Origin of the sequence: Campylobacter sp. FOBRC14, from assembly GCF_000287855.1 — a bacterium.
Taxonomy (GTDB): domain Bacteria; phylum Campylobacterota; class Campylobacteria; order Campylobacterales; family Campylobacteraceae; genus Campylobacter_A; species Campylobacter_A curvus.
Genome location: NZ_ALJJ01000012.1, coordinates 1 through 56,049, shown reverse-complemented (window position 1 = coordinate 56,049; position 56,049 = coordinate 1). Strand labels below are relative to the sequence as shown.

61 protein-coding genes, 1 other RNA gene and 1 pseudogene (1 of these 63 only partly in view) are annotated in these 56,049 nt (G+C 43.1%); 23 read left to right on the top strand and 40 right to left on the bottom strand.

Going from position 1 to position 56,049, the window contains the following annotated elements:
* Together HMPREF1139_RS06055 and HMPREF1139_RS06045 are read left to right on the top strand one after the other, a co-directional pair.
* Positions 1–147 carry the 3' end of a rhodanese-like domain-containing protein gene (locus HMPREF1139_RS06055; RefSeq protein ID WP_009650583.1) on the top strand. Its footprint begins 246 nt before the window's first position, so 147 of the gene's 393 nt are visible here — the last part of the coding sequence; the start codon falls outside the window, past its left edge; its stop codon occupies positions 145–147.
* A 290-nt stretch (positions 148–437) separates the two neighbouring features.
* The gene (locus HMPREF1139_RS06045; RefSeq protein WP_009650512.1) at positions 438–1,067 is read left to right on the top strand and encodes an NAD(P)H-dependent oxidoreductase; all 630 of its coding nucleotides are present in this window, start codon (positions 438–440) and stop codon (positions 1,065–1,067) included.
* Positions 1,068–1,099: 32 nt separating this feature from the next.
* Here the strand turns inward: HMPREF1139_RS06045 and HMPREF1139_RS11735 are convergent.
* The 15 genes and pseudogenes from HMPREF1139_RS11735 to HMPREF1139_RS05970 form a co-directional block, all read right to left on the bottom strand.
* Positions 1,100–1,372 (bottom strand): annotated as a pseudogene (locus tag HMPREF1139_RS11735) (pirin-like C-terminal cupin domain-containing protein); the annotation flags it as partial.
* An 18-nt stretch (positions 1,373–1,390) separates the two neighbouring features.
* Positions 1,391–1,966 carry a pirin family protein gene (locus tag HMPREF1139_RS06040; protein WP_009650542.1) on the bottom strand — a complete coding sequence of 192 codons (576 nt, stop codon included), beginning with the start codon at positions 1,964–1,966 and terminating at the stop codon, positions 1,391–1,393.
* Positions 1,963–2,388: a MarR family winged helix-turn-helix transcriptional regulator gene (locus HMPREF1139_RS06035; RefSeq protein WP_009650453.1), complete on the bottom strand. Its 426-nt coding sequence runs from the start codon at positions 2,386–2,388 to the stop codon at positions 1,963–1,965. Before HMPREF1139_RS06035 ends, HMPREF1139_RS06040 begins: the two co-directional genes overlap by 4 nt.
* Before the next feature lie 291 nt (positions 2,389–2,679).
* Positions 2,680–3,027: a chaperone NapD gene (locus HMPREF1139_RS06030; protein WP_009650486.1), complete on the bottom strand. Its 348-nt coding sequence runs from the start codon at positions 3,025–3,027 to the stop codon at positions 2,680–2,682.
* On the bottom strand, positions 3,024–3,959 hold the full coding sequence (locus HMPREF1139_RS06025; RefSeq protein ID WP_009650503.1) for a WD40 repeat domain-containing protein: 936 nt from the start codon (positions 3,957–3,959) through the stop codon (positions 3,024–3,026). Before HMPREF1139_RS06025 ends, HMPREF1139_RS06030 begins: the two co-directional genes overlap by 4 nt.
* Positions 3,956–4,429, bottom strand: coding sequence for a 4Fe-4S binding protein (locus HMPREF1139_RS06020; protein WP_009650561.1), 474 nt, complete (start codon positions 4,427–4,429; stop codon positions 3,956–3,958). Before HMPREF1139_RS06020 ends, HMPREF1139_RS06025 begins: the two co-directional genes overlap by 4 nt.
* A complete protein-coding gene (locus HMPREF1139_RS06015) occupies positions 4,426–4,953 on the bottom strand; it encodes a nitrate reductase cytochrome c-type subunit (protein WP_009650511.1) in 528 nt (175 codons plus the stop codon). The genes HMPREF1139_RS06020 and HMPREF1139_RS06015 overlap by 4 nt, the downstream gene beginning before the upstream one ends.
* Positions 4,950–5,741 (bottom strand): quinol dehydrogenase ferredoxin subunit NapH, encoded by a 792-nt coding sequence (gene napH, locus HMPREF1139_RS06010; protein WP_009650587.1) that lies wholly within the window; start codon positions 5,739–5,741, stop codon positions 4,950–4,952. Before napH ends, HMPREF1139_RS06015 begins: the two co-directional genes overlap by 4 nt.
* Complete coding sequence (gene napG, locus HMPREF1139_RS06005) at positions 5,741–6,508, bottom strand: ferredoxin-type protein NapG (protein ID WP_009650525.1); 768 nt, start codon at positions 6,506–6,508, stop codon at positions 5,741–5,743. Before napG ends, napH begins: the two co-directional genes overlap by 1 nt.
* A 2-nt stretch (positions 6,509–6,510) precedes the next feature.
* Positions 6,511–9,291, bottom strand: coding sequence for a nitrate reductase catalytic subunit NapA (gene napA, locus HMPREF1139_RS06000; RefSeq protein WP_009650470.1), 2,781 nt, complete (start codon positions 9,289–9,291; stop codon positions 6,511–6,513).
* A gap of 690 nt (positions 9,292–9,981) precedes the next feature.
* Complete coding sequence (locus HMPREF1139_RS05995) at positions 9,982–10,248, bottom strand: type II toxin-antitoxin system RelE/ParE family toxin (RefSeq protein ID WP_009650532.1); 267 nt, start codon at positions 10,246–10,248, stop codon at positions 9,982–9,984.
* On the bottom strand, positions 10,242–10,466 hold the full coding sequence (locus HMPREF1139_RS05990) for a hypothetical protein (protein ID WP_009650462.1): 225 nt from the start codon (positions 10,464–10,466) through the stop codon (positions 10,242–10,244). Before HMPREF1139_RS05990 ends, HMPREF1139_RS05995 begins: the two co-directional genes overlap by 7 nt.
* Before the next feature lie 436 nt (positions 10,467–10,902).
* Positions 10,903–11,103 (bottom strand): hypothetical protein, encoded by a 201-nt coding sequence (locus tag HMPREF1139_RS05985; protein WP_034966210.1) that lies wholly within the window; start codon positions 11,101–11,103, stop codon positions 10,903–10,905.
* Between the two features lie 839 nt (positions 11,104–11,942).
* Complete coding sequence (locus HMPREF1139_RS11875; RefSeq protein WP_009650580.1) at positions 11,943–12,296, bottom strand: hypothetical protein; 354 nt, start codon at positions 12,294–12,296, stop codon at positions 11,943–11,945.
* Entirely contained in the window at positions 12,290–12,517 is a 228-nt protein-coding gene (locus HMPREF1139_RS05970; RefSeq protein WP_009650538.1) for a hypothetical protein, read from the bottom strand. The genes HMPREF1139_RS11875 and HMPREF1139_RS05970 overlap by 7 nt, the downstream gene beginning before the upstream one ends.
* A 150-nt stretch (positions 12,518–12,667) precedes the next feature.
* Between HMPREF1139_RS05970 and HMPREF1139_RS05965 the strand changes: the two genes are divergently transcribed.
* The gene (locus tag HMPREF1139_RS05965; protein WP_009650478.1) at positions 12,668–12,874 is read left to right on the top strand and encodes a helix-turn-helix transcriptional regulator; all 207 of its coding nucleotides are present in this window, start codon (positions 12,668–12,670) and stop codon (positions 12,872–12,874) included.
* 1,032 nt (positions 12,875–13,906) lie between these two features.
* On the opposite strand, the gene HMPREF1139_RS05960 is transcribed toward HMPREF1139_RS05965, so the two are convergent.
* From HMPREF1139_RS05960 to HMPREF1139_RS05920, 11 genes are all read right to left on the bottom strand, one after another.
* Positions 13,907–14,440, bottom strand: coding sequence for a hypothetical protein (locus HMPREF1139_RS05960; protein ID WP_009650559.1), 534 nt, complete (start codon positions 14,438–14,440; stop codon positions 13,907–13,909).
* A 77-nt stretch (positions 14,441–14,517) separates the two neighbouring features.
* On the bottom strand, positions 14,518–15,264 hold the full coding sequence (locus HMPREF1139_RS05955; protein WP_009650515.1) for a hypothetical protein: 747 nt from the start codon (positions 15,262–15,264) through the stop codon (positions 14,518–14,520).
* Between the two features lie 60 nt (positions 15,265–15,324).
* A complete protein-coding gene (locus tag HMPREF1139_RS11325) occupies positions 15,325–15,486 on the bottom strand; it encodes a hypothetical protein (protein ID WP_009650567.1) in 162 nt (53 codons plus the stop codon).
* On the bottom strand, positions 15,483–15,719 hold the full coding sequence (locus HMPREF1139_RS11730; protein WP_009650495.1) for a hypothetical protein: 237 nt from the start codon (positions 15,717–15,719) through the stop codon (positions 15,483–15,485). The genes HMPREF1139_RS11325 and HMPREF1139_RS11730 overlap by 4 nt, the downstream gene beginning before the upstream one ends.
* Positions 15,716–15,946, bottom strand: coding sequence for a hypothetical protein (locus HMPREF1139_RS05945; RefSeq protein WP_009650491.1), 231 nt, complete (start codon positions 15,944–15,946; stop codon positions 15,716–15,718). The genes HMPREF1139_RS11730 and HMPREF1139_RS05945 overlap by 4 nt, the downstream gene beginning before the upstream one ends.
* Positions 15,943–16,197, bottom strand: coding sequence for a hypothetical protein (locus HMPREF1139_RS05940; protein ID WP_009650477.1), 255 nt, complete (start codon positions 16,195–16,197; stop codon positions 15,943–15,945). Before HMPREF1139_RS05940 ends, HMPREF1139_RS05945 begins: the two co-directional genes overlap by 4 nt.
* A gap of 1 nt (position 16,198) precedes the next feature.
* Positions 16,199–16,390, bottom strand: coding sequence for a helix-turn-helix transcriptional regulator (locus tag HMPREF1139_RS05935; protein ID WP_009650500.1), 192 nt, complete (start codon positions 16,388–16,390; stop codon positions 16,199–16,201).
* A gap of 181 nt (positions 16,391–16,571) precedes the next feature.
* On the bottom strand, positions 16,572–17,528 hold the full coding sequence (locus HMPREF1139_RS05930) for a hypothetical protein (protein WP_009650480.1): 957 nt from the start codon (positions 17,526–17,528) through the stop codon (positions 16,572–16,574).
* A complete protein-coding gene (locus HMPREF1139_RS05925; RefSeq protein WP_009650465.1) occupies positions 17,529–18,746 on the bottom strand; it encodes a tyrosine-type recombinase/integrase in 1,218 nt (405 codons plus the stop codon).
* A 302-nt stretch (positions 18,747–19,048) separates the two neighbouring features.
* Positions 19,049–19,407: a transfer-messenger RNA gene (gene ssrA / locus HMPREF1139_RS11320) on the bottom strand.
* Between the two features lie 37 nt (positions 19,408–19,444).
* Positions 19,445–19,849: an Hpt domain-containing protein gene (locus HMPREF1139_RS05920; RefSeq protein WP_011992552.1), complete on the bottom strand. Its 405-nt coding sequence runs from the start codon at positions 19,847–19,849 to the stop codon at positions 19,445–19,447.
* Between the two features lie 84 nt (positions 19,850–19,933).
* Here HMPREF1139_RS05920 and panB point away from each other — a divergent pair, with 84 nt between their 5' ends.
* The 5 genes from panB to HMPREF1139_RS05895 all read left to right on the top strand — a co-directional run bounded on the left by panB (position 19,934) and on the right by HMPREF1139_RS05895 (position 24,372).
* A complete protein-coding gene (gene panB, locus HMPREF1139_RS05915) occupies positions 19,934–20,743 on the top strand; it encodes a 3-methyl-2-oxobutanoate hydroxymethyltransferase (RefSeq protein WP_009650460.1) in 810 nt (269 codons plus the stop codon).
* A 301-nt stretch (positions 20,744–21,044) separates the two neighbouring features.
* The gene (gene ruvB, locus HMPREF1139_RS05910; RefSeq protein ID WP_009650569.1) at positions 21,045–22,061 is read left to right on the top strand and encodes a Holliday junction branch migration DNA helicase RuvB; all 1,017 of its coding nucleotides are present in this window, start codon (positions 21,045–21,047) and stop codon (positions 22,059–22,061) included.
* Positions 22,054–23,097 (top strand): AI-2E family transporter, encoded by a 1,044-nt coding sequence (locus tag HMPREF1139_RS05905; protein ID WP_442852113.1) that lies wholly within the window; start codon positions 22,054–22,056, stop codon positions 23,095–23,097. Before ruvB ends, HMPREF1139_RS05905 begins: the two co-directional genes overlap by 8 nt.
* A 22-nt stretch (positions 23,098–23,119) precedes the next feature.
* Positions 23,120–23,491 (top strand): HIT family protein, encoded by a 372-nt coding sequence (locus tag HMPREF1139_RS05900; RefSeq protein ID WP_009650578.1) that lies wholly within the window; start codon positions 23,120–23,122, stop codon positions 23,489–23,491.
* Entirely contained in the window at positions 23,485–24,372 is an 888-nt protein-coding gene (locus HMPREF1139_RS05895) for a cache domain-containing protein (RefSeq protein WP_009650582.1), read from the top strand. Before HMPREF1139_RS05900 ends, HMPREF1139_RS05895 begins: the two co-directional genes overlap by 7 nt.
* A gap of 50 nt (positions 24,373–24,422) precedes the next feature.
* Here the strand turns inward: HMPREF1139_RS05895 and HMPREF1139_RS05890 are convergent, their stop codons facing one another.
* The 11 genes from HMPREF1139_RS05890 to galU form a co-directional block, all read right to left on the bottom strand.
* Positions 24,423–25,541 carry a sensor histidine kinase gene (locus HMPREF1139_RS05890; RefSeq protein WP_009650492.1) on the bottom strand — a complete coding sequence of 373 codons (1,119 nt, stop codon included), beginning with the start codon at positions 25,539–25,541 and terminating at the stop codon, positions 24,423–24,425.
* Positions 25,525–26,193 (bottom strand): response regulator transcription factor, encoded by a 669-nt coding sequence (locus HMPREF1139_RS05885; RefSeq protein ID WP_009650467.1) that lies wholly within the window; start codon positions 26,191–26,193, stop codon positions 25,525–25,527. Before HMPREF1139_RS05885 ends, HMPREF1139_RS05890 begins: the two co-directional genes overlap by 17 nt.
* A 3-nt stretch (positions 26,194–26,196) precedes the next feature.
* On the bottom strand, positions 26,197–27,171 hold the full coding sequence (gene nrfD / locus HMPREF1139_RS05880) for an NrfD/PsrC family molybdoenzyme membrane anchor subunit (RefSeq protein ID WP_009650516.1): 975 nt from the start codon (positions 27,169–27,171) through the stop codon (positions 26,197–26,199).
* Positions 27,164–27,730: a 4Fe-4S dicluster domain-containing protein gene (locus tag HMPREF1139_RS05875; protein WP_009650594.1), complete on the bottom strand. Its 567-nt coding sequence runs from the start codon at positions 27,728–27,730 to the stop codon at positions 27,164–27,166. The genes nrfD and HMPREF1139_RS05875 overlap by 8 nt, the downstream gene beginning before the upstream one ends.
* Before the next feature lie 10 nt (positions 27,731–27,740).
* On the bottom strand, positions 27,741–30,026 hold the full coding sequence (gene phsA / locus HMPREF1139_RS05870) for a thiosulfate reductase PhsA (protein ID WP_009650463.1): 2,286 nt from the start codon (positions 30,024–30,026) through the stop codon (positions 27,741–27,743).
* Positions 30,027–30,472: 446 nt separating this feature from the next.
* On the bottom strand, positions 30,473–31,813 hold the full coding sequence (locus HMPREF1139_RS05865) for an anaerobic C4-dicarboxylate transporter (protein ID WP_009650555.1): 1,341 nt from the start codon (positions 31,811–31,813) through the stop codon (positions 30,473–30,475).
* Positions 31,814–31,956: 143 nt separating this feature from the next.
* Complete coding sequence (locus HMPREF1139_RS05860) at positions 31,957–33,372, bottom strand: aspartate ammonia-lyase (protein WP_009650521.1); 1,416 nt, start codon at positions 33,370–33,372, stop codon at positions 31,957–31,959.
* Positions 33,373–33,776: 404 nt separating this feature from the next.
* Positions 33,777–35,366, bottom strand: coding sequence for an ABC-F family ATP-binding cassette domain-containing protein (locus HMPREF1139_RS05855; protein ID WP_009650528.1), 1,590 nt, complete (start codon positions 35,364–35,366; stop codon positions 33,777–33,779).
* 347 nt (positions 35,367–35,713) lie between these two features.
* A complete protein-coding gene (locus HMPREF1139_RS05850) occupies positions 35,714–36,259 on the bottom strand; it encodes a DUF1287 domain-containing protein (RefSeq protein WP_009650494.1) in 546 nt (181 codons plus the stop codon).
* A gap of 15 nt (positions 36,260–36,274) precedes the next feature.
* Positions 36,275–37,492: a glucose-6-phosphate isomerase gene (locus HMPREF1139_RS05845; protein WP_009650533.1), complete on the bottom strand. Its 1,218-nt coding sequence runs from the start codon at positions 37,490–37,492 to the stop codon at positions 36,275–36,277.
* Positions 37,479–38,309, bottom strand: coding sequence for a UTP--glucose-1-phosphate uridylyltransferase GalU (galU, locus tag HMPREF1139_RS05840; RefSeq protein WP_009650509.1), 831 nt, complete (start codon positions 38,307–38,309; stop codon positions 37,479–37,481). The genes HMPREF1139_RS05845 and galU overlap by 14 nt, the downstream gene beginning before the upstream one ends.
* A gap of 109 nt (positions 38,310–38,418) precedes the next feature.
* On the opposite strand from galU, the gene HMPREF1139_RS05835 reads away from it, so the two are divergent.
* From HMPREF1139_RS05835 to HMPREF1139_RS05815, 5 genes are all read left to right on the top strand, one after another.
* On the top strand, positions 38,419–39,033 hold the full coding sequence (locus HMPREF1139_RS05835) for an IMPACT family protein (RefSeq protein WP_009650543.1): 615 nt from the start codon (positions 38,419–38,421) through the stop codon (positions 39,031–39,033).
* Between the two features lie 39 nt (positions 39,034–39,072).
* On the top strand, positions 39,073–39,885 hold the full coding sequence (gene lgt / locus HMPREF1139_RS05830; RefSeq protein ID WP_009650568.1) for a prolipoprotein diacylglyceryl transferase: 813 nt from the start codon (positions 39,073–39,075) through the stop codon (positions 39,883–39,885).
* 82 nt (positions 39,886–39,967) lie between these two features.
* Complete coding sequence (locus HMPREF1139_RS05825; RefSeq protein ID WP_009650531.1) at positions 39,968–40,669, top strand: fumarate reductase cytochrome b subunit; 702 nt, start codon at positions 39,968–39,970, stop codon at positions 40,667–40,669.
* 22 nt (positions 40,670–40,691) lie between these two features.
* Positions 40,692–42,680 carry a fumarate reductase flavoprotein subunit gene (locus HMPREF1139_RS05820; RefSeq protein ID WP_009650576.1) on the top strand — a complete coding sequence of 663 codons (1,989 nt, stop codon included), beginning with the start codon at positions 40,692–40,694 and terminating at the stop codon, positions 42,678–42,680.
* Positions 42,673–43,392, top strand: a complete 720-nt coding sequence (locus HMPREF1139_RS05815; protein WP_009650540.1) for a fumarate reductase iron-sulfur subunit — start codon at positions 42,673–42,675, stop codon at positions 43,390–43,392. Before HMPREF1139_RS05820 ends, HMPREF1139_RS05815 begins: the two co-directional genes overlap by 8 nt.
* A 463-nt stretch (positions 43,393–43,855) precedes the next feature.
* Here the strand turns inward: HMPREF1139_RS05815 and HMPREF1139_RS05810 are convergent, their stop codons facing one another.
* Positions 43,856–45,232: an OprD family outer membrane porin gene (locus HMPREF1139_RS05810; RefSeq protein ID WP_009650553.1), complete on the bottom strand. Its 1,377-nt coding sequence runs from the start codon at positions 45,230–45,232 to the stop codon at positions 43,856–43,858.
* Positions 45,233–45,446: 214 nt separating this feature from the next.
* Here HMPREF1139_RS05810 and HMPREF1139_RS05805 point away from each other — a divergent pair, with 214 nt between their 5' ends.
* From HMPREF1139_RS05805 to HMPREF1139_RS05760, 9 genes are all read left to right on the top strand, one after another.
* Positions 45,447–47,570 carry a dynamin family protein gene (locus HMPREF1139_RS05805; protein ID WP_009650554.1) on the top strand — a complete coding sequence of 708 codons (2,124 nt, stop codon included), beginning with the start codon at positions 45,447–45,449 and terminating at the stop codon, positions 47,568–47,570.
* A complete protein-coding gene (locus HMPREF1139_RS05800; protein ID WP_009650502.1) occupies positions 47,563–49,410 on the top strand; it encodes a dynamin family protein in 1,848 nt (615 codons plus the stop codon). Before HMPREF1139_RS05805 ends, HMPREF1139_RS05800 begins: the two co-directional genes overlap by 8 nt.
* A gap of 16 nt (positions 49,411–49,426) precedes the next feature.
* Entirely contained in the window at positions 49,427–49,717 is a 291-nt protein-coding gene (locus HMPREF1139_RS05795; protein WP_009650544.1) for a putative quinol monooxygenase, read from the top strand.
* A 26-nt stretch (positions 49,718–49,743) separates the two neighbouring features.
* Positions 49,744–50,136 carry a VOC family protein gene (locus HMPREF1139_RS05790; RefSeq protein ID WP_009650481.1) on the top strand — a complete coding sequence of 131 codons (393 nt, stop codon included), beginning with the start codon at positions 49,744–49,746 and terminating at the stop codon, positions 50,134–50,136.
* A gap of 72 nt (positions 50,137–50,208) precedes the next feature.
* Positions 50,209–50,451 (top strand): hypothetical protein, encoded by a 243-nt coding sequence (locus HMPREF1139_RS05785; RefSeq protein ID WP_034966202.1) that lies wholly within the window; start codon positions 50,209–50,211, stop codon positions 50,449–50,451.
* 377 nt (positions 50,452–50,828) lie between these two features.
* The gene (locus tag HMPREF1139_RS05775) at positions 50,829–51,992 is read left to right on the top strand and encodes a putative transporter (protein WP_009650563.1); all 1,164 of its coding nucleotides are present in this window, start codon (positions 50,829–50,831) and stop codon (positions 51,990–51,992) included.
* A gap of 220 nt (positions 51,993–52,212) precedes the next feature.
* Positions 52,213–53,370: a tyrosine-type recombinase/integrase gene (locus HMPREF1139_RS05770; RefSeq protein ID WP_009650493.1), complete on the top strand. Its 1,158-nt coding sequence runs from the start codon at positions 52,213–52,215 to the stop codon at positions 53,368–53,370.
* Positions 53,371–53,467: 97 nt separating this feature from the next.
* The gene (locus HMPREF1139_RS05765; protein WP_009650529.1) at positions 53,468–53,797 is read left to right on the top strand and encodes a type II toxin-antitoxin system RelE/ParE family toxin; all 330 of its coding nucleotides are present in this window, start codon (positions 53,468–53,470) and stop codon (positions 53,795–53,797) included.
* Entirely contained in the window at positions 53,784–54,056 is a 273-nt protein-coding gene (locus HMPREF1139_RS05760; RefSeq protein WP_009650466.1) for a helix-turn-helix domain-containing protein, read from the top strand. The genes HMPREF1139_RS05765 and HMPREF1139_RS05760 overlap by 14 nt, the downstream gene beginning before the upstream one ends.
* A 766-nt stretch (positions 54,057–54,822) precedes the next feature.
* On the opposite strand, the gene HMPREF1139_RS05750 is transcribed toward HMPREF1139_RS05760, so the two are convergent.
* Together HMPREF1139_RS05750 and HMPREF1139_RS05745 are read right to left on the bottom strand one after the other, a co-directional pair.
* The gene (locus tag HMPREF1139_RS05750) at positions 54,823–55,125 is read right to left on the bottom strand and encodes a type II toxin-antitoxin system RelE/ParE family toxin (protein ID WP_009650461.1); all 303 of its coding nucleotides are present in this window, start codon (positions 55,123–55,125) and stop codon (positions 54,823–54,825) included.
* Positions 55,118–55,381 (bottom strand): type II toxin-antitoxin system prevent-host-death family antitoxin, encoded by a 264-nt coding sequence (locus HMPREF1139_RS05745; RefSeq protein WP_009650570.1) that lies wholly within the window; start codon positions 55,379–55,381, stop codon positions 55,118–55,120. Before HMPREF1139_RS05745 ends, HMPREF1139_RS05750 begins: the two co-directional genes overlap by 8 nt.
* A gap of 207 nt (positions 55,382–55,588) precedes the next feature.
* Between HMPREF1139_RS05745 and HMPREF1139_RS05740 the strand changes: the two genes are divergently transcribed.
* Positions 55,589–56,049: restriction endonuclease subunit S (locus tag HMPREF1139_RS05740; RefSeq protein WP_198003117.1), on the top strand; the 461-nt coding region annotated here is incomplete at its 3' end.

Here is a 56,049-nt window from a genome sequence, read left to right as displayed (position 1 = left end):
GTAGCTTTTATCTGCAGGAGCGGACGCAGAAGCCTAGCCGCAGCAAATCTCGCAGATAGCGCGGACGCCAATATAACAAACCTAGACGGTGGCATGAGCGGGCTCATCTCAAAAGGCTATAAGGCCGAGCCTTATAGCGGTAAATAAACGGGCTTATTTACGCTAAAAGCTGTATCATTTTAAAAAAATTGGCTCTGTTATAAAATTGACACTTGCTTCGCAAACCCTACTTGCTCCGCAAAGCACCGAACCTATAGCACGATTTACGCGCTCAGCTACCGCTTCCCTGTCCTCGTAGCGAAGTCTCGTTACGAGTGCGTAGCACGAAGTAAAAATCGGCGGCGATAGCGTCGCTTCACAAGGTTTGACTTCGCTTTGAAAGCTAAAAGTCAATGAAATATTTTAACAGATCCTAAAAATTTTATAAAGGAGAGACAATGAATTTTTTAGAAGCGATGAAATTTCGCCATGCGTGCAAAATTTTTGACGAAAACAAAAAAATAAGCGCGGGCGAATTTGACTTTATCTTGGAGGCAGGCAGGCTAAGTCCTAGCTCGACGGGGCTTGAGCAGTGGGACTTTATCGTCGTGCAAAACAAAGAACTACGCCAAAAGATCCGCGAAATTTCGTGGAATCAAGTGCAAGTGACCTCATGCTCGCACCTAGTCGTGATCACAGCAAAGATCGCCGAGGTCAAGCCCGGTAGCAAATACATCAGCGACATCATCGCCAAGCGCACTAACAAAGCACCGGATATAGTGGGCGATAGGACGAAATTTTATCACGACTTTTTGACAGGACGCTTCAAAAATGACGACGAGCTCACGTATGAGTGGTCAGCCAAGCAGTGCTACATCGCGGCGGCAAATATGATGACCGCAGCGGCTAGCCTAGGCATCGATAGCTGCCCGATGGAGGGCTTTGACGAGGAGGCGCTCGATAAGCTTTTGGGGCTTGACACTAAAAAGCAACGCGCCGCGATAATGATACCTTTTGGCTACCGTATCAACCCACAACCGCAAAAATACCGCCGCGACCTAAATGACATCGTGAAGTGGATATACTAAATTGAAACGCCTTGGGATCCCAAGGCGTTCACCTACTCTAAATGACCGAATTTTCCGCTTTCAAAGTCTATAAAAGCCTGATTTAGCTCCTCTTTGGTATTCATCACAAATGGCCCGTAATGCACTATAGGCTCGTTCAAAGGCTCGCCGCTCATCACCAAGACCATGCTATCCTCAAGCGCCCTTATGCTAAAGTCCGTGCCATTGTTTTCAAAGAGTGCGAGGTTGTCTTGTGATACGCTCTCGTTCTCATTTACGATTACAGCGCCTTTTACGACTAAAAGTGCGGTATTAAAATGCTCCTTGAAGCTAAATTTCGCGCTTTAGTCGCTTTTTAGCTTTGCGTTCATCAAATGCACGGGCGAATATGTCCTGGCCGCTCCCTTGACGCCTTTATATTCTCCTGCAATGACCTCGATACGTCCGCCATCACTAAGGTCGTAAACGCCCATTTTATCGTTCGTTATAGCTTGATATTTGGGCTCACTCATCTTAAATTCACTCGCTAAATTTACCCAAAGCTGCACCATGCAAAAATCGCCACCAGTTTTATTAAATCCGCTCTCGTAAAATTCCTTATGCAGCACTCCGCTAGCAGCACTCATCCACTGCACATCGCCCGTGCCGATGACGCCGCCACCGCCAAAGCTATCGTGGTGCTCAACCTTACCCTCATAGGCTATAGTGACGGTCTCAAAGCCCCTATAAGGATGAGCTCCGACTCCACGAGCAGTATCGCTTGGCGAAACGCTCATTTTGGCGTTATAATCAAGCAAAATGAAAGGATCTATACGTTTCATATCCAGCCCAAAGCCGCTTGGTATGAAGTTATGTACTCTAAATCCGTTCCCGACCCAATGCGTCTCATGCGGCGCATAAACCGACTCTATTTTTCTCATTTTTTCTCCTTATTTTTATATATTTTTTTCAGTAATGAAAACAAATCCACTCTTTCTCGCCCGCTCAAAGGCTCGAAAAATTTACTCGTGACCTCATCGTGCTTCATCATTAGCTCGTCTATTAGCTCGGTCCCTTTTTGCGTCAGCAAGAGGTAAAAGACTCGGTTATCCTTGGCAGACATCTGTCTGGTGATGAGCCCCTTTTTTAAGAGAGAATTTATAGTGTGCGTTATCGTTCCGCTGGTGATCAATATACGTTTCGCCACCATTTGCACCGAGCTTTTTTTAAACGCTTTTAAAGCCTCCAACGTTCCAAACTCGCTAAAACTGAGTCCATAGCTCGAAAATAGCTCCGCAAGCTCCCTTTCAAGGATCTTGGCGTTTTTAAAATATAGATAAAACGTATAAAAATCGCTTCTCATTTTTGACCTTTAAAATTTTTGTGAGATGATAGCGAAATATTATCTTGATGCCAAGATATCTCTATAAAATATCGATATATATGGGAATATAGCTAAATTTAGCAGCTTTATATATTTAAAATAAAAGACTCTTTCAAGGCATAGCGCTTTAACTAAACAAGACTGCAAAGCACATAAACGCTATGTTTTAACAGAGCCAAAAAATAAGTAATTAATAAAAGGTGTGATCTTCGTATAAATCCGAAATTTTATAAATGCAGGCAAAGGCAAAACGAATTTGCCCTTAAATATTTATTTGACCTTATGCTTCACGCTGCCGCCGTATGTTATATCCTCGGCTTTTATATCGTCGTTTGTCAAAATTTCGCTTATCCTGCCCTGCATTTGCAGCTTTTGCTTGTTATCGTAGGCGTCCTCTTGGTAGCTATATACCATCGCTACGCCGACTACGCCCTCTATCGCCTCGATATTTTTAAAGATTCGTATCTCATCGTCGATATCTTTTGCGCTTACGACCACGACTATCTTGTCATCTTGAGCGGCGGCTATCTCGCACTCTTTAAATTCGCCCAAATTTTGCTGCACAGCGGCATTTTTCGAGCTATCTTTCAGGTAGATTATAAGGCTTGAGATATTCATTTTATCCTCCAAAATAGCAAATTTTTCTCATACGCGCTCGTGACGATCTCATCATCACCGATAAAAACGATGCTGTTTATCGTGCTTTGCTCCGTTTTTAGCATCGCTAAATTTTTAAGCGTCGCCATATCTATGAGGCTGACATCGCTCATCTCATCGCTCATGTATGCGCCTATTTTGCCATCTTTGCTAAGTCCTACGCCATACACTAAAAATCCCGCGTCTATCTTTTTTAGCGTCCCGCCGCTAAAGACGCCCACTATCCTGTCCGTGCCGCCCGTTATCAGCGCGCCGTTTTTGTAGGATATGTCATAAATATTATCAGTGTGGATGTCAAGCATTTGTTTCATTTTTTTGGTTGCGATGTCATAAAAATAGACCTTGCCACTCTCGCATCCGATAGCAAGCGTGTTCCTATCCTCGCTAAGCTCCATATCTGAAAGCATCGCGGTCGAAATTTTAAAGCTCTCAAAAATTTCACCGTCATTTAGCCGCATGAAATAAATTTCATTACTGATAGAGCCCAAAACTACGACATTTTCATCTAAAAACAGAGCCTTTTTAATGGCTTGGTTTTTTAGTTTATAGGGCCTTAGTCCGCCCTCGTCTTTTAGATAAAGCGTCCTAGCACCAAAATCGGCCTCGCTAAGCATCAAAATTTTGCCGTTCATCTCGTCGACACTTAAAATTTTAGGCCTCTCGTGGTCGCTGACGTAGCTTTTGATGTCGTCAAATTTTATGATCTCGCTAAAATTCCCGTCATTTATGCTATAAATCTCGACCGTGCCGCCGTCAGTAGCGATATAAAGCTTATCGCCGATCAGCGTCGTGCCAAGCACGTTTGCGCTAGCACTCACTACCTTAAAAGGCTCGCTTATGACCTGAGCAAAGGCAAAATTTAACAGCCACAAAATCAAAAATATCGCCCTCACAGCGCCTCCATTTTCAGTGAATTTTTAAAACAAACGTCAAGACACTCGCCACATCCCGTGCAGCGCTCGTTTATCATCGGGCGAAACACGCCTAAAAAATCGATCGCTCTAAATTTACACGCGTCTTGGCAGTTGTAGCAGATCGTGTCGTTCCACGCGAGGCAGGAATTTACCTCGATACTCACCTTGGCGTTTATAAATTTCGCGAAATTTAGCCCAAGACTCTTACGCCCTGCCTGCTCGCAAGCGACCGCACACGCCTCGCAAAAATTGCAGCCAAGCTTTTTAACTTTAAAGACCACCTTGTCCTCTTCAAAGCTAAGAAGCTCTCGTTCGCACGCACCCACACAAGGCGCATCGCAAAGCGTGCAGTCAAATTCTCCGCTAAAATATGGAGGAGTGATCGCTTTGGGAGCGGTTTTGCCCGCACCCAAAATTTTATTGAAAAGCTCGCGCCTGGTTTGTATCATTTGACGCCGTCGTTTAGCACGTCTAGTAAATTTGACTTGTGAGAGCCGTTTGAATCGCGAAATTCGGGCTTGAATTTATTTCCAACAAGCTGCGTTATACCGCTTTGTTGCTCGACGTGACAAGTCGTGCAGACGTAACGCTCGTCATCAAGCTGTCCGGCTAAATCTTTTTTGTTTCTTATATCATAAAGATGCGATGCAGGAATCGGCGTAGCGCCGCTATCTTTGGCAAATTCAGGCATGTGGCAGGTCACGCACATATTTAGATCCTTGGTTATAGGCACTAGCCCCTCGGTATCGTGCGGGATGAACGGCGGAGCGTTCTCGAACGATCGGTCAAATCTCTTTGCCATGCCCGCAGGCTCTTTTGTGTAGTTGATGTCTTTTAGCGTGACGTTGCTCTCGTCAAGCAAGTCGATATGCCTAAAGCCCATTTGGCTATCGCTGAGTTTACTGCCTGAAACAGCACAGGCAGCTAGAAATGCCGCTACAAGCGCCAACAGCACCGTTGTTTTCATTTTCATTTTTCTCTCCTTAAATTTCTAATACTAAATTTCAAAGCCTCGTCACCGCATACATCTATGCAGCGTCCGCAGCTTATGCACTCGCTAGAGCTTACAAAGCCGCTTTGTTTGCCTATGAGGCCTAATACCTGCACCTCGGGGCAAACCAGCTTGCATTTCATACATTTGGTGCAGGCCTCTTCGTCGTGTCTCACGCGAATGAGCGAAAATTTAGACGCTAGCGCCCAAAACGCTCCGAGCGGGCAAAGATGTCCGCAGATGCCGCGTCCCGCTACGAACACGTCAAAGGCGATGATGCCGATAGCCACGCCGATAGCGCTGCTAGCGCCAAAGATCACGCCGCGCTGGATGATACCGATGTAGCTTATCGCCTCAAACGCCGGCTGAGCCAGCATAAAGGATAGCACGAGGCTTAGCACGAGCATGAAATAGCGTAAATTTTTACTCATTATGAGCATCCGCTCGCCCTTAAAGCCAAATTTGTTTTTCAGTTTAAAGGCGATATCGGTCAGTAAATTTACCGGGCAAACCCACGAGCAAAAGACGCGAGGCGCTATAATAGCGTAAAAGGCAAAGACGATGAGCGCGCCGATCACGGCATTTACGCTTACGCTAAGGCCTGCGATGAAAATCTGCAAAACCGCGAACGGGTCGCTTAAAGGCACTTTGCCAAAAACGATTGACGAGCTTAGATCGCCGCTTAAAATTTTAACGCCGTAGAAATTTGCGATGACAAACAGCACCAAGATCGATATCTGCGTGATCCTACGTAAAATAAGAAATTTCATCACAACTCCCCGCCGTTTAGATAATCAGTCGCTTTTTTACTGTCAAGCTTTATCGTACTATCGGCCTCATCGACGCGGCGCTCGTCCTCTTTGACCCAGCCTTTTACGTAGTTATCGCCCACCGCGCCTAGAGCCACCTCGCGGTTTAAGACCACGATGGCGGGCTTTTGCGTGATACAGGCGCGCTCGCATACCCCGCACCCCGTACAGACGTCGCTATCTACGATCGGCAGCAAAAATGCGTGCTTTTGCGTGCGTTCGTTGCGCTTATACTCGAGGTAAAGAGCTTTATCCAGTAGCGGACAGGCTCGGTAGCAAGCGTCACATTGTATGCCCCAATAAGCCACGCAGTTTTTCATATCCACGACTGCGACGCCCATTTTGGCCTTTTCTATATCGAGCTTGCCGTCAGTGCTGACTAAATTTACATCTAGCGCCCCGGTCGGGCAAACCGGCACGCACGGGATATCCTCGCACATATAGCATGGAATTTCACGCGGCCTGAAAAACGGCGTGCCCGCACTTATGCCATCGCCAAGCTTGGCTAGGCTTAGAGTATCGAACGGACAGGCCTGCACGCAAAGACCGCAACGTATGCAGCTTGCGATAAATTCTTTTTCAGGTTTGGCTGCCGGTGGGCGAAGAAGTACCAAAGGGGCCGCTTGTGTGGCTTGTCTCCAAACAAAGCCGCCTCCAGCCGCCAGGGCCAAGGCCTTGAGCCCAAATTTCAGTACTTCGCGTCTATTTTTTAAATCTAAATTTTGCAAGATCAAGCCTTGTAAATTTTAACCGCACACTTTTTATAATCTGTCTCTTTAGAGATCGGGCAGGTCGAATCAAGCGTGACTTTGTTTATAAACACGTTCTCATCGAACCATGGCACGTAGATGAGCCCGACAGGCGGCTTGTTCCTGCCTTTTAGATCCACGCGGGCTTTGACCTTGCCGCGGCGAGACTCGATCCAGACGATCTCGTTTTGAAGCACGCCAAGCTTTGTAGCATCCTCCTCGTGCATATAGCAAAGCGCCTCGGGAACGGCCCTATAAAGCTCAGGAACACGCATAGTCATCGTGCCTGAGTGCCAGTGCTCGAGCACGCGGCCGGTGCATAGCCAAAACGGATATTCGCTGCTTGGCATCTCGCAAGGATCCATATAAGGGCGGAAGAAAATTTTAGCTTTGTTCGTAAGCGGAGTTTTTTCTTTGTCGGTCACGCCTTTTAGATCGCCACTTGGAAGGGCTGCGGCCTTGTTGCCGTAAAATGCGAATTTATCGTTTGGAGCGGCCTTTTTAGCGTAAGGATCGAATTTGGTATTAAACCTCCACTGCGTCTCTTTGCCATCGACGACCGGCCATCTAAGCCCGCGCACCCTGTGATAGGTGTCAAAATCAGCCAGGTCGTGTCCGTGTCCGAGACCAAATTTTCGGTATTCTTCCCAAAGGTATTTATGAACGAAAAAGCCATATCCTTTAAATTCTTTACCATCCGAGCCGATGACTCCTCGCTTGTCGCCAAAGACTTCCGTGTTGTCAAAATTTTCCATTATAGGATCGTTTGCAGGATAGCTCTTTGCCTCCTCGTTTGCGAAAAGCACGTCAAACAGCGTATCCTCTTCGCTGTATCCCATGGCTTTTGCAGCGTCCAAGACGCTTGGCAGAGTCACCTTGTCGTTTAGCTTTTTCTCGCCCCAGACGTCTTTTAGCTTGAAGCGTTTGCTAAATTCCAGCATCTGCCAGATATCAGGCATCGCTTCGCCCACAGGCAGCACTTGCTGTCTCCAGTGCTGCGTCCTGCGCTCGGCATTGCCGTATGCTCCCCATTTTTCATATATCATCGCGGTAGGCAAGATGAGGTCGGCGACCTTTGCCGAGATACCAGGATACGGATCGCTCACGACGATGAAGTTGTCCATCTCGCGAGCAGCCTTGATCCAGTGGTTTGCATTTGCGGTATTTTGCCAAGGATTATTTACCTGAACCCAGATGAATTTCACTTTGCCGTCTTCTAGATCGCGCATCATTTTTACGTAGTGAGAGCCCGGCACGCCGTTTAGCGTTCCTGCTGGAAGCTTCCAAATTTTTTCTGAGATTTCTCTATGTTTTGGATTATTCACCACCATATCAGCAGGCAAGCGGTTAATGAATGTTCCTACCTCGCGAGCCGTACCGCACGCGCTTGGCTGACCGGTGAGAGAAAAGGCTCCAGAGCCAGGGAGGGCTTGCTTGCCAAGTAAAAAATGCACCATATAAGCTTGCTCATTTACCCAGGTGCCACGCTGATGTTGGTTGAAGCCCATGGTCCAAAAGCTCACGACCTTGCGGTTTTTCTCGATGTAAAGATCGGCTAGAGCCTTTAGCTTGCCTTTAAATTCCTCTATATCTTCGTTTGGATCGCCCTTTGCGACCTTAGCGGTAAATTCCAGCGTATAAGGCGCAAGGGCTTTTTTAAATTCTTCAAAGCTTATGTGCCAGTGATTGCCGGCTGTGGCTGTATTTTTATTTTCCATCGTATCGCCGGCTTTTAGCCCTAGGTAAGACAAAGTCACGCCCTCTGCCTCACTAAGTACTTTTGATTTTTCTGTCGCAGCGGTATCTAGTTCGCTTTGATCATATTTTTTATGTTTTATGTCAGGGCGCAGTCCGTATCCGATATCCACAGGTCCGGTCGTAAACACACAATGGTTTTTAACAAATTCCTCGTCTATCATTTCAGGGTGGTTATAAACGATCTCATGAGCGATGTAGTTCCAGATCGCAAGGTCCGCAGACGGAGAGAAAATAATCTCGATATCGGCCAAATTTGAAGTCCTGGTCGAATAGGTACTTAAATTTACAACCTTTACTTTATCGGGATCGCTAAGCTTTCTGTCACTTACCCTGGCCCACAAGATCGGGTGCATCTCGGCCATATTTGCACCCCAAGCTACGATAGTGTCCGTTAGCTCTATGTCGTCAAAACAACCCGATGGCTCGTCTATACCAAAAACTTGCATAAATCCTGCAACTGCGCTTGCCATACAGTGTCTAGCATTTGGATCGATACTGTTGCTTCTAAAGCCAGCTTTCATCATCTTAGAGGCTACATAGCCTTCAGGGATGGTGTATTGTCCCGAGCCCAAAACGCCCACTCCATGAGGTCCAAGCTCGTTATAAGTCTTTCTGAACTGAGCCTCCATCACGTCAAAGGCTTGCTTCCAGCTTACTTGCTTAAATTTACCTTTTTTGTCGAACTCGCCCTTTTCATTTACGCGTAAAAGCGGGTGCGTGATCCTGTCCTCGCCATACATGATCTTGGCATTAAAATAGCCCTTTATACAGTTTAGTCCACGATTTACCGGCGCTTCTGGGTCGCCCTTAACGGCTACTATCTTGCCCTCTTTCGTGGCGACCATGATACCACAGCCCGTCCCACAGAAACGGCAAGCCGCTTTGTCCCAGCGCCAGCCCTTTTCAGCTTCGCTCGCCGCCGATAAATTTGCAGGTATAGCGATGCCTGCACCAGCACAAGCGGCGCTAACAGCGGCTGATTTTATGAAATCTCGTCGATTCATCTTCTCTCCTCACAATCTTAAAGTTACATTTTTGCGCGTATCTTAACGATGAGAAACTTATTTACAGCTTATTTAAATTAATTAATTTTTTTAATTTATGACAAGGCAAATCAATTTAAATCTCTTCGGGTATTTTAAAATTTAAAATTCTAACGGCAAGATGAGGTCTAAGTATATCTTTTTATATCGATTGTATTTGATTGTCATTTTCAAAAAATGTCACGATTTTGTTTTGCTGTATTAAAATTTTATTTATATTAATGTGTAGAAAAGTAACTCTTGAAAGCGGGATAATAAAATTTAGATTTCAAAGTAAGACCAAGTGAGATTTCTAAGAAATGGTGGAAGCGAGGTTGTTCGAAATTTTGCTTTAAATATCGTTTTTATCGTATTTTATTAAAAAATAAAGCCAATTTTTACACACTTAAAAACACATCCGAGCTATTTTACGATGTAATAAAAAATTTAAGCTATTCTGCGGTAAAAAATAGGTAATGAAAAGTTTGGTTTTCAATACAAAAATGCAGATATGCCCTAAAATAGGCACTTTGTGATTTAAGCATTTGTCGTTTTTAAGTTTCAAACGCTTAAACGGCTAAATTTTCTTAAGAATAGGGTATGTTTCACGGCTTTTTTAGCTCGAAACTTAATTAAGCTTTGTTTGTGAAATAAAAACCGTTTTTATTTGTTTCACGCTTGCCACTCGTTGGCGTTGTAAATACCTAGCAAGTAAATAGCCTCGCCGATGATAGCATAGGGGATTACGTAGCCTTTTATGATTAGCTCGCGTTTATCGTCTGATATTTTGCGCCCTAAGCTTGGATTATCGCTTAACAGCTGAGCGGTATCAAGCAAGCGATTAGTAAAGCTTTGCGCCCGTGCGTGGCTGTCTTTTGCTATGTAGTCAAACACTGCTTTTAGCTCTTTGTCAAATCGCTGCGTGCGTTTGATTACCACTTTGCCACCTCATCGTGCAAACTTTCAAGCGGATATGTTTCAAGCTCTCCGCGTTTAATGGCTTCGTAGTCTGCTTCATATTCGCCAAATCTTGACTGATAACCCGCTTCATATTCTAGGCTCATTTTGACGCCGTCAAATTTAGCAAGCGTTTTTAATATCTCTTTTGCCTTAATGATAAAATCCGCACTATCGGTTGTGATCGTAAGTGTCTGCATTTTAGACCCTTTGATTTAGTTTAGCTTAGTTTAGCACAACTTGGATTAAATTTATCCCTGCTTATAGAGAGTTAAATTTTATATACAAAATAATTTGTGTATCAAAAAATCTAAATTTTAATAAACAGAGAAAATAGCAAGCGTTATAACCTTGTCTAATTTCTGTCCGTGTGTAAAGAAAATAAGCCTGCTTATAGTCTGTCTTAATTTCTGTCTTGCTCGATAGAAAATAGCGAGCGTTATAAGCGCTCATTTTCGTTTGCTTTGTCTGCGTGCCATACTGGCAAATCGTGCTTTTATTAACCTTGTAGCGCTCATTTTGCCCCCCCCCCCTGACAAATCGGGCGGGGTCAATCCATTGTCTTTAAAACTATGCTCGAGCGCGTCAAAACTGACAATGGTAACGAGCTTAAAATTTAGTCCTGCCTTTGATAGTTTAGATTATCCCCGTCTTTTTGGCTAGTCTTTTGTAAAGCTTGGTGTTGTCTTTTAATAGGTCAAAGAGATCGTAAGCAAGCTCTAAAACGTTGTATTGCTTATTGCCGTGCTTGTCTTCGCTCTCATAGATACTTAAAAGCTTGGTAAATTGCGCCTCATCTTTTCTTAGCTGTCTTTGTATGCTTTCGTTGCTTGGCAAGCCTGCAAGTGAGTAAAAAAGGCTTTTACTTTTGTTTGGAAACTTTTATTTATCAGATACGATTTTATCGATGATTAGCTGGCAACTTTTGCAGCGGTCATTATGGCGGTCATTTCTGCTTCGCTTAGGCGTTGCTTTGCTGACAATAACGATATTTGAGCTTCAACTAAGTGGTCATTTTTTGGTCTTAATCCGCTTGTTAAATTTGCAATCATTGCCTTTGATACATTATGCTTTTTGGCTAGCTCTCTTTGGCTAAATTTGCCCGTCTTGTGCTCGGCTAATATTAGCTCCTACGTCTCATCTGTTATTTTTGCCATCGTTTGCCTTTTTTAAATACTTCGTTTCGCACATCTTGCGCCTATTTTCGCTCATTCTGTGTTTTAATATCCAATCTAAAGCTTCTTTAGGTGTGTTTAGTATCGCCTTTAGTTCGGTTTGGTATTTTTTAACCTCGCTTTGCCTTAGGTTGTTTATTAGTGTTTCGTCCGTGTAGGGGCTGTTAAATACCTCGCGGATTAAAAACGATAGCTCGGTCAAATAGAAATGATCGTCTCTTTGTTCCCAATCGGGATAAAGTCTATCCAACGTAGCATAAAAAGCGTCTAGAGGCTTAAGGTCTAAGGCTGTGTTTAGCGTTGAGGTTTCCATATTTTGATTATGGCATATCGCTAAAATGGGCGTTCGGCTTGCGTTCGCCGTTTGTTCGTTGTTTTTGCCTTTAAATACGCCTTAAGCCGTGTAAATCGGGGTTTAAGTGTTCTTTGAGTGTTCATTTTTTAAAGCTCCGTTAAAAATAGACTTATGGGGGGGCGATTAAACCCCTTTGATTTAGATCGCTATGCCAAATGTATGACCTTGTGGTTCTGCTTGCTTTTTAGTTTGATTAATTCCTGCTCTAGCTCGTATGCTTCGTCCGATACTTCAGCCCATTTATCTGACGCAGTGCGGTAAGCTTGCTCTAGCTCGCTTAGTCTGCTTTGTAGTGTCATCTTATCGGCTAGCAGGCTTTGGATTTTATCCTGATAGCCTTTTAGCTGTCTTAGTGCGTAAATATTGCTACAATAGACTAAATAGCCCACGTTGTATATTATTTGCTCACTTACCTCATCGCTACCACCGTTGTTTTGCCTGATTAGGGCGTTAAAGCTCTCTTTGCTTGCCGGTCTGTCCGGGTTGGCTAGTATTAGCATTTCTTTATCTCCTCTCTTTTCTCGGTTAGCTTTTTTTCTGCATATTGGCTTACAGCCTCTGCAATATCATCAATAACGCCACTTAAAAAATAGCCTACATTTATCATCACGTCACTATTCATATTTGTAGCCTTTTGAAGGTGCGGCAAGGCTAATACTAACGTGCTAATGTTGTTTAGTGCGCTCGGTATCTCGTCGGCTATGTCAAATGTTAATTGCATTGGGTCTCCTTTAAAAGTTAAAATGACTTATTTTATTTTGTAATAGTATCATTCTGATACTTATGTGATTATTAAAAAAGTATCAATTAAACTTTATTTTTGCTTTTTTAATGTTATTATGATATTATTACGGCATTAAAAAGGGTTAAAATGGATAAAAAAGAATTTGACGGGTTTTTACAAAAATTAAATATTAGCAAAAAAGACTTGGCGGAATTAGTATCAATGCCTTACAATACAGTAAACGGCTGGAATGGGGGCACAAAGCCTTACCCGTCTTGGCTTAAAAGCTGGTTTGAAAATTACGAAAAATCCACACGCTACGAAAAGATCAAAGAATTAACTAAAGACCTTTAACCTCATCGCCACTAATCCCCTACCCACTCAGCGCAAAAATGCTTTTAGCTCTATGAATTAAACTCACACAGCTTTAACGGACGCAAAATTGCGTCGGTTGGGTTTTCCCTTTTTTGTGGAATGACGATTTTATGGGCTCGGCTCGATGCCTTATTTTTAAGGAGACGGACAAAGCTCGCATTTAAAGGCATTGCTACGTAAGCCGAAAATTAAGCGCACGGGCTGAGCTAAAAAGCTTTTGATCGCGTCAAGCTATCCGCCTCCGCCCTTTGAGGGGCGGGGCGTATTCATCTAAAAGGTTAAAATTCTCTCGCTTTTTTAACATATCGCCTTTTATTTGTTAGAAAATACATCAAAAATTAACAATACGCACTTAAACGCAAAATAAAGCCCTCTGTTTGATTTTAACTCTTTTTGATGTCTTTGTATGAGCCAAGCTCCTTTTATTGATTGTAAGCTGTGATTTTTGCACTTATGGCTACTATTTGATTTTATCCCCCGCTCGCTTGTTTCACTCGCTCGCTAGACCTCGCGTGAGGCTTAAGGAAAGTGTGATAAAAAGGGTTAATGAAAAGAGAATGGGGGTAAATGAGGTATCATTCACTAAGGGGGTCTGAAACTTAAAACGCGTTTTTTCGCTCTCTGTGTAAGTGTGAGCTAGCTCCGTCTGTGTGCTTGTTTGCGCTTTGTTTGGCTTATGGAAATTTTATTTTAGCCGCCTTGCATTTTGATAACGAGTGACAACGAAAAGCGATACACGTTTTAGCATTTCTTAAAGTAAATGAAAAGGGCAGAAAATGGCTTAAGGTTTGGGTAGGTTTGGTGGCAAATTTGGCGGAATAAATATGCGATGAGGTTCAGGCGTTACAATGTAACGTTACGGTGCGTTACGTGCGCATAAGTTGTTATTGGATAGCAGATAGAATTATTTTGCTTGACTTGTTTAAAAATGGGCTGTATAATTACGGCGAAATTCGAGGGCGCACTTATCGCGCCCACTTCACTTACACAAAGAAATTCACTGAGGGTGCTTTAAAGCCCTCCTTGTAAATATTCCATTATCTCACTATCCAAACAATCTAAAACATCATCAATAAAGGTCTCTAGCATATCAGGCACAACCCCCACTATCTTATCGTTTAGCCTTGTCGATATTCTCGGCGCGCCGTATTCATTTAGTTTGTAAAGGTTTTCAAAGTGAAAAGCGCGGTTTCTTATCGTGAGTATAAGAGAATAACAAATTTTAACTTTTTGAAAATTAGGCATTGAGCTTTTACCGTGCTTATTAAATTTTGAATATTTACGAAAATCAATTGCCGACAAATCCACCAGTTTATTATGTAGCTTCATCACGTTTATTAATGTAACCCAGTAGCCCAAAGTTTGACGCGAGACAAACGTGTCGTCGTCGATACTTAGCAGGCGTGCGGTCTTATTGCGCGTGATAATCTCGACAATACCCAGCTTGGGCGCTAATCTTTGCATAAGTAAAAAATTATCCCTATGCTTTGCTTCACTCTCATAATCTTTTAATCTTTTTTCTGAAAATAGCCCTATCAAGTCCATATTAGCCCTTTTGAAATTTACCGCGCTATTTTACGTAAAACGGGCTTAATAATAGTTTCATAAGCTATCAGCGGTTATCACGCCCCTAGCTCTCTTTTGTTATTCTTTGCCTTGTATGCGAGCTTTGGCGGGTGCGGTTTGGTAGCGATGTCGATTATTTGCGAAAAATCGCGGACGGCTTGGCGTAGTTGTAGCTCCAGGCGTTCGGCTCTAGGTAGTAACGCAGGCTTGTTTAAATCAACTATCGGAGCGGTAGCCTCTGCGCGATACAATGGCAAATTTAGATTATTTTTTAATGCCTTGTCGTAGAAATAGACGCGCTCTAAAACGCCTAAATTTTGCTTTAGATATGCGGTGTTATCATATTGGACTATCTCAAATGCGTCCAGGTTAAAGGGCTTTGCTCTATCAAAACACAAATCAATACTAGAGACGTTATTAACCGCGCCTAAAAGCTCCACTACGAGGTCAAAGGGCGGGGCGGGCTTGTGATACTGCTTTAGCCCGTAAAACTCAATCACGGTGCGCTGCCTGCACTCGCTCGCGGCTTTTGTAGTGGCGTAGAATATGCTTAGATTTTCGAGTTCGTAAAGCTCGGTTATTTTTAGCCCTCGAAACTCGTAGCGATTGGATATTTTTATCTCTTTGGCGTCTCGCATTTTGCGCCACTTCAAGCCGTGATTTTTGGCTATGCTTTTAAGCAGCTCTATTTTGGTGTAGTGCTTGCGCGTTATTCTATTTTTTAGGAAACTCGCGCGTATGGTGTCTATGGCTATGCTAGGCGTTTCAGCTAGTATTTGGGTAATTTGAGGTAGAATTTCCACGTTTTACAATCCAAAGAGGGCGGATCGCTTGACACTAACCGCCCCCTAGAAATTTTTAAATTAATCCTCTGCTAATTGAGGCGCATTTTTAGCTTTTTGTGAGCGGACGGCCTCCTCACTAACTCCGAAGGCTTGCGCTACTTGCTTATTTGATAAGCTCCACGTATCGCCATATTCTAAAATCTCTAAATTTAGATTGTTAAATGCTACTATTGCGCTCATATTTTACCCTCTAAATATCTTTTAGCTTTTTGGAAATCGTCGATACGCCATAATTTAAACCGCCTTTTAGGATCGTTCGCGTCCGTGCACCACCTAAATTTAACGATTTTTTCTCTAAAAAGCTCTACTAAATACTGATTTGCGTTACTTATGCCAAATACTCGCCCTGCGGTTATTTCCGTTCCGTCCCACATCATTTTTATTAATGCTGTTTTATGTCTGCTTCGTATCATCTGTCGCTCTCCTCTCTTATGCCGGCTTTTATCTCTAGCTCTTTTATGCTCCTGCTTTGTGTCTGCACTATGTGGAATAAATCGTAAGCGCAATCTAGCAAAGGTTGAGCTACGCCCTCTAAGCTTGCCACCTTGTAGGTATGCAAATGCTTTTTAAAAGCCTTTAGCATAACCTCATCGCCCGCACTAAAGCAAAGTTTGCTAGGCATAAATACTAGCTTACTCATCGCGCGCTCCTTTGAAAAAATCGCTCTCTTAGCCGTTGGTTTTCGGTGTGGAGTGCTTGGAGTTGGTTGCGCTGTTCGTGTAGGACTTGAAATAAATTAAAGGCTACTGCGAGCCCTTGATTTAATCCCTCTTTGTAGTCGCTAGGCTCGTCGCTTGTCGCAGATTTTAAGACGTCTGGATAAACCTCGCCCAGCATTCGCGCAAAGTCTGAATAAAGCCCTTTTTCGGTTTCGTTTTCAAAAGCTTTCACCTTACGCGCTCCTATCTTGTAAATACGCGTCTAGCTCGCTCTTTAAAAAGCGGATAGTGCGCTCTGTTAAGCGTTTAGGCTTCGGGAAATCGTCGCGCTTCATAAACCGCCATAACGTAGCGGTCGAAATGCCTAAATACTGCGCCGTTTCTTTCGGGCTTAGCGTGTTGTTCTTTGTGATTAATGGGTTCATAATAAAAACTCCTTACGAGTGATATTATTTATCCGCGTGCGCACTTGAATAAATATAAAGTGATTTTATCTGATAATGAATAGAGTGTAAAACTTTTAAAGTGGCAAAAAATGCGTATTTTAGGGGATTTGTTTAAATGGCTAATCTTACAAGATTAGCAAAAATAGCCATTTTTAAAATATTATTCTTTTGATAAAAGCTCGGCTATTTCTTTGTTAAAAGCTTCGTGCGTAAATGCCGTTATCTTGTCTTTTAGTTTTGTGATTTCGCTTAGTAAAAATTTAATCTCGTCTGTCGCATTTAAGCCGTAATATGAATTTATCGAATAAAGGGCTTTTTCTAGTTTGCCCCTGTCGTTTGGTATTTTGTAGTATGCGTATGTACTCAATATTTTTGGGGTTTCTTGCTTTGATAAGCCTTTAATATCCGCTTCAATTTGGTTCAGTATTTTATTAAAAATTTGATACTCCTCTATTTCTTGCTTAAATTCGTGCATATTCTCGCCACTTTTTCCAGCTTCTAAATAAAAAGGAATAGATGTTTTTATGTCGATAATTCTTTTAAACTCGTCTATTGTTTGGGCATCTTTGGTTATGTTCCTTTTGGCATTTATTGGGGGCGTGGTTATGTTGTGCATTTCTTTGGTAACGTATGAAAAAAATAAAAATCCTAATGAATAGGCTATTTCTCGATAATCAGGCTCTGTTTTTGCTAATGGCTCTAAAAATTCAAAGCAAGGTTTTAATACTTCGCAATCTTTTATTATTTGCGATTTTTGCTCTAGCTTGACGTCGTCGCGTTCTGTTCCTTCGGCGTCTGGGTCGTCTGTTTCGCAATGAAAAATAGAAAAATATACTGTGCAAAATGCGTAATAATAAAAAGCTTGTAAGAAATAAAAATAAAATTTATGCGCTTCTATGTCTTGCGTAACTATCGTGCAGTCTTTTTGCCCTCCGTTTTCGTGCAGTAGGTCGAAATTCTGAACTATCGATAAAAACGGCAAATAATCGACGGGGTTACCGTTAATATCCTCGCCAACAATAAAATCTTGATGGTCTATGATATACTTATCTAATAAAAAATCTTGCTTTAGCTTATTTTTGCCCTTTGCGCTATTGCTTCGCGTTTTATTTGCCATTTATTCCCCTTTCGCTTCGTCTAGATAATCGCTCCACCATTGCATAAGCTCGGCGCGCTCCTCTAGCCTTTGGCTTCTGTCGTAGATTGATTTTATTTTGTTTCGCTCTCTGTGGTCTAGGCAAAACTCTATTATTTCCGCGTCTTTGCCGTGTCGTTTGATATTTTCGTTTAGCAGCGTCGAGGCGGTCGCCCTTAGCCCGTGAAATACCGTTTCATCGCCGAAGCCTAGCCGCTTAAGCGCATAATTGAGCGTATTCTCGCTTAAGGGCTTTAGGCTCGTTATGTCGCTAGGAAACACGAAATCGCCCCGCCTTATCTCGTATTGAGCTTTTAAAAGCTCTTTTACTTGCCTGCTGATTGGTACGGCGAAGTCTGCGCCCATTTTCATATCGCTAGCGGGAAATACGATAAGGTTATTATCAAAGCTAACGTATCGCCATTTTAGCCCTCTGACGTTCGCGCTACGTAAAAAGGTATGCGCGCCGAATACTAACGCCTGCTTGGTGCTGTTTGAGCCTCTAAAGCCGTCAATCGCCCTTAAAAGCTCGCCTAGCCTTTCGGGGTCTGTTATCGCTCTGAAGTTCTCGCATTTTGAGGTTTTGAAGGTATCGGCAAAAATAATATCCCTCGTTGGGTTATGTTCGATGTAACCTTTATTGACGGCTAAGTCTAAAATCTTACAAAGTAGCCTAAACGTGCGTTTGCTCGTGTCGTGGCTTATGCCTTTTTTGGTCTCGGCTTCTTGTATGCGCTCTATCGTCTGCGCGTAATCCCTGCGCGTTAGTGTGCGAATATCGCCGTTTTTGAGATAGGGCATAAGGTAGTTATTTATCCGCCCCGCCTCTCTGCTAAGCGATGAGGTATTTTTTGCCTGCTCTTTTTCTATCCACTCGCGCGCCACGTCCTCAAACTTAACCGCCTTTTGAGCTATCACGGCTTTTTTGATGTCCTCGCCTCTCTCTTTTAGCCTTTTTAGCTCGGTCGCTTTAGCTCTTGCTTCGGCTAGCGTGATACTGGGATACTTGCCTATGATGATTTGATTGGTTTTGCGATCGGCGTCGGCGTATCTAAAGATAAACGTCTTGCTTACGCCGTTTTTGGTCTGCGTCGCATAAACATAGAGGTATGGAGTTGAAATATCCTTAATCCACTCTCTAGCCTTGCCGTCTTTGAGCGCGTAATTTTTTAGCTGACTATCTTTCGCAAACGTCGCCATTTTCTAGCCTTTTGTGTATGTGCGTAAGTGTGTTTTTGGGTATGTAAATTAAATTTGCTTGTTTTTTGACACACTCAAAATCTAGTTTTTGCGCTTATGATTTTGCGTAAAGCCCGTCCTGATCGGTTATCCTATTTTTGAGTGTGTAAAAATTTAGCGTTTTACTCTTGCACACTCAAAAACACACTTATTTTCTTGAAAATGTATGATATTCAATGAAATCTTATGAAATGCTAAAAGGTGTTTAAAGCTCGTATTTTATGGGGTTTTGAAAGCTTTTGAAATCTTGTAAAAATGATAGATGGTGGAAGCGAGGGGGATCGAACCCCTGTCCAAAAACAAAACAACCACAGCCTCTACATGTTTAGCAAAAGTGAAAATTTCATCTAGCCACGCTCACTTTCCAAAACGAACGGCTAAACTAAGACGAAATTTCAGCTCACGCCTCGTCAGGACGCACGCCTACTCTATCTGGGGTTACTCGCAGACTTTCTTAGATAGTATCAAAAGGGCGAGGCTCAACTGAACTTACGCAGCTTTAGCGTAAGCAGGAGCGAATTTAACGTTATTTGCGTTTAAATTTAGTTTGAGCTTTTTACGCTTTGCTCAAAGCGACATGCCACCGTAGCCACTCTGCTCCTGTCGAAGCCAAGTCGCTCCCATATCAAAGGAGGGCTATTGTAATACTTTTTAAAATTTTAGTCAAGCTTTTCGGGGATATTTATGATGAGCGGGTCAAGGACGCTAAAATACTCTGCGTCATGCTCGACATCTTGTCTATATTTTTCAAACTGATCGCTCACCATCAAGAGCCAGTCGATGAAATCATCATTCGCAGGCCCGTTTAGGACTCTAGCCTCTTCGCAGACCTCCTCTGCAAGCGTCGTCAGCTTGAGGATAGGATCAAGATGCATGAAACCGGCGGCGGATTTGATATTATGAAAGATCCTAAAAAGCTCTTGGATATTGTTTTTATATTTGTCGTTTCTAGCTAAATTTACTATCAAAGGCTCCATCAAATCGCACATCAAAGAGTAGTGCGATAGAAATTCTTCAACTATATCATACGAATAATCTATCTCCAGCCTTTTTAATATACCCATCATTACGTCCCCTAAGAAATTCTAGCAATTGTAGCAAAATTTTGATAAAATTAAAAACTTTTTATATAAATTTCGAGGCATTTTATGGCAAACGACAAGAAAAAACTCACGGTAAACGATATAAAAAACAAAAAGATAAAAGGCGAGCCGATAGTCATGATGACCGCCTACGATGCGCTTTTTGCCAAAATTTTCAATGATTATGCCGATATCATTTTAGTCGGCGATAGCCTAAATATGAGCTTTCATCTAAAAAAAGAGACGATAAGCGCCACGATGGAAATGATGCTTTATCACACAAAGGCCGTTTGCGCCGGGGCCAAAAGCTCGTTTATCCTGGCCGATATGCCTTTTGGCAGTTACAGCGACGAAAGGTCGGCTCTAAAAAACGCGATGAAATTTTTTAAACAAACCGAAGCAGATGCCGTAAAGATCGAAGGCGGAATGAAAAACGTGGCGATCATAAAAAGGCTTTGCGAGGAAGGCATAAGCGTGATGGGACACATCGGGCTCATGCCGCAGTTTTCAAAATTTGAGGGCGGGTTTAAGATAAAAGGCCGCGATGAAACCGAGGTAAAGAGGCTGATGGATGAGGCCAAAGCGATCGAGCAAGCGGGTGCGTTTGCTATCTTGCTTGAGGGCACGATAAACAGCGTCGCAAAGCAGATTTCAGATAGCGTGAGCGTGCCGGTCATCGGCATCGGCTCTGGCGCAGATGTGGACGGGCAGGTCTTGGTGTGGTCTGATATGCTCGGGTTTTTTGAGGATTTTAAGCCAAAATTTGCCAAAAGATACCTAAACGGCGCCGAGCTCGTCAGGCAAAGCGTGCAAACATATGCAAACGAGGTCAAAAATAGAATTTTCCCAAGCGAGGAATTTTCGTATAAAGGCTGATCTTGCGTGAATTTAGATAAATTTTGCAAGGCAAAGGCGCGTGTAGAGCTTGGAAACTGGCGAAATTTAAGATATGGCTTTAAATTTAGCCCTTTTAGTTTAAAATAAGGCTTTGTTTTTAAAAATGTTTATGTGTTTAACGAGCGCTTCGCGTCTGCTTTAGAGCTTCTTACTCGTAGCCCAAGGTGACTCTTGAACGTTGCGAGTGATAATGAAGTGAAAAAATAGGGCTTGCTGAAGCTTTAAAACACTTTGCCAAAATAGAGCGTAAATTCAGGTAAAACTAAAATTTAGGATAAAAATGGACAGGATAGTCGAGATCGAAAAAGTAAGCTTCGAGAGCGAATTTGAAGTATCTTTGCGCCCTTCAAGCTTTGATGACTACATCGGACAGGAAAAGATAAAGCAAAATTTAGACGTTTTCATAAAGGCCGCCAAAAAGCGCGGCGAATGCCTGGATCACGTGCTCTTTTACGGTCCTCCCGGGCTTGGTAAGACCACGCTCGCGCACATAATCGCAAACGAAATGGCTGTCAGTATAAAAATGACCGCAGCCCCGATGATAGAAAAAAGTGGCGATCTGGCAGCGATCTTAACGAACCTACAAGAGGGCGACGTGCTCTTTATCGATGAGATCCACCGCCTAAGCCCGGCTATCGAGGAGGTGCTTTACCCTGCGATGGAGGACTTTCGCCTCGACATTATCATCGGCTCAGGCCCCGCAGCACAAACGATAAAGATCGATCTGCCGAAATTTACGCTCATCGGCGCTACGACGCGTGCCGGTATGATCTCTGCGCCACTACGAGATCGCTTTGGGATGGATTTTAGGCTTCAGTTTTACAGCACCGCCGAGCTTAGCAGGATCATTCAGATAGCCTCCGTAAAGCTTGGCAAGGAGTGCGACAAGGCAGCCGCCCTAGAGATAGCAAAACGCGCTAGAGCCACGCCTCGCATAGCGCTAAGGCTGCTAAAACGTATCCGCGACTTTGCCGAGGTCAATGACGAGGCCATGATCTCTCACGAACGCGCAAAAGAGGGGCTAAACGCACTTGGCGTAAATTCGCTCGGGTTTGACGAGATGGATATAAAATATCTTGAAATTTTACTTGACGCCAAACGCCGCCCGCTAGGCCTTAGCACTATCGCTGCGGCACTTAGCGAGGACGAGGGCACGGTCGAGGATGTCATCGAGCCTTATTTGCTGGCAAACGGCTTTATCGAGCGCACGGCAAAGGGGCGCATCGCAAGCGAGAAATGCTTCGAAACTTTTAAAATAAAACTAAACCGAACAAAAGGGCTTTTTGATGGTGAGTAACAGCAGAATTTTCTTTGGTATCTTTATATTTGTGGCGCTCTCGCTCGTGATTTATCTGTTTAAGCCGTTTTTACTAGATCTCTTCATCGCTGCACTTTTAGCCGTAGCCACTTCAAACATAAACGTGCTGTTTTTAAAGCTCACAAAAGAGCGCAAAACGCTTTCGGCCGCACTCACAACGGCAGTTTTATTCACACTTTTCATTGCGCCGTTTTTATACGCCGTGATCGAGCTTACCAGATATGCTTCGACCTTTAATATGAATAACATAACGGGTACGATAGATTACATCAAAAACTACGACTTCGCGCTACCTTCATCGATCGAGTTTTTAGAGCCGAAATTTAAAGAATTCATCGCTCAAGTCGACATCAAAGCAATCACAGCCAACATTTTGACAAACCTTGCAAATTTAGGCAAACTAAGTGCGAAATTCATCACCGATGTCGCCTTTATCCTCGTATTTTTCTTTTTTGCGATCCTTTATGGCAACGAGCTTGTCATCTATATGAAAAAGGCGCTTCCGATGAAAGAGAGCGAGAGCGGCTTTATACTAAGCGAGATGGCCAACGTGATGAGCGTGGTGCTTTACTCTATCATCATAAACGCGATATTGCAAGGGCTTTTGTTCGCCTTCATCACGATCATCTACGGCTACAACGGCTTTTTGACGGGTATCTTGTTTGCCTTCATGTCGCTCATACCGGTAGTGGGCGGGGTCTTAGCCTGGGCGCCTATCAGCCTTTACGAGCTCGCAAACGGCAATGCCACAGGCGCTATCGTCATCACGCTTTATACGATCATCGTGATCTCGGTCATCGCCGATACGTTTTTAAAGCCGCTGGTGATCAAATTTATAAACGACAAACTAGTAAAGATCCCGACTAAGATCAACGAGCTTTTAATATTTTTCGCGATGATCGCGGGCATCACGACATTTGGCTTTTGGGGGCTCATACTTGGACCTGCGATCGTTACGTTTTTCCTCTCGACCATCAAACTTTACGTGCTTTTAAAAGAGCGCTCGGTCGTTTGAAATTTCAAATTTAGGACGCAAAATGATCTATGAAGACGAATTTATAAAAGTAGAGCAAGAGGCTAGCGAGCTACCTTGGGTCAAAATTTTCACCCAAAAGCCGTTTAAAGAGCTTAGCGACTGCGACGAGCAGACACGCGCGCATCTGTTTGAAGCGATGATGATGACCGAAAGGGCGATGCTGAAATTTTATAAACCCGCAAAGATCAATATCGCAAGCTTTGGTAACTACGTCCCGCACGTGCATATCCATGTCATCGCGCGTTTTAAAGACGATAAATTTTTCCCACAAAGCGTTTGGGGTGAGGTGCAACGCGAAAGCTCGCTAAATTTACCGCAGTTTGAGCGGTTTGCAAAAATTTTAGCCACCGAGCTAAAGGATAAATTTTGCTGAATTTTAGGAAAAACAAGGTCGCTTATATAGTCGTTTTCATCGTATTTTTGGTATTTGGACTGCTTTATGATCTCTACTGCTCTTATGAGCAAGAGCAGCAGCAAAGCAATATGAAGAGCTTTTTTGACTATCACATAAAGCAGCTAAACAAAAATATCGAGGACGCAAAGCTCTCATCTATGGCGATCGCGGTGCTGCTAGGACAAAACGACAGCATACAAAAATGCCTGCTGAATTTAGACAGGGACGAATGTATAAAAAATGTTAACAACATCGTAAATACGCTAAGTGCGGTCTCGATGTATAACAATATAAAAATTCATCTACACACAAAAGATCTAAAAAGCTACGTAAGAAGCTGGGATACAAATCAGTTTGGCGACACGCTGACGTCGTTTCGCTATCTGATAAACCAAGCCATAAAAAAGCAAAAACCAGTCGCCGGCATAGAGGCTGGAGTGGCAGGCGTTTATATGCGTGCGGTCTCTAGCGTAGCATACGAGGGCGAAAACATCGGCAGTGTCGAGGTTTTACTAAACTACGAGCATTTGGGGAATTTTTTCAAAGAGCAAGGCATCGACCTTTTCGTGTTGCTTGACAAAAACCAAGCCATCTCGCACAAGCCGGGGCCAAATGACGATCTTTTAAAAGACTATTACATAGAAAATTTAAACAGCGCGAATTTAAATATCCTCGAAATTTTGCGCGGCATAGACTTTGAAAAGACTGATTTTTACACGTATAAGACGCACTATTTTAGCATGGTGCCTCTCATCGACGCTAGCTCAAAGAGGATAGGATACTACGTGCTTCACATAAACACGGACACCAAAGAGCGCAACATATCGCAAAACTATCTGCACGCCGAGGAGCTGTTTTAAGATGTCTCGCTCGCAAGTAGCGAGCAAGCGAATTTGACTACACTTAAATTTCAAGAGACATCTTTTAAAATTTTAAACGTATAAAAAAATGTGCTGCCCTCGCCGGGTACGCTCTTTACATCATAGGCGATGTCATTTTTTTTGCAGATTTCAGAGACGATATTCAGCCCCAGTCCAAAGCCGCCTTGCACCTCATCTTCGCGCTCGTATCGTTTCCAGATACGTTTGGTGTCTTTTATGCCCTCGCCGAAGTCCTGCACGCTAAGCACGGCCGTATCGCTATTTTGAGCTAAATTTATGAAAATTTGCGTATCTTGCGGGCTATATTTTATGGCGTTGGTTATGGTGTTGTCGATGATGCGCTGGGCGGCGAGCTTGCTTATGAGCACGAATACGCCGTCTTTTATGTCGGTGATGAGTTTTATATGTTTAGCCCCGGCGACGCTTCTTAAAAACCTGACTCGCTCAAGCGCATACATACCAAGATCCAGCCTCTCTTTTGGGAATTTTATGTATCCGCGCTTTATGAAGTATTCCACGTCTTCGTAGGTTATTTGCATCTGCTTGAGCGCGTTTTTTATGCGGTTGGTGTATTTGTTCTCAAGTCCCAGCATCTCTAAATTTATCCCGGCAACGCCAAGAGGCGTTTTTAGCTCGTGCATGGCGTCGTTAAAGAAGTTGTTCATATATTTTTGCACGTCCTTGTAGGGCTTGACGCTACCAAGATAGGAGACATAAAGTATAAATGACACCGCCGTTAGTATCAAAGTCAGCATGAGTGCGGTCAAAAACAGCATCTTTTTGTGGCTTTGCTCTTGGGCGATCACGATGTAGTATGGCTGCTTGTCTTTGACAAAAAAGCTCTTGTAAAATAAAAATCCGTTTTGTTCCAGCACTACGAATTTAAAATCTTTAGGCTTCATTGTCAGGTTTGAAACGATAGGGGTGAAATTTTGATCGTAGATCGCGTATTTGTAGATAAGCGAGCTTGGCATGCTCTCGTTGCCTAAAAACAGCGTCCTTATGCGCTTTTCGTGTTTTATGAGACCAAAAAGATTTTTAGAGGTCTCATCTTTTTGGCTTAAATTTAAGATGACGAAGCTTTGAAAGACAAATAGCGCCATTATGATAAATGTCGCTAATATCGGGACTTTAAAGCTTTTTTGCATCTATGCGGTAACCGACTCGTCTTTTTGAGGTGATAAAGTCATTTGAGGTCTTTTGGCGGATCTTTAGCACGTGCATGCGGATATCGGCACCGTCTATCTCTTTATCGCCCCAAACTTGCTCTCTGATGTCCTCCATGCTGACATAGGTATTTAAATGAGCGACTAGGCACTGCACTAGCTCGATCTCTTTGGCGCTTAGCTCGATCAGTTCGCCATTATGATGCAAGGTCTTTTTGTTCGCGTTAAAGTCAAAGTCTCCGTTTAGCTTGACGATGTTTTTATCGTCCACGCTGTAATACTTCCTCATAAGCTCACCCACGCGAAATTTCAGCTCGGCAAGCTCGAAAGGCTTTTTTAGGTATTCGTTACATCCTAGCTCGTAGCCTATCGCCATATCGTCTATATCCACAAGCGAGGTCATTATCATTATAGGAGTATCTAAATTTAGGCTTTTTATATATTTTATGACCTCGTGTCCGCTGAGGTATGGCACCTTGATATCTAGGATAAAAAGATGGTAAAAATTCTTAGCTATCAGATCACAGGCCATCTGTCCATCGCTGGCGCATTCGACATCGTAGCCTAGTGTCTGCAAATACTCGCAGACACTTTCGCAAAATTGTAAATCGTCCTCTAAAAGTAAAATTTTCAAGTTTTAAGCCCCCGTAAAAATTTGCCCTGCATAAACTATGTAGTATCTTAGCAAAATTACGCCGCAAATTACAATAAACGTGTTAAAAACTATCACGGCAGGCTTAAAAGCGTGTCCTTTTAACGCAGTAAAGTCGATTAATATCGGTAAAATCAGCCCCACGCCAAGCACGCCTATCCAAAAGATAAACGCCAGGTAGTTTGCACTAAGTGCCTCTTTTGCCGCCTTCATGCTGACTTCGCCACCGTTAAACATCAGAGCAAATAGCACGCCAAGAAGCGCGATCTCGCAAACTATCGCAAAAAGATCGAATTTCAGTAAGCTTGAAACTACGTGTTTATCTACGTCCTCTTTAAAGAAGATCATGCCGCAAAGCACACTGGCTGCGATGCCCGAGCTAAAGCCAGAAACCAAAAACAGCACAGGCAACACCCAAGTATCCCAAAGCGGCACTTTATGCACGGCACTTAGTAAAAAGCCCGTATATACGCCAACTCCGATAGCCAGGATAAAAAGTAAAATTTCGATGAATTTTACCACTCCAAAGCCGATCAGCAGATCTGAAATTTTACTCGGTAAGGCGAAATTTAGCCTCTTTAGCTGCGGTGCGAAAGCTACCAGCAAATATACGCAAGCAAGCGGCGTATAGACTAAAAGCAACGCGACGCCGATAGACATCACGGAGGTGAAATTATACTTTAAAAGTATCCAGTAAAAGCTAAGCGGCTTGCCAAGATCAAGCACTAAAAGCGATAGCCCCGTTATGATCGCTAGCGGCGCGAGGATGGCTGCAGCCTTAAAGCAAGCGTCAAAGCGAGAGCCGGCTGAAATTTGGGCTAAATTTATAAATTTCCATCTATATTTTATCGCCACCATCATCACTCCGGCGGAAAGCCCCGCCAAAAATAGATACAAGGCTATCGGCCACGGCCAGTAAATTTCAGTGTATTGAGTCATGCTTCCCCACATGTTATTCATGGCTTCCTCCTTTGCGGTTGGCTATCATCGCAAGCTGCGGATGAGTTTTAAACTCGGCTTTTGGCAGATAGACCTTTTTGTTTTTCATGAGCTTTGAAATTTCAGAATTTTCATCGTTTGTATCGCCAAAGACCAGCGCATCCGTCGGACAGACGCTGACGCAGGCAGGCTGCTTATCTTTAGAGAGCCTGTTTTCGTAGCAAAACGTGCATTTTCCTATCTCGCCTGTCTTTGGCTCTACGAAGCGAGCGTCGTAAGGACAGGCTAATATGCAGTATTTGCAGCTCACACAGATACGGTGATCTAGTAAGGTGACGCCCTCTTTCGTCTTAAAGCTAGCTCCCGTCGGACAAACGTCCACGCAAGGGCTATCCTCGCACATAACGCAGCTTTGGCGGATGAAGTCAAGCTTTAAATTTGGAAATTCCCCGATCATCTTTGAATGCACCTGCAAGCGATAAACGCCGTTAGGAACGCCGTTTTCGCTCCTGCAAGCCACAGAGCACGCCTGACAGCCTATGCATAAATTTTCATCATGTATCATCATGTATTTTTTCATTTTCTCCCCTTTACGCCTTAAGTATATCCACGCCGACATTTGTCACCATCGTAGCGGCCACCGGCCCCTCCTCGGGGCTCAAAAGAACGCTGGAATTCACTCCGATCCCGTTTGCGCGGCTCATGCCAGGTGTCACGTGGCCAAAGCCGTGATAAACAAACAGCGTGTCCTCTCTGATACCTTGAGTGAGCATGATCTTGCCTTTTTGTTTGCCGTATTTGTTTTGCAAAACGACCTCGTCGCCGTCTTTTAAATTTTTACGAGCGGCGGTATTTGGATGTATCCAGATAGGAGACTCACTCATTAGATCGTGTAAAAACGGCACGTTTTGAGTATGGCCGTTTGTATGTACCGGCGTTTTACCGCTCATCAAACAAAGCTCATGCCCGTCAAAGACGTCGATATCTTTTGTATTTAGACAGCCATATCCAGGGAATTCCGCCTCGACCTGCTCGCTAAAAAGCTCGATCTTGCCGCTTTTTGTAGCGAGCTTTGCTAGCCCGTCCATGAGGCCGTTTTCACCTACAAACTGCGCTGCATTTGGAAATTTCTCCACGAATTTATCGATAAGAGCCTTTTCTCTAAATAAAATTCCAGGCACTTTCCACGTGACATAGCCGTCTTTTTCTAGCGCACTTAAGAGCTCGACATTGCCCTTTACCTGCTGCATACGCCACTCGCGCATGTCGTTCCAGGTGTAAAGCTCATCTATCTTCATCCTGCGCGCAAGCTCTCTAAATATGCCTGCGCCGTCCTTGGTGTCGCCTATTGGGTCTACTATTTTATTTCGTATCATGTATGCTGGCTTGAGGCCCGACTTATCCTCGATGCCTTCGTCGCGCTCGAGATATGTGCTCTCCGGCAAAACGACGTCGGCATAGGTAGCCATATCGTTTAGATAGATATCGCTAACCACGATGAAATCGAGCTTCTTGAGCGCCTCTACGCTTTTATCGGTGCCTGCGACGTTTATTAGGTGGTTGAAGCGGATGTTGAACCAGCCCTTTATAGGATAAGGTTTTTCGCTCAGTATCGCCTCGTTTATATCCATCAAAACGCCGTGTTTGCGGCTGACGAATTTATGCTTCCCACTATCTCCTGCGTGATCGAGGCGTGTCACTTTAGGCACTTTAAACGGCTCGTCCATATTTTTAAGCTCCGGAAAGTCGCTCGTTCCGGTCAGCTTGTTGAAAGTCTTTGCGTTTTTACCGCCAAACAAGCCGCCTTTGACCTCCCAGTTGCCCATCATCGCATTTGCCGTCATTATGGCGCGCGTTCGCATATACTCGGCCTTTGTCGTGGTCGTCTTGTGTCCAAAGTCAATGATGACGCGCGGAGCTGCAGCCCAAATTTCAGCCGCTATGCGCTCTACTGTGCCGGCTGGTATGCCGGTGATCGCCTCTTGCCACTGCGGCGTGGTGTCTTTGGTGTTTTCCACGACCTTATCAAAGCCGATCGTAAATTTATCGATAAATTCCTTATCGTATGTGCCGTTTTTTATCCAAGTGTTGATAAGCGCCATGACAAAGGCGATATCGGTACCGGGCTTTACGGGCAGCCACTCGTCCGCTTTTGAGGCCACTACGCTAAATCTAGGATCCAGCACGAGCAGCTTGGTGTCCTTTTTGTCGGCAAATTTCGCTAGCTTTTTAGCATCGGCGATGACGATGCCTTCAAAGAGATTGTGTCCGAAATTCACAACGTATTTTGCGTTTGCAAAGTCGCGCTTAAGCTTAGGCTTGCCATACATATGCTCGCACACCATCTGATACGTGATCGGACAGCAAGAAAAGTGTGAAAAGCAGTTTGGCGAGCCGTAGCTGCTGGCGAAATTCACCATCAGCTTATGAGTTTGGCTCGATTTTGCAGTGAAGACAAAACTCTGGGCTCCGTATTTTTCCTTGATCTCGAGCATCTTTTTTGCGACTAGATCAAGCGCCTCGTCCCAGCTGGCCTCGCGCCACTTGCCCTCACCTCGCTCGCCTGCGCGTATGAGGGGCTTTACGATACGCTCTTTGTCATAAAGCTGGTTGTGCCCTGAGCCGCCTCGAGCGCAAACAGACGTAGCCGTCCCGCTTGCTTTGTGATTGCCTTGTATGAAGACGTTTTTGCCATCGACCACGCGACCCTCGATAGGACAGCGCGAAGAGCACATCTCGCAAAAGCTTGGTGTGAAATTTTCACTGCCCTTTAGCGCACCGGCACCTACTGCGCCGAGGCTTCCGGGCGTAAGACAGGTCGCTAGAGCACTAGCGCCCGCACCGATTTTTAGGAAATCTCGTCTAGATTTATCCATCTCTCCCTCCTTGATATTTTATGGCATTTTATTATCTTTGCGTAAAAATAAGGTAAAAATTTGCTTAAATATAAAGTTTAATTTTTATATTTTATATTTTGAGATAAAGACTATCAAAAAGGAGGATTTTTAATGAAATTTTGGCTTTTAAAATTTTACTATGTCCTAGCGAGTCAAAGCTCACTCGTAGCTGCAAGCAAAAATTTTATCAACAATTTTAAAGTAAAAGGCTCTGTTATAATAAATCATTGATACTTGCTTTGCTTCTGCTTTGCAGTTGCAAACGAAGTGAAGCAAAAATCGGCGATGATAGCGTCGCTTCACAAGGTTTTTACAGGGATGCTGCTCGCATTCTCCTGCCTTGAAATCTGAAAATCAATGAAATGTTGTAACAGAGCCAAGTAAAATTTAAAGAAAGAGACCGAGAAAGCATCTCGGTCAAAATTTTATAGAAGTATAGGTGCTACTATAAAGCCTAACGCAACTGAAACTGCGACCATTATAGTGCCCGGTATAAAGAAAGAGTGGTTGAATACGAATTTTCCGACTCTTGTCGTTCCTGTATCGTCCATCGCTATCGCACCAAGAGTGGTAGGATATGTAGGAAGGACGAATAGTCCTGAAACAGCTGCAAATGAAGCGACTAGTATCCAAACTTGACCTGAATTTTCAGGGCTTGTCATACCAAGTGCTAGCGCGACGACAGGCATCATGACCTTTGTAGTAACAGCTTGTGAATAAAGAAGTGCACTAACAAAGTATAAAACGACAGCCAAAACGAATGGATATTGTTTTACGAATTCAGATGCCACAGCTTTGATCGCATCAACGTGTCCGCCGACAAACGTGCTGCCTAGCCATGCGATACCAAGTACGCAGATGCACGCGTTCATACCGCTTTGGAAAGTGCTAGTTGAAAGTAGCTTGCCTGTCTCGACTTTGCAAAGCATAACGATAAACGCACCAATAGTAAGCATGAAGCTGATGATCGCACCATCTCTACCAAGGATGACCGGGTTGATAAGTCCGACGTTCTTTGAGATAGCCAAAGCGTAGATGACGACGGCTAAAACGCCGATACCAAAGATCGCGACAGAGCGTTTTGCATAAGGTAAAAGCTCCTTTTCCTCATGTCCCTTGATCTCTTTGACAAGACCTTTTGCAAGTCTTTCTTGATAAATAGGATCTTTTGAAAGGTCCAAATCATAAAACATATTTACTATGAATGCAGTTATGAGCATGCCAACGAATGTAGTAGATATGCAGATGAAAAGCAACATAGGATAATTCACACCAAGTGGCTCACATAGACCGCTCATCGCGACAAATGCCGCTGATATCGGGCTAGCAGTGATCGCTACCTGAGATGAAACGACTGAAAGCGCAAGCGGAGCGGAAGGTTTTATATTTTCGCTTTTTGCGACCTCGACGATGACAGGTATCATAGAAAACGCAGTGTGTCCAGTGCCTGCAAATACAGTCAATAAGTAAGTCACAACAGGAGCTAGATAGTTGATCTGTTTTGGATTTTTACGCAAAATTCTCTCTGCTACCTGAACCAAATAATCAAGTCCGCCTGCAACCTGTAAAGCTGTGATAGCAGAGATGACAGACGCGATGATCAAGATGACGTCCCAAGGTAAATTTGCCGGCTTCATGCCAAAGCACAAGGACAAAATAATAACGCCAAGACCACCGGCGTAACCTATACCCATACCTCCTAGTCTAACGCCTAGGTAAATACCTCCAAACAAGACTATAATCTGTAAAATCAGCATTATATCCATTGGAATCTCCTTTTAAAAAATTATTTTAAAAATTTTAAACTCTCAAGCATTGAAAGCTGGGCGGCTCTCAATGCTTTTATGATTAGGATTTTATTACAATCAGTATAAAACTTAAATTAAATCCTTAAATTTTATAACTAATTTTATTTACCTATGTCGTCTTTACTCATGCTAGGATTTAGCATATTTTTCGGCTCAAGGATTTTATCTATCTGAGCCTTTGACAAGTAGCCTCTCTCAAGGCAGATATCGCCGACAGCTTTGCCTGTTTGAAGCGCCTCTTTAGCGATGCTTGCTGATTTCTCGTATCCGATATGCGGGTTGAATGCTGTGACGATACCGACTGAGCCAAGGACTGATTTTAGGCAAGCCTCAGGGTTTGCAGTCAGTTTCTTGATGGCTTTTTCAGCTAGCGTTTTCATCGCGTTTTCAAGTATGCAAATAGAGTTGAATAGTCCATAAGCGATACCTGGTTCAAACGCGTTTAGCTCGAATTCGCCTCGCTCGCTGCAAAGCATGATAGTCACGTCGTTGCCGATGACCTCATAGCAAGCCTCACCTACGACTTCGGCGATGACAGGGTTTACCTTGCCAGGCATAATGGAGCTGCCAGGTTGCATTTGAGGTAAATTTATCTCGCCAAGTCCGCATCTTGGGCCTGAGTTCATCAAACGAAGGTCGTTTGCTATCTTTGAAAGGCGAACGGCGGCTGTTTTTAGTGCACCGCCTACATGGACGAAGTCCGCAGTATCTTGTGTAGCTGCGATGAAATCATCCGCAGCTTCAAATTTCACTCCGGTTATCTCAGATAGCTTTTTCTCGACTACGAATTTATAGTCAGGATGGCAGTTGATACCTGTTCCTATCGCAGTCGCGCCCATATTTAGATATCTCATTGACTCGCGTGCAGCAGTGATCTTTTCGATGTCGCTTTTGATGTAAGTGGCAAAAGCGTTAAATGTGTTGCCAAGTGTCGTAGGAACGGCGTCTTCCAGCTCTGTCCTACCCATTTTGATGACATCTTTCCACTCTTTTGCTTTTACCTCAAGCTCGCTTTTTAAAAGCTCCATAGCTTTAAGCAAATCGGTAAGTTTAGCGTAAGCTGCTACTTTGATAGAGCTTGGATAAGTGTCATTCGTGCTTTGACCTAAATTTGTGTGGTCGTTTGGATGAAGGTATTGATATTCGCCTTTTTTATGCCCCATGCTCTCAAGCGCGACGTTTGTGATGACCTCGTTTGCGTTCATATTCGTGCTGGTTCCCGCGCCACCTTGGATCATATCTACGACAAATTGATCTCTAAATTCGCCCGCAATGAGTCTATCGCAAGCTTTAGCTATCGCATCTGCTTTAGCAGCCTCTAAAACGCCGACTTCTTTGTTTGCAAGAGCCGCAGCTTTTTTGATCTGAGCGAAAGCTTTTATAAAATAAGGATAGTCGCTTAGTTTTCGTCCGCTCATATGGAAATTCTCAAGTGCTCTGAATGTTTGCACACCGTAATAGACATCATTAGAGATTTCAAGCTCGCCGATGAAGTCGTGTTCTTTTCTAGTACCCATAATGGTTCTCCTTTATAAGAAATTGTTATCGGAATTATAAACTATTTTTTAATTTCAAAGATTAATTTTTAATTTGTGGTTTAAGTTTTTCAGGTAAGGCTTGTTTAGCAATGTTTTTAGAGACAATTAATAATATAATTTAAGCTATATTTTATATTATTGGTCGAAAAAATTATTATAGATATAAAATAGTAACGTTTTTATTACTAAAAAGTCACACTAATCTTGTGATTTTCATATTTTTTTTAAGTTTCACATCTAAATTTTAAAGAGTATTAATACAAAATAAACTAAATTTTAGCACTCATAAATAGCAAATGATAAAATTCTGATACAAAGGTGATACTTTTATGAGATTTTATAGCAGAAAATGCCGTTTTCAAAACGGCATTGTAAATGAAAGTTTAATCCTCAAGTCCTAAATTCTGACGGTATTCTTCGTATGTGCCTCTAAAATCAACCACTTCGCCATCGCCTTTTAAGTGCAAAATTCTATTTGCGAAAGCGTCGATCAGCTCTCTATCGTGGCTCACGCATACGACGCTTCCGTTAAAATTATAAAACGCCTCGCCAAGTGCGATGATCGCTTCAAGGTCTAGGTGGTTGTTTGGCTCATCCATCACGAGTAAATTTGGACGATGCAGCATGAGCTGAGCGAGCCTGACGCGATGCTTCTCGCCACCACTTAAAGCGCCCACGGCCTTTTCCTGTTCGGCACCGCTAAAAAGCATGCGCCCTAGGCACTTTCTGATCTCGTCGATATCCTTGTTTTTAGCATCTTGCAAGTATTCATAAAGCTTTAGATCGCTGGTGATTTTATTTACGGTATCTTGCGCGAAATACCCCAGCTCGATAGTCGCTCCGATATGCACCGAGCCGCCATCTGGGGCCAGCTCACCGGTTATTAGCTTGCAAAGCGTGCTTTTGCCAACACCGTTATGGCCGATGATGGCGAGCTTATCACCCTTTTCAAGCTTGAAATTTAGCCCATCAAAGACGACTTTATCGTCAAATTTCTTGCTTAAATTTTTGATCTCGATAAGCTCGTTTCCTATCTCGCGGTTCGTGCGAAAAAGTATGCTAGGATCGCGTCTGCTCGATACTGCGATCTCGGCGATATCCAGCTTTTCAAGCTGTTTGGCGCGACTGGTCGCTTGCTTGGCTTTGCTCGCATTTGCCGAAAAGCGCGCGATAAACCGCTCTAGCTCCTCTTTTTCCTTCAGTTTCTTGTCGCGCTCCATCTCGTGCTGTTTGGTGATGAGGTTCGCCGCCATATACCAGTCGTCGTAATTACCCGAAAATTCACGGATTTTCTTAAAATCCACATCCAAAATATGCGTGCAGACGCGATTTAAAAAGTGCCTATCGTGGCTGATAACTACAAGCGTTCCCTCGTGGTGATTGAGCTCGTTTTCCAGCCATGCGATGGCGTCGATGTCGAGGTTGTTCGTCGGCTCGTCCAAAAACAAAATATCAGGCTTTGGAAACAGCACTTGCGCCAAAAGGACCTTGACCTTTTCGGAATTTTCAAGCTCGCTCATAAGCTTATCAAACTCATTTAGTCCCAGTGAGCTTAAAATTTTCTCGATCCTGGTTTCGTATTCGTATGTGGGATCCTCCTCTGCGGTGATCATCTCAAGCTCGCTTAGTCGGTCGTTTATGGCGTCTGTAAATTCAGGGCTCTCATAAAGCTTTTCTTTTTCTTTGACCGCGTCGTAAAGGCGCTTGTTGCCATATAGCACGGCATCTTTTAGGCTGAAATTTTCAAACGCGAACTGATCTTGACCGAGCACACCCACACGAAGACCGTTTTCTATCACGATCTCGCCGCTAGTAGGCTCTATCTCGCCACTTAAAATTTTTAAAAATGTCGATTTCCCGGCGCCGTTCGCACCGATCAGTCCGTATCTGTTGTGGCGATTTAGCTTTAAATTTACATCTTCAAACAGCAAGCTACTGGCAAATCTCTGTGTCAAACCTCTAACTTCTAACATTATTTTCCTTTAAATTTTAAACGGTAATTTTGCCAAAAATTTTATTAATTTCTAATCTTTTAGCAAAATAATACGCAAAGCCCGCCGTCATTTAAATTCGGCTTCTTTCTGATAAAGTGTTAGTTTCCTGGAATTTAAGCGTAGTCAAATAGGATGAGCGGCGACATTGCCCTCCGAAAATCAGGGAAGCCGTAAGGCTGACCGCGATTTTCGTGCTACACGTTAGACACTCTGTCGCAAGCTCATTCTATTTGTGAAGCTTAAAAAATTTATCAACACTTTATTAGTAAAGAGCCAAATTCCATTGTATAGCATAAAGCCACAGTCGTAAAAATAAAATTTCTCCCTCATTTTATCCGAAAATGCCCGGTCAGCTTAAAGCGATCCAAGATGTCTTCCTCTTGCGTCCCAGAGCCGATATTGTGGATTATAAGCGGTGTAGAGCCGTTAAATTTATCGGAGACGATGCCGATGTGAGGGAGATTACCCGGTAGCTGCCACGTGAGTATGTCTCCTGGCATGAAAGTAGCGTCATTCACCTCAAGTCCTCGCCTTTTTAGATATGTAGCGATGTTTAGCACACGGCGATGATCGATGTTTTTATCAGTTCTTTTTAGACCCCATTTTTTAGGATAGGAGCTAAAATTTTTAGCCATATCGTCATGTATCAGCTTTTGTAAGTCTATATTTTGAAGTCTCAAGGCTCGCACCAGCACATCGGAGCGCACACCTTTTGAGATCTCCACATCGCCCATCGGATAGGCAAGACTAGAATATGAGGGATCGTAATAGATCGTAACGCCGATCTGGCTCCTGGCGTCAGTGACTAGCTTTTGTGGAGAAAAGGCGAACAGCACCGTAGCAAAAAGCATCAAAATTTTAAAAATTTTCAAATTTGATCCTAAATTTTACTTCAAAAGCATCGTTTTTAGTATGCGTTTACCGATCTCCACACCAGGCTGATCGTATGTGTTTATGCCCAGCATTATGCCGGTAGCAGACGTCAAAAGCTCGTAGTAAAAGACCAGCCAGCCCGCATGCCACTCATCAAGCGCATCAAGCGTGATGATATCCACGCTTACGCCCTCTTGCACTAGCGCCATCGCAGTAGCGTCGCATTGTAAATTTAAAAGCTTGTTTAGGCTAAGCCCGCTCACAAAGTCGCATCCCTCAAGCCCTTGTAAGCTGATGTCAGGTATGTTCGTATCGACTCCGGCGTCATTTATCTTTATAAATGTCACGCTTTTGTCTTTCACGCCGTCCATTATGAGCTGTAAAAAGCTGTGCTGATCGCGACTGCCGACCAGCCCGACCGGCGTGAGGCCTACACGTTTGTAGCCTCTTTTTTTACCAAGACTCTCCGCCCAAAGCTGCACATACCAGTCGTTAAACTCAAAAAATCGGTCGCAGTAGCTAAAGACGACATTTATACTCGCACTTCTATGAGTGGCGTAGTGGTAGGCTTTCGCGATAAGCGAGGCGTCCTTTTCGTCGATATATCGCCTCTTGCAAGCTAACGCCCCGGCTAGAAGCTGCTTCACGTCGTATCCGCAGATAGCAAGCGGAGCCAGCCCTATCGCGCTTAAAACGCTGAATCTGCCGCCCACATTTGACGGGATATTGAAAAATTTTATACCGTTTTGAGTAGCGAAATTTTGCAAATTCGTGCCAGGATCGGTGATTATCAAAAAATTTCGGCTAAGAGAGCTTGGGCCAAAGCGATCTAGCAAGCACTTAAATATCGTGATCGTCTCGATCGTGTTGCCCGATTTGGAGCTGATGATAAAAAGCGTCTCGTCAAAATTTATCGTGCTTACAACGCTTTCAAAGCTGTTTGGATCGACGTTATCTAGGAAATAAAGCTCTCTTTTGCTCTTTTTTGCCCCGAGCATCGACTTTAGCGCTTTTACACCCAGCGAACTGCCGCCGATGCCTACTAACACGACGTTTTTTATACCTTGTAGGCTTTTTTCGTAGGCGTAAATTTCACTCACCAGCTCCTCGCCAAGATCGGGCAGATGATAATATCCTATCTCGCCGCTTTCGTATTCGTCGTTCATACGCTTTGCGTAAGCGGCGATGAGCTCCTCTTTGGTGAAGTTGAATTTAAAGCTATTTTCTACCATTTTTTAGCTCGTAAAAGAAATTCGTAGCCTCTACAAAGCCGTCTATACTGCCGCAGTCAAAGCGCCTGCCCTTGAATTTATAAGCTATCACGATGCCCTCTTTAGCCTGTGATCTTAGAGCGTCCGTTATCTGAATTTCGCCGTTTTTACCGGGCTTTGTGCGCTCTAATATATTAAAGATATCAGGCGTCAATATATATCGTCCGATGATGGCTAAATTTGTCGGAGCATCGGCAGGATCGGGCTTTTCTACCATATCATCGACCATTATGAGATCATCTTCTATGAAGCGGCCGCTCACCACGCCGTAGGATTTTATCTGCTCTTTTGGCACTTCCATCACCGCAACTACCGAGCAGCGGTATTTTTCATAAATTTTTACCATCTGCGCGAGCACGCCCTCGCCTACGTCGTTCACGCAAAGATCGTCCGCGAGCACCACGCCAAAAGCCTCGTCGCGAACGAGCGTCTTGCCCGTATAGATAGCATGCCCAAGCCCTCTCATCTCGTTTTGGCGGGTAAAGCTGAAAGTGCATGAGTCCATGAGCTTTCTGATGTCATCAAGCAGCGGCTCTTTGCTGGTGCCGGCTATTTGATGCTCCAGTTCGTAGCTGATATCAAAATAATCCTCCAAAGCGCGCTTGCCGCGTCCCGTAACAAAGGCCATATTGTTCATCCCCGCCTCCAAGGCCTCATCGACTCCGTAATGCACCAAGGGCTTTGTCAGGATCGGTAACATCTCTTTTGGTAGTGATTTTGTCGCCGGTAAGAATCTCGTTCCGTATCCGGCAGCCGGAAATAGGCAGGTTTGTATCATTCTTGTCCTTTTATCAAAGTTGCAAAATTCTACTACTTTTAGCTTAAAAATGCCAGAACGGGCAAATTTTTGCTATCATTAGCACACAAAAACCAAGAATAGGCGAATTTTGCAAACCGTATCTGAAATTTACAACGCAAAGACCGAGATCAAAAGATCGACCTTTCTAAGCTACCTCCTGCCGATCGCTAAATTTGAAGAATTTCACGAAATTTTAAGATCAGATCATCCAAAAGCCGCGCATATCGTCTGGGCTTACAGAAAACTAAACAAATACTCCCAAATCATCGAGGCTCAAAGCGATGACGGCGAGCCAAAAGGCTCATCAGGGCAGCCTTGCTTAAACGCCTTACGAGGGGCCGGGCTGATAGACGCGGCAGTGCTGGTGGTGCGATATTTTGGAGGCATCAAGCTAGGCACGGGCGGGCTTGTGAGAGCTTACGGCGGGGCTGCGAATCTAGTGATAAACGAGGCAAATTTAGAAAATTTCGAGCAAAAAGATATATGCTGCTTTTTCGTGCCGTTTTCATTGACGGCTAGGTTCGAGCATTTCTTACAAAAGCAAAATTTAGAGGCTAAACGCGAATTTAAAGAGGATGGAGCGATATGGCAGGTGGAATTTAATGAGGAAGAATTTAACGCGTTTTATGATTTCGCTCACCACTTTGAGGCGCAAAATTTCGCCTTTTTAGCCATACCGCTCTTTGCAAGGCGTATTTTTTAAGCCTATGAGGTGTAAAATCACAAAATTTAAGGTAAGATCATGAGCACTTGGAACGATATCTACAACCACTTTGACCCTGTCGCTTTCACGCTTTTTGGCTTTAGCGTACATTGGTACGGCATAATGTATATCTTGGCTCTGCTTAGCGCGCTAGGGGCGGCAAAATACTTTGTCAAAAAGGACAATATCCCGATAACGGACGCGCTTTTGGATAATTACTTTTTTTGGGTGGAGATCGGCGTGATACTTGGAGCCAGGCTCGGATACATCGCGATCTACTCCGGTGAGGCGGTTTATTTTTTCACTCATCCTTGGCAGATTTTCAACCCCTTTCACAACGGCGAATTTGTCGGTATCCGAGGCATGAGCTATCACGGGGCGGTAGTTGGATTTTTACTCGCGACAATACTCTTTTGTAAAAAATACAAGCAAAATTTATGGCAGCTGCTTGATCTGTGCGCACTTTGTATCCCGTTTGGCTATATCTTCGGACGTATCGGAAATTTTTTAAACCAAGAGCTCTTTGGTAGAGCGACAGATGTGAGCTGGGGTATAAATGTATTTGGGATTTTAAGACACCCTTCGCAGCTTTATGAAGCGGCACTCGAGGGTCTGGCCGTTTTCTTAATCCTCTTTTTCTGCCGTAAATTCAAAAAATTTGACGGCGAGCTGATAGCGCTTTATGCAGTGCTATACACGCTGGCACGCTTTGTATGCGAGTTTTTCAGAGAGCCTGATGCAGGGATAGGCTTTATCATATTTGGCCTTTCTATGGGGCAGATATTATCAATTTTGATGTTTTTTGGCGGAATTCTGGCGTATTTCTTTTTGAAAAAAAATTATATTAAATAGTTTAACTTAGTTTAAAGTTATATAGGTGTATAATCGCCGCAAAAGAAAACCAAATATTAATAAATTCTTAGAAGGAGTGCTCATGGTTGGGCTTATAGAGGGTTTCCTCGGTAAGCAGGCAGACTGCAAAAAGAGTCGTGTGCCTGCGGTTTTTGATAGGTGGCAGAGTATAACGGGTTTTATTCTTGCCTGTTTCATACTATGTCACATGGTATTCACTTCGACTATTCTACTTGGCAAAGATGCGTTCAATGCGGTCGTAGAATTTGCGGAAGCCAGCTTTTTGATCAAAGGCGGGTTACCTATCGTAACAAATTTGATAGCCGCTGTGATCTTCGTCGTTTTCATCGCTCATGCTTTCTTAGCGATGAGGAAATTTCCCGCCAACTTTAGACAGCTTATAATGTTTAAAGGACACAAAGATCGCATGAAGCACTGGGATACGACGCTTTGGTGGTTTCAGTTTTTGACAGGATTTGCACTATTTTTCACTGCGAGCGCTCATTTGGTCGATATCGTTTTCAATCCGCATAAGATAACAGCCGAGCATTCGGCGGCAAATTTCCATACTTTAGAATTTTTCTATTTTGCATTGCTTGTTTTTATGGTAGTGCATGCCGGCGTAGGAATGTATCGTTTATATGTCAAATGGATAAGTATTGAGGGTGCTAATAAACAAGAGATGTTTGCAAAAAGAAACAGAGTCAAAACCATAATTTTTGCAATCTTTGGAGTGCTCGCATTAATCGCATTAATCGCTGACTTTGTTTGGGTCAGCCTTTAGTTTGGTAAATAGGAGCTAAAAAATGAATGTAAAATATTGTGATGCATTGGTTATAGGTGGTGGTCTTGCGGGACTACGAGCTGCGGTAGCAGCTGGTGAAAAGGGTCTTAGCACGATAGTTTTGAGCCTTATCCCGGTCAAACGCTCTCACTCGGCAGCCGCGCAAGGTGGCATGCAAGCCTCTTTGGGAAATTCAAAAATGAGCGAAGGCGACAATGAGGACGTACATTTTGCCGATACGGTAAAGGGAAGCGACTGGGGTTGCGACCAAACAGTCGCACGCATGTTTTGCCAAACCGCTCCAAAGGCGATCAGAGAGCTTGCAGCATGGGGCGTGCCATGGACTAGGATAACAAAGGGCGAGCGAAGCGCTATCATTAACGCTCAAAAAACGACGATAGTTGAAAAAGAAGAGGTGCATGGACTCATACACTCTCGCGACTTTGGCGGCACGAAAAAATGGCGCACCTGCTACACCGCTGACGCGACCGGACACACTATGCTCTTTGCCGTGGCAAACGAGGCGCTAAAACACAATGTAGAGATTCACGACCGCAAAGAAGCGATCGCTCTCATCCATGAAAATAATCGCTGTTACGGTGCTATCGTGCGCGATCTAGTGACCGGCGAGCTCATAGCCTACGTATCAAAAGGCACGCTCATCGCAACCGGTGGCTACGGACGCGTCTATAAGCACACTACAAACGCCGTCGTATGCGAGGGCATCGGTGCTGCGATCGCACTGGAAACGGGCGTAGCAAAGCTAGGCAATATGGAAGCGGTACAGTTTCACCCGACTCCGATCGTGCCAAGCGGAATTTTGCTAACGGAGGGTTGCCGCGGTGACGGCGGAATTTTACGTGATGTCGATGGCTACCGCTTTATGCCAGACTACGAACCGGAGAAAAAAGAGCTCGCTAGTCGCGACGTCGTGAGTCGCCGTATCATGGAGCACATCAGAAAAGGTAAAGGCGTCAAAAGCCCTTATGGCGAGCATGTCTGGCTGGATATCAGTATACTTGGTCGCGAACACATCGAGAAAAATTTACGCGACGTGCAAGAAATTTGTATGATATTTAACGGCATCGATCCGGCAGACGAAGGTCCAAAGGGCTGGGCGCCGATCCTGCCTATGCAGCACTACTCTATGGGCGGCATAAAGACAAAGCCAACAGGCGAGAGCCCGACGCTAGCCGGACTGTTTAGTGCCGGCGAAGCGGCATGCTGGGATATGCACGGCTTTAACCGCCTTGGTGGAAATTCCGTATCAGAGACCGTCGTAGCGGGTATGATCGTGGGTGATTATTTCGCAGATTTCTGCGCGAGCCATGAGATAGATATAAAGACCGAAAATTTAGAAAAATTCGTCAAAAAAGAGCAAGACTATCTACAAGGGCTACTTGATAAAGAGGGCAAATACAACGTCTTTGAGATCAAAAACCGCATGAAAGATGTGATGTGGGAGCACGTAGCCATCTTTAGAACGGGCGAGGGCCTCGAAAAAGCTGTCAAAGAGCTTGAGGAGCTTTATAAAAAATCGCTTGATGTCAAGGTAACGAACAAAACGCTATTTGGCAACCCTGAGCTAGAAGAGGCTTACCGCGTTCCAAAAATGCTAAAACTAGCCCTTTGTATCGCTTACGGCGCACTCTTACGCACCGAAAGCCGTGGGGCACATTATAGAGAGGACTATACTAAGCGCGACGATCTAAACTGGCTAAGCAGGACTCTAACGAGCTGGAAGGAAGGTGCTACGATGCCGACGGTCGAATACGAAGCGCTCGATATAATGAAGATGGAAATTCCGCCTGCATTTAGAGGATACGGCGCCAAAGGCAACATCATAGAGCATCCTGACAGCGCGAAACGTCAGGCGCAAGTCGATGAGATCCGCGAGAAAATGCAAGCCGAAGGCAAAGGACGATATGAAATTCAAGAGGCTTTGATGCACTACGAGCTTCAGCCAAAATATAAAGCACCAAATGAAAGAGCAGGTATAGGTTATGAGTAGGAAAATCACGATAAAAGCGTTCAAATACAATCCGCAAAGCAAAATTTCAAAGCCGCATTTTGCCTCTTACGAGCTAGAGGAGACCGACGGCATGACTTTGTTTATCGCGTTAAATGTCATCAGGGAGAAATTTGACCCTGATCTTAGCTTTGACTTTGTTTGTCGCGCGGGTATCTGCGGCAGTTGCGGCATGCTAGTAAACGGCAAGCCTAGCCTTGCGTGCAGGACGCTCACAAAGGACTTCCCAAGTGGCGTCATCGAGCTTATGCCTTTACCGGTCTTTAAGTTGCTAAAAGATCTAAGCGTAGATACCGGCAACTGGATGAACGCTATGAGTAGGCGCGTAGAGAGCTGGATACACTCAGATCACGTCACTGACATATCAAAGCTTGAAGAAAAGGTCGAGCCAGAGGTCGCTCAGGAGGTTTTTGAGCTAGATCGCTGCATAGAGTGCGGTATCTGCGTCGCAGCGTGCGGCACAGCCATCATGAGACCTGATTTCATCGGCGCTGTGGGACTTAACCGCGTGGCTCGCTTCAAGATAGACGCGCTTGATAAGAGGACTGACGAGGACTTTTACGAGCTCATCGGAGACGATGACGGGGTATTTGGCTGTATGACGCTGCTAGGCTGCGAAGACAACTGCCCAAAACACCTACCGCTTCAAAGCAGGATCGCATATATGCGCCGTAAAATGGCGGTTATCAAATAACTTATCTCCTTCGTGTCGCGTGAAGAAATTTGCGCGACACTTTTTAAATTTACAAAAATATCATACTTCGTCCGACGAACAAATCTGCGCTTTTAAGCCTATAGGCTCTATGAATGAGATGAAAAATGAACGTAGAATTTCGGTAAAAGCGTCAAAACATAACTCTTAAGAGCAAAAGGGCCAGTAGCAATGGCTCACGATAAAATGATAGAAACGGTATAAAATTTTTGCTCTATTATAATAAATCATTGACACTTGCTTCGCAAACCCTGTTCGCTCCGCAAAGCACCGAACATATAGCACGATTTTCGCGCTCAGCCTTACAGCTTCTCTGAAAATCGGCGGTGATAGCGTCGCTTCACAAGGTTTGACTTCGCTATTGAAATTTAAAAATCAATGGAATATTTTAACAGAGCCAAAAATTTTAACGAGTGAATTTAGGGGCAAAGTCGCCCCTAAATTTTTAGTTCAAGAGATTAAACTTATAAGTTAGCTGCAACCAAAGCTCGTTGTTATCAAGCTTTGTTACTGCGCCGTTTGCCGAGTGATTTTCTCTCTCGAGCGCTACGTAAGTCGCAGATGCGCTTAGACCTTTTACATAAGGGATATCGTAGCTAGCTATCGCAGCCCAGCCCTTTACATCCATATGAGTTCCTTTTTGTTGTCCGATAGAGCCGCCTTTATGGGTGTTATGCGACAACGTATCTTGCTCACCCTTTAGCCATTGTAAAGATGTCTTGAGCCCCTTTACACCGATCGCACCAAAGTCATATCCAAGCGTGATCTTATGTATATCCATGCCAGCGTAGTTTGTAAATACGAAAGGTCCGCGGATAGGAAGCGCGGTATATGAGCCAGGTCCATTGCCTATGCCAAGGATCATCGCATCGTCATCGCTCACGGTCGAATACGCATAAGATGCGCTAAATCCAAACAGCTCCGATATGCCTACTCTAAAATTCCACATATCGCCGTCTAAATGCGCACTATCCATCGCTCCATTTACGCGCGAGCCCTTATACATCACGTCAAAGCCAAGCTTAAATGCGTCAAACGGTAGCTTATAGTTGGCCTCTAGATTGTATAAATTCACATCGTCTTTGCTACCGGCGAAATATTCGACCTCTGTGGCTCTGGCATAGGCTGCTGTTAGCTTGAGGCCCGGGATAGATTGATTTGAGATAGCACCTGTAAAGATATTGTCAAATTTAAGCGCATAAGGTCCAAGCCCGCCAAAGATCACTCTATCTTTAAATGTCGGCGCTCTGCCTACGTCGTCGCGGTCAAATTTACTGTCAGCACGATCCATCGCGACCTTGCTTCTGCCTTGGAATTTATAAAACCAAGCCGCTCTTAGCGAGGTGTCCGGGATGTCTTTGTTCTCTATGCTCACACCCTCAAATGCCTCTTTAAAGGCGCGAGTATAGTTTCCGGCAACCAGCGGAGAGATGTAGTACTGGCGTCCGGCTTTGATGTCGGTCTTGCCTATGGAGTATCCTAGGTATAACTCCGAAAGCACCGCGCCATTTGCGTACCACTCTTTGTCATACATCGTTTTGGCATTTTTCTCCGGGCTAAACGGCGAGCCGTAGGCTTGACCGGTGGCGCCTATCCTAAATCCATAAAGCGGATCGGTGACGTAGCCCAGCTCAAGTCCGATGCCAAAGATGTTTTCGTTATGCATCGAAAGTCGTTCATCGGTCTGATCGGCATAGGTAGCCTTTATAGTTCCGCTGAGCTTACCTTTTGTGAAAGCCTCTACGAGCGTGTCGGCAGCGTTAGCGTAACTCAAGCAACCAAGCGCAACAGCCGCGACTAAACTAAGTTTGCCTAGTTTCATCATGAACTCCTTATAAAAATTTTAAATATTTAATATAAAAATTAAATATTTTGTTTCAGCATTATAACACACGAAGTAAAATTTCCCTAAAAATTTCACTATTTTTGATAAACAAATGGCAACAAAGTCACACTATTCTCATAAATCACTTGATAGCTTTGTAAGCAAATATATACTAAAATCTACTTAAATTTTAAACGTTCAAAGAGCGAAAATGGATAAATTTTTGACCGAAATTTGGGGTGGCGCAAAGCTTTTTTTAGACCAAAGTGTCCAAATGATAGCCGATGAAAAAGATCTGGCGATATTGCTAGTGTGCAATGCCCTAAACTACGATAGGTTTATAGCTATAAGCGAATTTAGGCAGATACTTCACTCGCTTGGTCTAAGAGCTGATGTTTATAGCGTGCAAACAGCGCAAATAGGCGCTATCAACGCACTAAGATCATCTAAGATCTCAAAAAACAAAGTGATCAAGGCATTAAAGAGGCTGGAAAACGAAAATATCATAAACAAAGCTGAATTTATAAATTTAGAATTTTTTTTAAATTCTATAAGCCAGGACAGCATCAAAGCGGACGTAGAGACAAAGATCAAGCTAGTCGATGTCTTTCACGAAAAGATCGACAAGCTAAACGCTATTTGCGAGAGAATTTGCTCGCTTGGCGGCAGTGAAATTTCAATCAGCAAAGCAAAGGCGGCGAGGCAAAAGATAGAGGAGCTTAAATTCAACATCGTAGTGACCGGCGTCGTCAACGCAGGCAAATCAACGCTATTAAACGCCTTGCTAAACGCTAAAATTTTGGGCACTTCAAATGTACCCGAGACCATAAATTTAAGCATTTTAAAATTTGCGAGCGAGCCTTACGCGAAGGTAAATTTTTGGAGCAAAAGCGAGCTAAAAGAGCTTGGTATCGACATTTCTAGCGAGCCGACCGGCCTTGCAGGAAGCAGCATAGTCATACAAACAAACGAGCTTAAAAACTACACCTCGGCCGGCTCGGCGCATGCAAAGCTCGTTAAAAGCGTCGAGCTTTACGAAAATTTAGAGCTTTTAAAAGACAACATCCGCATCATAGATACACCGGGCATCGACGACGCGGTGTTTTTAAGAGAGCGACTGGTGAGTGATTTCATGAGCGAGTGCGATTTGATGGTGCATCTGATGAACGTCTCTCAAAGCGCCACGCAAAAAGACGTGGAATTTATCGAGCAAAGCGTGCATGGCTCGCATATCGTGAAGCTGGTAGTCGTTTTGACACATGTCGATCTTTTAAGCAATGATGAGCTAAACGAGGTCACCAGCTATACCAAAAAGCGCATGAACGAACGCTTCAATAGCGAAAACAGCGATCTTGAAGTGAAATTTTTTGCTATCAGCGCCAAAAACTACCTAGACGGCAAGCCAAATAGCGGCATAGAAGAGTTTAAAGAGTATCTTTACGAGACGTTTTTTGGGGCTAATAGCGAGAAGTCGCGCCTTAGCCTTGAGGCTTACAAAAAGGAGCTTAACGGCGTTTGCGAGGAGCTCTTGGCTCAAACCACGCAAAGTATCTTAAATTTAAGCGGCTCAAATTTAAGCCTGAATGAGAAATTCAGCGAACTAAACGAGCAAGAAGCGGCACTGAAAAGTGAGTTTGAAGCGCTGTCTCAAGTGGCGCAGGAACAGCTAAATAGGCTCGATGTCTCGGGGCTTGAGGCGAATTTTAGCACCGGGCTAAAAATGCTGGCTCAAAGCCTGCAAGAGCGCATCTTAAGAGAAGCGGACTTTGCCGGACGAAACAAAGAAAAACTGCAAACCGAGCGCATTAACTACATCGTGCAAAGCACGCTAAATGACGGCATCATAAGCCTGATGCGCCAAAACAGAAACGAAATTTTAAGCCGCATAAAAGCTTGCAGAAGCGATATATCGCTGAAATTTCAGGGCTTTTTGCAGGATAAAAAAGAGGAAATTTTTAGTATAAACGACTATTTGAAGCTAAAAGGCATCGTTTTTGAAACGGCAAAGGTGTGCGAGTGCGCCGTCAAATCGCTGAATTTAGGCGCTAAAGAGCTAGCAGCGGCGCTAAATGCCTCATTAGAGGAGTTTTTAGGCGATGAAAAGATCAAAAATTTCGTATTTGAGCTGAGCCGCTTTGAAAAGGACGAATTCATAAAAGAGATAAAAGATGCCGTGCAAATCAAAGAGGAGCTTTTTAAAGCAAGCTGCGAACGCCTAAAAAACGAAGCTGCGCTACTAAACAGCACGAGCGAAGACGTATCGGCAAAGCTTTTGGGTCTTCAAGGTCTAAAAAATGATCTAAACGCCATCATCTCGGAGCTAAAAGATGTTTGAAAAATTTATAAACGCCTACAAGATGGCGTATTTTAAGATATTTAGCGATGATTTTTACGGGCGTTTCAAACGCTTTGAAAACGAGCTAATTGAGCCTAAATTTCACGCAAGTACGCAGCTAAAAGATGAGCTAAGAAAGCTTGATCTTTTCATCAACGAGCCCGTCACTATCGCTATCGTCGGGCAGTTTTCAAGCGGTAAATCAACATTTTTAAACGCACTTTTGGGTCGCGAAATTTTGCCCACAGGAGTGACACCCGTGACAGCAAAGCTCACGCACATCAGATACGGGCAAAGCTACGCGCTAAGGGTAGATTACAAAAATGGCAAAGAGCTGAATTTAGACGTGAGCGAGATAGCTAAATTCGTCGATCAGCGCGTGTTTGGCGACGATGTGAAGCAGCTTTGCATATATGCGCCGATGCCGCTTTTAAAGCGTGTAAATTTCATTGATACGCCAGGGCTAAACTCGCTTTCAAACTCCGACACTAACATCACGAAAGAGGTGCTAAAAGACGTCGCTGGCGTCATCTGGCTAAGCCTCATAGAAAATGCCGCAAGAGCGAGCGAGCTAAACGACCTGAACGAATTTTTGGCAAACAGCGACAAACTGGCTATTTGCGTGCTAAATCAAAAAGACAAGCTAAGTCAAAGCGAGCTTGAAAACGTGCTGGATCATGCGCGCACGACCTATCAAAATTTCTTCGCTCAAATCATCGCGATCTCCGCCAAACAAGCCATCGAGGCGCAAAAACAAAATGACTGCAAGCTAGCTGAAATCTCAAATTTCGCCGCCGTTACGAGCGCCATAGAGAAGTATTTCTCAAATGAAAATTTAAAGCAAAATTTCGTCCTTAAAAAATGCGCCGCCATAGTGCGCGCAAACATCGGTCAGCACGAACATATCGAGCAAATCTATGAAGATGCGGGCAAAATTTTACAAAATTTCGATAGCGGCCTTGATGAAAATCTAAAGGTGCTCACACTGGAATTTAGACCAAAGATAGAGCTTGCTTTTAACGAGCTAAAGCAGATAGCCAGGCAGATCGCAGACGAGATACAAGCTAGTCTAAAGCCCTTTAAAAAGTCAAGGTTTGAGCTTAAAAAGGGGCTTTTAAAGGGCGAATACTACGAAAAAAGCGAATACGAGATGATGAGCTTTGACAATGATGAAATTTTCTCCAAACTCATCTACAACGACACGAAACTGGCGAAATTTTTTAGGATATATCGAAGGGATCTGGGCGTCTTGCAAAACGAGCTGTGTGCCAAAATAGATGGAATTTACGCGCGGCTTGAGCGTGAGTTTATGATATATAAAGCTAGGTTTGAAAGTATCCGTAAAGAGGAGGCGGTGCACTCTGATATCGAATTTGCCGCGATAAGGACATACGCCGGGCAGGTTTATGAGATGTTTTTAAGAGATTACGAGACGGCAAAATTCAAGCAGCTTCAAAAGATATCGCTCTTTTTTGACAAGCTAAACCTCAAAGTCGCGGCAAACTACGAAAACGCGATCAAGATAGCGGTGCATTTTATCAAAGAAAAGATCGACAACGCCGCGCTCTCATACGAAAAAGACCCGTTACATTTCTCGCTTTTTATCCCTGGCGCGAACGAAATTTACGAGCGGGTACTGACATCGCTAAATTTATACGAGTTTGAGAACGAAATGCTAGGCAATGCGTCCTTTTTAAACAAAATTTTAAACGCCTTGGCAGAGGAATTTCACCAGCTAAAGGGCGCGAAGATGGAAAAAATTTCTCGATTAGCCGCTCGTCATGAGGTGCTGAAAAACGAGCTCTTGCAAATAGGCAAGGAGTTTGGTTCTGGCTTATAAATCAAAAGGAGTCAAAATGATAGGAGTTTATGTCGTAGTAAATGTCAAAGCCGCAAACGTGGCGAAATTTGAGGAAATTTTAAAGATCATCGTGCCGGCCTCGCAAAAAGATAAGGGCTGCATAAACTACGAATGCGGAGCGATCGTGGGGAAAAATGGAGCTTATGCTTTTCTTGAGATATGGCAAAGCCTGCAAGATCAAAAAGATCATATGAATAGCCCTCACATGCGCGAAAATGCAGCTGCTTTAGCCCGATGTTACGACGGCGAACCGCAGATAAATTTTATAAATTTAGTGCGCAACTAGGCAAATTTAGCCGCTACGAGGATAAAATGGATATCAAAAATATCGATCATATCGTGCTTAGCGTCGCGGACGTGGATGCTTCGGTGAAATTTTACGAAGAGGTGCTTGGCATGCAGGCGTTTTGCTTTACGGGGGCCGACGGACAGGAGAGAAAGGCGGTGAAATTTGGCGCGACGAAGATAAATTTTCACGATTTAAGAGCGCCCGTGAAGCCAAACGCCAAAAATATGACGGCCGGCTCGGCGGATATCTGCCTCATCTGCGCCCAGCCTCTAGAGGAAATTTTAGAGGAGCTAAAAGCCAAAGGCGTCGCGCCGATTGATGGCATAGTCGCCAGAAGCGGCACAAATGGCAAGATAAGGTCGCTTTATCTACGCGACCCGGACGGCAATCTACTCGAGCTTAGCAACTACGTTTAGCCGGATGTAAATTTAGCATACAAACGGAACAAAATTTGCATGAAATTTACAAAAACAAAATTTAGGAAAAATATGAACGAACAAAACATACTTCAGATGCTAAACGCTACGTCAGACGAGATATTTATGGCGATAGTAAGGGGCAACGCCACGTGCCAGTCCTGCCAAGACGACAGGGAATTCATATCAAATATACGTGAAAATATCTTGTCAAAAGAGCAAACAAGGATAGATTTCGAGCAGCTTTCTGGAGTAATGATCAAAATTTTTGAAAAATACAGAGCTAAAAATTTAAACAGCATATTGCCTATTTAAAACTCTAAAACTGCTAAATAAAATGAAAAAAATTGTAAAATATAAATTAATTGTTCCAATGAAATTTAAATATACAAGCAGAATATAGCCTAACTACAGCACCTTACATTCTACATCACTAATTATATAGTTCACCTGCATATTTAATGAGCATAACCATATAGTATCTACTTTAAACCTCATAACTATGTGTAACCTCATTTTAAAATTTACTTTATTTATTATGTAATATGAGTTATTTTCTTTTGTTTTTATTTTAGAATATAACAATTTCACCATATTCTGTCCTAGTGAATTTTGCGTTCCGATTATCGCTTAATATTACATTATACGATATTAAGATATTATTCGTCTATTTTTCTAACAAGGACACACTATTGCTTTCATCTTTTTTTGCAAACAAAAAATGGGCTTTATGGGCCTATGCGGGGCTTGCGTTTTTGATAGGTTCGCTCTATGTGCAAGTCCAGCTAAGCGTCGCTATCAACAACTGGTATAAAAGCTTTTACGACATCGTAGGCAACCCCGAGCTAAACGCCACAAAGGCTGAAATTTTAGACAAGGACAGAAGCTTTAGCCTACTTTTTAAAGACGTGGACAAAGATGAAGAAAAGCCAAACGGCTCGCAGTATCGATCCGCGCAAACGAACAAAAATACGAGTTTGGATAAAAATTCCTCTCAAAATACCACCGCCAAGATGATGGCGGCTCAAAAGAACAAACAAAAATACACCCTGCTTGATTTTTGGCAAAGTATGATAAATTTCGCTTGGATAGCCTTCCCATATGTGCTGCTAGCTACGCTGACAGGCTATTTCACGCGCGTTTGGGCGTTTAAGTGGCGTGAGGCGATGACGTTTGATTACATCAAATACTGGAGAAACGTAGAGCGCGAGATCGAAGGTAGCTCGCAGCGTATCCAAGAGGATATCTACCGCTTCGCCAGGATCGTAGAAAGCCTGGGGCTTCAAGTAGTAAGAGCGATAATGAAGCTTATCGCCTTTTTACCGATACTTTGGGGGCTAAGTAGCAGCGTCGCACTGCCGTTCATCAAAGACTACGAGGGCTCATTGGTCTGGATAGCGCTACTGGTAAGCGTGGGTGGGCTTGCCATATCGTGGTTCGTGGGTATCTTGCTGCCGGGACTTGAATACAACAACCAAAAGGTCGAAGCGGCCTTTAGAAAAGAGCTAGTTTACGGCGAAGACGATAAGAAAAATCACGCCGGCGTAGAGACCCTGACCGAGCTCTTCACAGGGCTGAGGTTTAACTACAACAGGCTATTCTTGCACTACGGCTACTTTGATATATGGATAAATTTCTTCTCTCAGCTAATGGTCATTGTGCCGCTTTTGATAATGGCTCCTGGCATCTTTACAGGCATCATCACGCTTGGCTCGCTGATGCAAGTAAATAACGCATTTTCGCAAGTCAGGATGTCATTTTCACTTTTTATAAACAACTGGACGACGATCACGGAGCTTCGCTCTATCCATAAACGTTTGAAAGAATTTGAGATAAATATCGGGTATCGGCACTAAATTTAGTGTTTGATTTTATAATTTTGATTTTAAATTGAGAGTAATAAAAAGTGGCTCCGGATGCTGGGTTCAAAAATATATAATTCTTAAACGTTCTAAAATACTCTAAAAAGCCCTATAATACGTTATTTTATAGCTTAAACATATTCTAAGTTACACTAGAATATCATAGATTTATACAAATTTCGGGAACAAATAGGGAACAAATTTAGGGGGTATTATGGCAGGAAAACTTAAAAATTACAACTCATCGTTCGGAGTCAATAAATATCCTGGAATTTTCTTTAATAATCTAGCTAACGGCGACGTGGTTTTTTACATGAGAGTTACGCTTGAGGGTAAAAAGGCCAACATTAAAATTGGATCAAAATCCGAAGGTGTAAATATAACCTACGCATATAACAAAAAGAAAGAATTCGACGCCAAACAAAGAAACGGAGAGCTTCCCGATAGCATATCTAAAAAAATAGTAGCCAAAAATAACAAAAACTCGCTTAAATTTGATGAGATCGCAGACGCCTTTTTTAGTTTTAAACTAGAAAAAGAACCGAGCAACGCCGTCAACATAAAAGAGCAAAGGCGAGATTACGAAATTTACCATAAGGATAAGTTAGGGGGTCTAACTACGACGCAGATAACACCCGAGACGATAAACGAGCATCATAAAGATATCTCTCAAATCATTTCCCCTAAAACCAAACGTAAATTATCGCAATCTCGCATCAATGCCATAATGGGTATAGTTAGAACGATTTTTAATCACGCCATAAAAGTAGGCCTAATTAATCACATTAGCCCGTACAAGATAGAACTAAAAAAGCCGAACAACAAGCGAGAAAGATTTTTAGAGCTTATAGAGATAGAGCTTTTGCGCAAAGAAGTAGCAAGTAAAGAAGACTTTGCGTTAGAGCTATTTGTGGAGCTGGCTTTGTGCACAGGAGCTAGGTTGGAGGGAATTTTAAACATCAAGAAAAAAGATTTGTCGCTATCTACCAAGTCTGTTACTATAAGCGACTTTAAGACAAAGAGTACGTACACGGGATTTTTAAGTAAAAGAGCGTTAGGAATGATAAATCAAATTTATACCGCCCTATCCCCGAACGACTCTTTGGTAAATAAACCAAAAGCCACCGTTCAAAACGTCTTACAGCCGTTACTTAATAAGCTTTTTAATCAAAATTTAGATATAAGCGACGCAACCAATAGAGTAGTTATTCATACCCTTAGGCATACGTTTGCTTCGCATCTTGCTATAAAAGGCACTCCAATACTAACGATAAAAAAGCTAATGAATCACTCCGATATCAATCATACTCTAAGATACGCTAAACTAATGCCCGATAGCGGAAGGGAGATGGTGGAGACGTTGTATGAGTAGGTTTATACAAGTTATTTATTCAGCGACAAATGTGTAAAAAACTGCATTTTATATCATATATGGTATAATACGGGCTTAGTTACATAGAAGGATTGCAATGTGGAGCGTAGAGTTTGCAAGCGAAGCCATAAAAGACGAGTTCTTGGAGCTGCCGACCGGACTTAGACAAAGAGGCTATAAAATGTTCGAGCTCTTAGAGGCTAGGGGTAATACCTTGGGAGAGCCGTACACTAAAAGCATAAAAGACGGGCTGTTCGAGATACGCATAAAGTCGGATGAAGGAATAGCTAGAAGCATATATTGTTATGAAATCGGCAAAAGAATAATAATCCTACTAACTTTTGTTAAGAAGACACAAAAGATACCTAAAAGTATACTAAATTTGGTAGAACAAAGATTAAAGGAGTTTAAAGATGGAAACCGTTAATTTTAGAGAAGTTTTAAAAGAGGAGCTAAAAAACCACGAATTTAAAGCGCAATACGATGCGCTGGAGGACGAATATAAAGCTATAGAAGCTTTGATAGACGCTAGAAATGAGGCTGGGCTAACTCAAAGCGAGGTAGCTAAAAGGATGGGCATAACCCAATCAGCCGTAGCTAGGATAGAAAGCGGAGCGTATAATATCAAGTATAAAACTTTCTTTAACTACATAAAAGCTTGCGGTAAAAGAGTGGCGATAGTGTAAATAAGATTAATTATCTAGCAAATATTCAAGTCAATACAGGAGAAAAAATATTAAGCTTTGTCGGTTCTCAAGACAGGGTTCTTGCGGATACGATAGTTAGGATTTGGAAAAATAAGGCTCTTATAACATGGACATATTTAAAATGTAACTAAATCGAGGGTTTTAATACGACTACAAAAACGAATACGGCTATATTATAGCGATGCTTGTTTTATTAAATAATCTTAAACCCGCACAAAATGCTCTTCTTTTTGATTTTTATTTCTTGCTCAAAAACAATCTCCACTTTAATCTTTATTTATGCTATATGAAAACCAACAACATCTCAATTTTTAAAATTTGTGCTAAAATACCAAATAAAAAAATAAAAGTAAATTTCCCTATAAACCAAAATTTACTTTAACTTAATAAAAAACAATCGCTTCAAATTCCATCATGCAGTCTTAGAACTTGATATCATTTATCAAAACATCAAGAATAAACAACCCCCACATAAGACAATATGTTAATACTTACTTAGCAAACTCAAATGAGTTTGCTGTAAGGTCTTGGCAGACAGCCGATATTTTTCTTTGGCCGAGTAAAAGAAAAATATAAAAACTTAGACGAAACTTTATCGACCAAAAAATGATTTTTATCAATAAAACGTCTAAGTTTTTTAATAGGAAGCTTTTAACGGATGGGAGTTAAAAGCTTATATGCGGTTGGTTTATTTTATAAAATTAATCAGTTTATATGAGTTTTTTGTCTTACAGATGCTTCTTTGTTACAAAACGCTAGGCGTATATCTAACCGTAACTATAATCACGAGTTTCTTTTCTTCATCTATTCTATAGACTATAGTATAGTTTTCTACAAAAAGCTGCCTATAACCGGCATTAGCATATCTGCCTATTTTTCTAGTAGCTCCACGGTATGGCATCTCATCCAAGCTAAGTATAGCGATCTCTATCTCGTTTACTAAATTTATCGCAGCAGTAGGATTAGATAAGTTTGTAGCTATATACTTATATATACCGTCTAGCTCTTCGTAAGCCTGAGGCGAAATTTTAACCCTATAACTACTCAAAATATTTTCCGTGAAGAGATTTTAAGGCGTCTTTGGCGTCGAGCAAGTTTTCTTCGTTCTTAATCTTAGCTTCAGACGACGATATGGCATTATCGATATCTGATATCTTTGTTAAAGACTCATAAGTTTTCATGCTCATTACCACTAGATCGCCGTATCCATTTTTTGTAACAAATATCGGCTCATCTTTGGCGTGACAAAGTTGGGAAATTTCATTCGTATTTCTTAAATCTCTTATAGGTACTATTTGAGGCATCGGTTCTCCTTTAATTTAGCATTATTATAGCATAATTGTAGGCATATTATTTTAATAGATAAAAGAGTTTAAATCTTTTATCTATTAAAAACAAGATTTGATTCAAAAATATCAAGTCTGGATAATTTACATTATGAGAAGATAGGCAAAGAAACTCGCTGCATCGAAGATGAAATTCCGTTTGAGATACCTAGTAGTTGGACATGGGTGAGACTGGGGGAAATTGCAAAAAGTTTAAGTGCTGGTGGTGATAAGCCAGCCGATTTTTCAAAAGATAAAACTATTTTGAAAAATATCCCAGTGGTGGCAAATGGGGAATACAATGATGGAATTTTGGGCTATACGGCCGAAGCAAAAATTAAAGAAGCCAGTATAACTATTTCTGGAAGAGGAACGATAGGCTTTTCAATTGTAAGAGATTATTCTTATTTCCCCATTGTAAGACTATTGTCGTTCAGTCCTTATAAGCCGATAAATATAAAATACATTAACTATGGATTAAATACATTATTAGAAGTCGGAGTTGGAACAAGCATAAAACAACTTACTATTCCAATGTTAGCAGAAAAGCTCCTCCCCCTCCCCCCTCTATCCGAACAAAAACGTATAGTAGATAAGCTTGAAGAGATATTGCCGCTCGTAGAAAAGTATAAAGAAGATAAAGAGAA

Excerpts from the sequence above, each read along its gene's own strand:
- nrfD (WP_009650516.1), bottom strand. The coding sequence starts at position 27,171 with ATGAATAACATGTGGGGAAGCATGACTCAATACACTGAAATTTACTGG.
- galU (WP_009650509.1), bottom strand. The coding sequence starts at position 38,309 with ATGATACAAACCTGCCTATTTCCGGCTGCCGGATACGGAACGAGATTC.
- HMPREF1139_RS06020 (WP_009650561.1), bottom strand. The coding sequence starts at position 4,429 with ATGATACAAACCAGGCGCGAGCTTTTCAATAAAATTTTGGGTGCGGGC.
- ruvB (WP_009650569.1), top strand. The coding sequence starts at position 21,045 with ATGGACAGGATAGTCGAGATCGAAAAAGTAAGCTTCGAGAGCGAATTT.
- HMPREF1139_RS05875 (WP_009650594.1), bottom strand. The coding sequence starts at position 27,730 with ATGAAAAAATACATGATGATACATGATGAAAATTTATGCATAGGCTGT.
- HMPREF1139_RS05790 (WP_009650481.1), top strand. The coding sequence starts at position 49,744 with ATGGATATCAAAAATATCGATCATATCGTGCTTAGCGTCGCGGACGTG.
- HMPREF1139_RS05825 (WP_009650531.1), top strand. The coding sequence starts at position 39,968 with ATGGTTGGGCTTATAGAGGGTTTCCTCGGTAAGCAGGCAGACTGCAAA.
- HMPREF1139_RS11875 (WP_009650580.1), bottom strand. The coding sequence starts at position 12,296 with ATGCTAATACTAGCCAACCCGGACAGACCGGCAAGCAAAGAGAGCTTT.
- HMPREF1139_RS06040 (WP_009650542.1), bottom strand. The coding sequence starts at position 1,966 with ATGAGAAAAATAGAGTCGGTTTATGCGCCGCATGAGACGCATTGGGTC.
- HMPREF1139_RS05970 (WP_009650538.1), bottom strand. The coding sequence starts at position 12,517 with ATGCAATTAACATTTGACATAGCCGACGAGATACCGAGCGCACTAAAC.
- HMPREF1139_RS11730 (WP_009650495.1), bottom strand. The coding sequence starts at position 15,719 with ATGATACGAAGCAGACATAAAACAGCATTAATAAAAATGATGTGGGAC.
- HMPREF1139_RS05845 (WP_009650533.1), bottom strand. The coding sequence starts at position 37,492 with ATGGTAGAAAATAGCTTTAAATTCAACTTCACCAAAGAGGAGCTCATC.
- HMPREF1139_RS05920 (WP_011992552.1), bottom strand. The coding sequence starts at position 19,849 with ATGGGTATATTAAAAAGGCTGGAGATAGATTATTCGTATGATATAGTT.
- HMPREF1139_RS05795 (WP_009650544.1), top strand. The coding sequence starts at position 49,427 with ATGATAGGAGTTTATGTCGTAGTAAATGTCAAAGCCGCAAACGTGGCG.
- HMPREF1139_RS05945 (WP_009650491.1), bottom strand. The coding sequence starts at position 15,946 with ATGAGTAAGCTAGTATTTATGCCTAGCAAACTTTGCTTTAGTGCGGGC.
- HMPREF1139_RS05860 (WP_009650521.1), bottom strand. The coding sequence starts at position 33,372 with ATGGGTACTAGAAAAGAACACGACTTCATCGGCGAGCTTGAAATCTCT.
- napA (WP_009650470.1), bottom strand. The coding sequence starts at position 9,291 with ATGAATCGACGAGATTTCATAAAATCAGCCGCTGTTAGCGCCGCTTGT.
- HMPREF1139_RS05800 (WP_009650502.1), top strand. The coding sequence starts at position 47,563 with ATGTTTGAAAAATTTATAAACGCCTACAAGATGGCGTATTTTAAGATA.
- panB (WP_009650460.1), top strand. The coding sequence starts at position 19,934 with ATGGCAAACGACAAGAAAAAACTCACGGTAAACGATATAAAAAACAAA.
- HMPREF1139_RS05965 (WP_009650478.1), top strand. The coding sequence starts at position 12,668 with ATGGATAAAAAAGAATTTGACGGGTTTTTACAAAAATTAAATATTAGC.
- HMPREF1139_RS06015 (WP_009650511.1), bottom strand. The coding sequence starts at position 4,953 with ATGAAAATGAAAACAACGGTGCTGTTGGCGCTTGTAGCGGCATTTCTA.
- HMPREF1139_RS05900 (WP_009650578.1), top strand. The coding sequence starts at position 23,120 with ATGATCTATGAAGACGAATTTATAAAAGTAGAGCAAGAGGCTAGCGAG.
- HMPREF1139_RS05960 (WP_009650559.1), bottom strand. The coding sequence starts at position 14,440 with ATGGACTTGATAGGGCTATTTTCAGAAAAAAGATTAAAAGATTATGAG.
- phsA (WP_009650463.1), bottom strand. The coding sequence starts at position 30,026 with ATGGATAAATCTAGACGAGATTTCCTAAAAATCGGTGCGGGCGCTAGT.
- HMPREF1139_RS05785 (WP_034966202.1), top strand. The coding sequence starts at position 50,209 with ATGAACGAACAAAACATACTTCAGATGCTAAACGCTACGTCAGACGAG.
- HMPREF1139_RS06045 (WP_009650512.1), top strand. The coding sequence starts at position 438 with ATGAATTTTTTAGAAGCGATGAAATTTCGCCATGCGTGCAAAATTTTT.
- HMPREF1139_RS05765 (WP_009650529.1), top strand. The coding sequence starts at position 53,468 with ATGTGGAGCGTAGAGTTTGCAAGCGAAGCCATAAAAGACGAGTTCTTG.
- HMPREF1139_RS05820 (WP_009650576.1), top strand. The coding sequence starts at position 40,692 with ATGAATGTAAAATATTGTGATGCATTGGTTATAGGTGGTGGTCTTGCG.
- HMPREF1139_RS05760 (WP_009650466.1), top strand. The coding sequence starts at position 53,784 with ATGGAAACCGTTAATTTTAGAGAAGTTTTAAAAGAGGAGCTAAAAAAC.
- HMPREF1139_RS05805 (WP_009650554.1), top strand. The coding sequence starts at position 45,447 with ATGGATAAATTTTTGACCGAAATTTGGGGTGGCGCAAAGCTTTTTTTA.
- HMPREF1139_RS05935 (WP_009650500.1), bottom strand. The coding sequence starts at position 16,390 with ATGAACCCATTAATCACAAAGAACAACACGCTAAGCCCGAAAGAAACG.
- HMPREF1139_RS06035 (WP_009650453.1), bottom strand. The coding sequence starts at position 2,388 with ATGAGAAGCGATTTTTATACGTTTTATCTATATTTTAAAAACGCCAAG.
- HMPREF1139_RS06030 (WP_009650486.1), bottom strand. The coding sequence starts at position 3,027 with ATGAATATCTCAAGCCTTATAATCTACCTGAAAGATAGCTCGAAAAAT.
- HMPREF1139_RS05745 (WP_009650570.1), bottom strand. The coding sequence starts at position 55,381 with ATGCCTCAAATAGTACCTATAAGAGATTTAAGAAATACGAATGAAATT.
- HMPREF1139_RS11325 (WP_009650567.1), bottom strand. The coding sequence starts at position 15,486 with ATGAGCGCAATAGTAGCATTTAACAATCTAAATTTAGAGATTTTAGAA.
- napH (WP_009650587.1), bottom strand. The coding sequence starts at position 5,741 with ATGAAATTTCTTATTTTACGTAGGATCACGCAGATATCGATCTTGGTG.
- HMPREF1139_RS05770 (WP_009650493.1), top strand. The coding sequence starts at position 52,213 with ATGGCAGGAAAACTTAAAAATTACAACTCATCGTTCGGAGTCAATAAA.
- HMPREF1139_RS05930 (WP_009650480.1), bottom strand. The coding sequence starts at position 17,528 with ATGGCAAATAAAACGCGAAGCAATAGCGCAAAGGGCAAAAATAAGCTA.
- HMPREF1139_RS05890 (WP_009650492.1), bottom strand. The coding sequence starts at position 25,541 with ATGCAAAAAAGCTTTAAAGTCCCGATATTAGCGACATTTATCATAATG.
- HMPREF1139_RS05925 (WP_009650465.1), bottom strand. The coding sequence starts at position 18,746 with ATGGCGACGTTTGCGAAAGATAGTCAGCTAAAAAATTACGCGCTCAAA.
- HMPREF1139_RS05855 (WP_009650528.1), bottom strand. The coding sequence starts at position 35,366 with ATGTTAGAAGTTAGAGGTTTGACACAGAGATTTGCCAGTAGCTTGCTG.
- HMPREF1139_RS05865 (WP_009650555.1), bottom strand. The coding sequence starts at position 31,813 with ATGGATATAATGCTGATTTTACAGATTATAGTCTTGTTTGGAGGTATT.
- HMPREF1139_RS05990 (WP_009650462.1), bottom strand. The coding sequence starts at position 10,466 with ATGCAGACACTTACGATCACAACCGATAGTGCGGATTTTATCATTAAG.
- HMPREF1139_RS05810 (WP_009650553.1), bottom strand. The coding sequence starts at position 45,232 with ATGAAACTAGGCAAACTTAGTTTAGTCGCGGCTGTTGCGCTTGGTTGC.
- lgt (WP_009650568.1), top strand. The coding sequence starts at position 39,073 with ATGAGCACTTGGAACGATATCTACAACCACTTTGACCCTGTCGCTTTC.
- HMPREF1139_RS05815 (WP_009650540.1), top strand. The coding sequence starts at position 42,673 with ATGAGTAGGAAAATCACGATAAAAGCGTTCAAATACAATCCGCAAAGC.